The following is a 56,159-nucleotide window of genomic DNA, read 5'->3' as shown; positions in this document are numbered from 1 at the left end:
CTGGGGCCGACAAGCCCGGCGTCACCTCGGTACTCATGGGCGTGCTGTCGCGCCATGGCGTCGAGCTGCTGAATGTCGAGCAGGTCGTCATCCGGGGCAAGCTGACACTTGGTGTGCTGGTCAAGGCCAAGGGCCGTAGCGACGCTGTCGAGGCGCTGCAAGACGAGCTCGAAGAGGCCATGCACACGCTCGGGTTCAACGTCGACGTTGAATTCGGCGGGGACAGTTCGGTCATCAAGGACCCGTCCACGCACACCATCGTGGTGCTGGGGCGGCCGGTGACGGCCCGTGCCTTCGGCGCGGTGGCCCGTGAGCTCGCCGCCCTGGGGATCAACATCGATCTGATCCGTGGTATCGCGGACTACCCGGTGACGGGCCTGGAACTGCGCGTCACCGTCCCACAGGACCGGCTGACCGATGTCGATCTGCACACGGCCATGGCTCAGGTCGCCGTTGACGAGCCGGTGGACATCGCGGTCGAGCACAGCAGCCTGGACCGGAGGGCCAAGCGGCTCATCGTGTTCGACGTGGACTCAACCCTGATCCAGGGTGAGGTCATCGAGATGCTGGCCGACCGGGCGGGGGCGCGTGAAAAGGTCGCTGCCATCACCGAAGCCGCCATGCGCGGCGAGCTGGACTTCGCCGAGTCGCTCCACCAGCGGGTGGCCACATTGGCAGGGCTCCCCGAATCGGTACTCGACGACGTCGCCGACGAACTGGTGCTCACCCCGGGTGCTCGCACCACCATCCGGACCTTGCGCCGGCTGGGCTACTCGTGTGGTGTGGTCTCGGGCGGTTTCCGTCAGGTGATCGACCCACTGGCCCACGAACTGGCCCTCGATTTCGTGGCGGCCAACGTATTGGAGATCGTGGACGGCAAGCTCACCGGACGGGTGATCGGTGAGGTTGTGGACCGCCCCGGTAAGGCCAAGGCATTGCGGCAGTTCGCCTATGAGGCGGGTGTGCCGCTGGCGCAAACGGTGGCCGTCGGCGATGGCGCGAACGATATCGACATGCTCTCGGCAGCCGGGCTCGGTGTGGCCTTCAACGCCAAACCGGCGCTGCGGAAGGTGGCCGACGCCTCGGTGAGCCAGCCGTATCTGGACGTGGTGCTGTTCATCCTCGGCATCACCCGCGCCGAGATCGAGGCCGCCGACGCCGTTGACGGTGGCGTGCGCCGCGTCGACATCCCGGACGACTAACCGCTGCCAGATTGGCGGCTCAGCCCACCATTGTCGAATCGGCAAGCGGCAGAGCGCCGGTGACCGTATGCCACGCCTGGGCGAGCAGCTCGACACCGCGTAGCAGTTGATCGTCGTGCTGTGTGAACGGCACCCGCACAAAGCGTTCCAATGATCCGCCGACCCCGAACCGCGGCCCGGCGGCGATGCGGACGCCGAGGCGCGCGGCGGCGGCGGCGAGCGCGGTGCTCATCGGGGCGGGGAGTCGGGCCCAGACGCAGAGCCCACCCTCGGCTTCCTGTAATTCCCAGTCGGGGAGCCGGCGATGTAGCTCGGCGAGCACCAGCGCGCGGCGCGCGCGCAGTGTTTCGCGCTGCGCGGCCTCCACCTCATCGGCGCGCTCCAATAGTTCGGCGGCGGCCAGCTGTTCCAGGATCGGGGTGCCGGTGTCCATCGCCGAGCGCACGGCGGCGAGCCGGGCGATGGTGGTGCGGTCGGCGCGAATCCATCCGACGCGCATCCCGCCCCAGAACGACTTCGACATCGATCCGATGGTGACCACCAGTTCCGGGCGGGAAACCAGTGAGGCCATCGGGACGGGCGCCGGAGTCTGGTGCCAGGCTCCAACCAGCGACTCGTCCACGACGGTACGGGTTCTGGTTTGGGAAATGATGTCGGCCAACGTCTTTCGCTGTGCCAGCGGCATCGTGAGACCGGTGGGGTTGTGGTTGTCCAGCACCAGGTAGGCCAGGTTTGGGGCCGTTTGGCGGATGGTGGTCTCCATGCCGGTCATATCCCAGCCCGAGTCGCGCTCATGCGTGTGCATGGGTACGGGCACCGGCCGTGCACCTCGCTGGGCGATGGCATCGAGGGCGCCGTGGTACGTCGGCTGTTCCACCAGCACGCGGTCACCGGGCTCCACAAACGCGCCGAGGAGTAGCGCGATGGCCTGCTGGGCGCCGCAGGTCACCATGATCTGGTCCGCGGTGGTGGGCAGTCCGCGTCGCGAGAAGTGTTCAGCGATGCGGGGACACAGCTCCGGAATGCCCACCAACTCGTGACCGATTCCGCGCAGGTGCGTGGGGAGCTTGGTCAGTGCCACCTGGTACGCGTCAAGGACGGCGGCGGCCGGTGCGGCGGTGGCGGCATTCAGCAGGTCGACCATAGGGCTCATCAATCCCGTTGTGGCCGAATCCGATCGGTCAGGACCGGGTAGTGAGGTGGTGCTACGCGCGCCCTGGCGGCCACGGAGGTAACCGCTGTCGCGTAACTCGGCATAGGCGGTGGTCACGGTGGTGCGGCTGACGTGTAGCGCAGTCGCCAGCGCTCGCTCACTGGGTATCCGTGCACCCAGCGGGAGCCGGCCGTCGATAACGAGAAGCCTGATCGCATCCGCCAGGGCTCCGTAGGCGGGACCCGCGGAGCCGGCGGTGCGCCATTGGCCGAGGTGACGGGCCAGGGTGTCAGCGGTGACGACTCGATCGGGCATAAAAGCCAGTGTGACGCAACTGGCTATTGAATGACAAGCCAGTTGACCGAGAAAATCGTGTCGTGAGCGGGAAATGGATTGGTTGGAGTGCGCGCGGCATCGCGCTGCTGGTGGGTCTGTATCTGTACGGAGTCTCGATGGCGCTGATGGTGCGCGCCGGGCTGGGATTGGATCCGTGGGATGTGTTCCATCAGGGATTGGCGATGCGCACCGGCATGAGCATCGGACTTGCCTCAGCGGTGACCGGGGTGGTGGTGCTTCTCATGTGGATCCCGCTGCGGAACAAGCCCGGTATCGGGACCATCGCCAACATCATCGTCCTCGCGATCGCCGTTGACACCACGCTGGCCTGGTTGCCGGAGTCACCGTCGATGGCCGTCAGGGTGTCGTTTCTGCTGGGCGGTGTGGTGCTCAATGCCATCGCCTCCGTGCTCTACGTCGGCGCGGGACTCGGCCCAGGACCCCGCGATGGACTGACAACTGGACTGGTGCACCGCACCGGTCGGTCTGTGCGTCTGATTCGGACCATCATCGAGGTGCTCGCCGTCGGGACCGGCTGGCTACTCGGGGGAAACGTGGGCCTGGGCACCCTGCTCTACGCGTTCGGTATCGGGCCCCTCATACAACTCGTGCTCCGGCTGATGCCGGGACGACTGCTGGCTGTCAGCGGCTGGGGCCCGGTGCTGAGCACGCAACGCAACGCCGAGTCACGCTCTGCTCCGGTGGATTCGCCTCAGGGGGCCGCGGTCTGATTGCGCCGGTCGAACGACTCCGCGTCGGCGAGCAGCTGATCGCGAACGACCTCCGGCAGTTCGAGCAGTTTTGATGTCAGCTCGGCCGCGGCGGGGTTCAGGGCGAGCTCGAGAGCGGTCAGATCCGCCTCCAGCTCGTCGGCGTAGCCACTATCGATGAAGTAACGGACATCGATGCGAAAGGCGTGCGCGATGCTCTCCAGGGCCTGCAGTGACGGCCGCCCGCGCTGCCCGTTCCGCAACTGTGACAGATACGGGGCGGAGACCACGGTGCCCCCCGTCTTCATGAAGATAAGAAATTCGCTGTTCGAATACGGTCCGCGCCCCGGCGAGTGCAGCACGGCGAACACCCGGTTAAGTCTGGAGACGAATTCCTCTTGAGACCTGGAGTCCTTGAAGGGATAGAGGTTGCTTCGGTTGCTCTCGGCCGAGTAATTGGGTTTTGATGTGCTGGTATCAGTTGACTGATCCAGTCCTTTTATTCGCCGGTTGGCATCGATCAGCCGGCCCAGGGCGGTGGTGTCCCGGCGCAGCTGGGATTGGAACGCATCGACCCGGCGACGCCACACCTTGAGGTCATCCCATATCCACGATCGATCCTCGCCGTCGGCGGCACGTTGCTGAATCTGAGCTGCCTCGGCATCGAGTTGTGCGATGAGGCGATGGTTAGCAAGCCCGATGCTCTGCACCGTATCCAGGTACGGATCCGGATCAAGGTCGTTTGTCATATGGTTGCCTAGAATTCCCTCCGAGATTGCTGACGTATGAGTGAGGATACGCGATACGGGTCCGCGCGCATGTTGGAGATGACTCCCGACAGGGCTCCCGCTCATCGCTCGCTCGGCGCGATACGGCACGATGGCCCCGTGGCCGAAATTGATCCGGACCTTCTGCTCGATTTCCGCGATGTGCTGCTGCGGCGTAACCGCAAGGTGTTGGTGGGTCCGGTTACCTGGTCGGTCGAGCTTGACGAACGGTGGGTGGTTCTCGGCCCCAACGGTGCGGGGAAGACATCGTTGCTGCGGATCGCGGCGGCCATGGAGCACCCGACATCCGGTTACGCGGCCATCCTCGGTGAACTTCTGGGCCGGGTGGACGTCTCGGAACTCAAGGCGAGGATCGGCTTGAGTTCGGCGGCGCTGGCTCAACGGATCCCCGATAACGAGGTGGTCCGTGACCTGGTGGTGTCGGCCGGCTACGCGGTGCTGGGTCGCTGGCGCGAGGAGTACGAGGAGATCGACACCGCGCGTGCCGTCGACATGCTCGAAACCCTTGGTGCTGAGCACCTGTCGGATCGCACCTACGGAACCTTGTCCGAGGGCGAACGCAAACGCGTACTGATCGCGCGGGCGTTGATGACCGATCCGGAACTGTTGCTTCTCGATGAGCCGGCCGCGGGTCTGGACCTGGGCGGGCGTGAGGAACTCGTGGCGCGGCTGGGTGAGCTGGCCGCGGACCCGGATGCGCCCGCCATGGTTTTGGTGACCCACCACGTGGAGGAGATTCCCCCCGGCTTCAGCCATGCGTTGTTGCTGTCCGAGGGCGGGGTTGTCGCTCAGGGTCTGCTGGGGGACGTGATGACCAGCGAGAATTTGTCCCGCGCGTTCGGGCAGTCGATTGTGATTGAGATGATCGACGGGCGTTACTTCGCGCGACGTGCCCGGGCCCGGGCAGCCCACCGCGCGCAATAGCGCGCAGAGTGAAGGAATCCTCCATGACAGCAGCGCCACCACCCGAGCCGAAGCCGGCGGCCACCGTCGTACTGATTCGTGACGGTGCCGTGGGCGTCGAAGCGTTTTTGATGCGCCGCGACAACGCCATGGCATTTGCCGGCGGAATGACCGTGTTCCCTGGCGGCGGGGTGGACCCCCGTGACATGCACGCGGATGTGCCCTGGGTGGGTCCGGATGTCGACTGGTGGGCACAGCAATTCGGCGTCACGCCCGAATTGGCCTCGGCCCTGGTGTGCGCCGCGGCGCGGGAGACATTCGAGGAGTGTGGCGTGCTTTTCGCCGGTACCTCGGACACCTCGATGGTGGAGGATGCCGCTGCCTACCATCAGGCGCGCAAAGACCTGTCGGACAAGACGCTGTCCTTCGGCGAATTTCTGCAGCGCGAGGGCCTGCATCTACGTGCAGACCTGCTGCGTCCGTGGGCCAACTGGATCACCCCGGAAGCCGAGCCACGGCGTTATGACACGTTCTTCTTCGTGGCGGCATTGCCCGCCGGGCAGGATGCCGACGGCGACAACACCGAGGCTGTCGCGTCCGGCTGGCAGACCCCGCAGGCCGCGATCGCGGCGTTCACCGAACGGCGCAGCTTCTTGCTGCCACCGACCTGGTCCCAGCTCGACGCGGTTTCCGCGTCGGGTGGCACGGTCGCCGAGGTGCTCGGTTCGGCGCGGACCATCGCCCCGATCATGCCGACCCTCACCGAACAAGACGGCCGATGGTTCGTCCAGTTCGATGACGTGGATCGGTATGAGGCAGCCCGGCAGGGTGCGGTCGAGATCCCCGAGGTGACGGGGCCGGAACTGGCATGACCGAATCCGAATTCGTCTCGGTGCGCACCGCGCCCGAGCATCCCGGTATCGGCACCATCGCGCTGTCGCGGCCTCCTACCAACGCCCTGACCCGGCAGATGTACCGCGAACTCGCGCAGGCCGCTGCCGAGGTCAGCGAACGCGACGACATCAGGGTGGTCATCGTCTACGGCGGACACGAAATCTTCTGCACCGGTGACGACCTCGCGGAGCTCGCGGAGCTGTCCGCCGATGAGATGGCGCGCAGTGCCGGCGACCGCCAGGCCGCGCTCACGGCGGTGGCGGAGCTGGCCAAACCGACGATCGCGGCGATCACCGGATACGCGCTGGGCAGCGGGCTGGAGCTGGCGCTGGCGGCCGATTGGCGGGTGGCGGGCGACAACGTCAAGGTGGGTTCGCCGGAAATCCTGGCCGGCATGATCCCGGGAGGCGGCGGCACCGTGCGGTTGGCGCGAGTGGTGGGTCTGAGCCGGGCCAAGGAGATGATTCTCAGCGGCCGCTTCGTGGGAGCCGAAGAAGCACTGGGCACGGGCCTCATCGACCAGATGGTGGCACCCGATGACGTGTACACGGAGGCCGCGGCATGGGCCCGCCGCTTCGTCGATGGGCCGCCCTTGGCGCTCGCTGCGGCCAAGCAGGCCATCGACCACGGATTCGACAGTCCGCTGGCCGGGGGACTGGACAGGGAACGTGAGCTGTTTTGCCAGGTGTTCGCGACACAGGACCGGGTAGACGGGGTGGCCGCGCAGCTGGAGATCGGGCCAGGGACGGCCCGGTTCAGGGGAGCCTAACCAGGCGTTAGGCTGACGGCCATGACGGAGATTACGGGGCTGGACGGCCAGCCGACCACGAAGGCCACCGCCGAGCAGGTCGCTGCCGCTTTTGAGGACAACAAACTCGCCCAGATCCTCTACCACGACTGGGAAGCAGAGACCTACGACGAGAAGTGGTCCATCTCCTACGACCAGCGCTGCATCGACTACGCGCGCGGCCGGTTCGACGCCATCGTCCCCGTTGAGGATCAGCGCGAGCTGCCCTATGAGCGGGCGCTGGAGCTCGGCTGTGGCACCGGGTTCTTCCTGCTGAACCTGATGCAGGCGGGTGTTGCGCGCCGTGGTTCGGTCACCGACTTGTCCCCGGGCATGGTGAAGGTCGCCACCCGCACCGGCCAGGAGCTGGGTCTGGACGTCGACGGCCGCGTTGCCGATGCCGAGCGGATTCCCTACGACGACAACACGTTCGATCTGGTGGTGGGCCACGCCGTGCTGCACCACATTCCCGACGTCGAGCTGTCGCTGCGTGAGGTGCTGCGGGTGCTCAAGCCGGGCGGACGGTTCGTGTTCGCCGGTGAGCCCACCACCGTCGGCAATCTGTACGCCCGCGCGCTCGCGGATCTGACCTGGAAGGCCACGGTCCAGGCGATGAAGCTGCCCGGATTGGAGAGCTGGCGGCGCCCGCAGGAGGAGCTCGACGAGAATTCGCGTGCGGCGGCCCTGGAATGGGTCGTCGACCTGCATACCTTTGATCCGTCCGACCTGGAAAAGATGGCCACCAACGCGGGTGCCGTCGCGGTGCGGACTGCCAGTGAGGAATTCACCGCCGCCATGCTCGGGTGGCCGGTGCGCACGTTCGAGTCGACGGTTCCGCCCGGCAAGCTGGGCTGGGGCTGGGCGAAATTTGCCTTCAACGGCTGGAAGGCGCTGAGCTGGGTGGACGAGAATGTGTGGCGTCACGTGGTGCCGAAGGGCTGGTACTACAACGTGATGATCACCGGGATCAAGCCTTCCTAATCTCTCGATAACCGCTGGTGTTCGGCCTTTCCGACGTCGCGTACCTGTCGTCGGAGGCCGGCGCCGCAGACCTGCAGCGGGCATCCGGGTACACGTTTTCCGCGGACACCCTGGTGTCCGATACCGCGGCGCTGCGCGACGAATTTGGGGGTCGCGCGGCGGCTCTGGCGCAGACGGTGCAACTGCGCCGTAAGGCCGCGGCCAAGCTGGGCGATGTCGATCGTTGGCTGTTCACCGATGACGCGTTGCAGCAGGCAACTCCGGCGGCGGTGGCCAGCCATCGGGCTGCCCGGTTGGCCGGTCTGGTGGTGCACGATGTCACGTGCTCGGTGGGATCAGAGCTCGCGGCCCTCGACGGTGTCGCGGCGATGGTCATCGGTAGCGATATCGATCCGGTGCGCACGGCGATGGCGCGTCACAACATAGGAAATCGTGTCCTGGTGTGCCGGGCCGATGCGCTGGCGCCCGCAAGCCGTGCCCAGGTGGTGATCGCCGATCCGGGCCGGCGCTCCGGTGGGCGCCGTCGGTTCGATCCGTCCGCGTACTCGCCACCGTTGGACGCGGTGCTGCGCACCTATGACGATCGCGATTTGGTGGTCAAATGCGCGCCGGGACTTGATTTTATCGATCTGCGGGAACAGACGGGTTTCGACGGTGAGGTCGAGGTGGTTTCACTCGACGGTGGCGTCCGGGAGGCGTGTCTGTGGTCGGCGGGGCTGGCCGATGTGCGCCGGCGTGCCACCGTGCTGGTGACGAGCGGGGTGGGTTATCAGCTGACCGATGCAGATCCTGAGGACTGCGCGGTGGCAGAGGCGGGGGAGTGGATCATCGACCCCGATGGCGCGGTGGTGCGGGCCGGCCTGGTGCGCCAGTACGCCGCGCGACATGGCTTGTGGCAGTTGGATTCCCGTATTGCCTACTTGTCAGGAGATTCCGTGCCTGCCGGTGTGCAGGGCTACCGGGTGCTCGATTCACTGCCCTACAACGAGAAACGGCTGCGGCAGGCGCTGGCCGCTCGGGATTGCGGGTCCGTGGAGATCACCGTCCGCGGGGTCGACGTCGACCCCGCGGTGCTGCGCACCCGGCTGAAGCTGCGCGGCAGTGTGGCGCTATCTGTCGTCATAACCCGAATCGATAGCGGTGCCAAAGCTTTCGTCTGCGCGGCTAGGTCCCCGGGCGGAACCCGTACACCAAGCCCTCGCTCAGCGTGACGATCACCCGTTGGTCTGGTCCGATCGAGATTCCCACCGGGAAACCGGCGGCCTCGGGCAGCGGATAACGATTGATGGTGGCGCCGTCCGGGGTGTTGAACACCACCAGGGCCAGTCCCTTGTCGCCGTCCTTCACCACGGCGTAACCAACATTGCCGGCCGCCTGGCTGGACGTCGACAGCGGAGCGAGATCGTCACGGCGCCATGCGATCTCGCCCTTGCTACCGGAGTCTTTGATACCTACCAGGGTGGCCTTGTCGCCGGTTCCGGCGATGATGGTGCCGTCCGGCGCGACCGACGGCGGCGTGGTCGCGTTGAATCCCAGTGGTAGCGACCATTTCTGGCTGCCGTCGAAGGTGTGCATCGCGTGCAGCGAACCCTTGCGATCGTTGATGTAGACCGTCTCGCCATCGTTGGACATCACGGGGGAACCGATCACGCCCTCGTCGATGATCTTGCTGGCCCACTTGTGTTTCAGGGTGATCTTGCCCTCGGCGTCGTAGGTGATGCCCAGCAGCACCGGCACCGGTTTGTCCGGCTGCCACAGGGTGGTGACGATGGTGCCGGTCGCCGGATCGTAAGCGGGGGAGGCCGATATCGGGCACTTGGGCCGTGCCGGCTCGCAGTCATCCAGACCGCGTCGTGGATCGGCGGGATCAACCCCCTCCAGCAGGTCCATCGGGGTGCCCACGACCTCGCCGCGCTGGGCGTCGAAGATCAGGATCTGGCCGAGGTGCGTGACGATGAGGAGCCGGCCGGGCTCGACGATCTTGGGCGTGGTGGGGGCTCCGATGACGGGTTTGCGCCACCGGATCCACTGGGTGGGCGGGAAGGAGACCACGGCTCCGGGCTGGCCCATGTAGAGGTTGTTGTAGCCGTCGGCGAGCGGGCCCGACCATGGGCTCCCGGTGATCATCCGGGTACACCAGCGCTGGCGCGCGGCCTTGTTGTTCTCCCACTCCATGAGGGTGCAGCCGGATGGGGTATCGGCACTGACGGCGATGAAGTTGTCGATGCCGATCGCGGCCGCACTGCGTATCTGGCCCTTGGTGTTCCGGCTCCATTCCAACGTCAGCTCACGGGCCCCTTCGGTGGGCGTGTAGCTGCTGTTATGGGCGTCGGCGTAGGTGGCAGACCATCCTGGTGCCGCCTTGATGTTGATCCATGAATCGTCACCGGAGCAGCCGGTGACGGTGAGGAGCGCCGCGAGGGCAATGCTCGCGAATACGCGTGCCCGGGAAAGCACGGTGAGGCACTCCTTCCATTCTGGGCGGTCCGGCCCATCGCAGGGTAGCGTGTGCCCCTCGCGCCGTCCCGTAGGCTGTGCGGCCATGACGACGATGTGGGGCGCTCCCCTGCACAAGCGGTGGCGCGGACAGCGCCTGCGTGACCCGTTGCAAGCCAAATTCCTCACCAAGGACTCGCTGCGCTGGGTGATCGCGAACAAGGCGTACACCCCGTGGTACCTGGTGCGTTACTGGCGGCTGCTCAAGTTCAAGCTTGCCAACCCGCACATCGTCACGCGTGGCATGTTGTTCCTCGGCAAGAACGTCGAGATCCATTGCACCCCCGAGCTGGCCCGGATGGAGATCGGCCGCTGGGTGCACATCGGCGACGGGAACTCGCTGCGCGCCCACGAAGGCTCTCTGCGCCTGGGCGACAAGGTGGTCTTCGGTAAGGACAACGTCGTCAACGCCTACATCGACATCGAGTTCGGCGATTCGGCCCTGATGGCCGACTGGTGCTACGTCTGCGACTTCGACCACCGCATGGACGACATCACCTACCCGATCAAGGACCAGGGCATCGTCAAGTCCCCGGTGCGCATCGGGCCGGACACCTGGATTGCCACCAAGGTGACGATCCTGCGCGACACCATCGTGGGGCGCGGCTGTGTGCTGGGTGCGCACGCCGTGGTCAAGGGCGTCATTCCGGATTACTCGATCGCGGTCGGCGCGCCGGCCAAGGTCGTCAAGAACCGGAAGGTGGCCTGGGACGCCTCGGCCGCGCAGCGTGCGCAGCTGGCCGAGGCGCTGGCCGATATCGAGCGCAAGAAGGCTGCCGCTAACTCACCGGAGTGAGCGTGAACAGCGGGAACACCCGAGTGGTGCGCGTCGTGTACTCCGCGTAGGGCGGGAAGGCCGCGACCGCACGTTCCCACCACGTCGCGCGCTCGGCGTCGTCCGCGATTTCCTGGGCGCGGACAGTCTGCACGTTTTCGCCGTCGCGCAACTCGAACACAGGGTTGGCACGCAGATTCGCGACCCAGGCGGGATTCTTCGGAGCGCCCCCGATCGAGCCGACCGCCAGGTACACGCCCTCGTGCTCGACGCGCATGAGCGGCGCCTTGCGGATCTGCCCCGACTTCGCGCCGACGGTGTACAGGATCACCACGGGCATGCCCTCTATCGAGGTGCCTTCGATGCCGCCGCTGGATTCGTAGACGTCGATCTGCTCGTCGACCCACTGCGGGTTCTTGGCGATGTATTCGAAGGTGAATTCGTTGGTCACCGTCGCTGCAACGCGCGCCGCGGGCGCTCTATTTCGCGCCGCGGGTGGCTAGGCGAGATCGCGCACCAGGTCCTCGATGCGGTTGTAGCTGACCTGCATGCCGACCTCCATACCGGAGGCGATGTGTCCGTCGCGATGTTCCTTGCGGCTGTGCCGCACCAGGACGCGCATCGTGGTGACGCCGCCCACCTCATCCAGCGTGGTCGAGACGAGTGCCTCCCCGTCGGGGACTCCCTCGAACACCTCGGTGCTCACCAGGTGATGTGGCGGGTCGATCTCGCGGTACTCGCCGTGGAAACCAACCACCATGTCCGGTTCGGACTCGCAGGGCTGGCGCACGACGTATCGCCAGGTTCCACCGACCCGCAGATCGATCTCGCAGATCTGCCACTGTGCGTCCGCAAATCCCCACCAGCGTTTGACCAGCCCCGGTTCGGTGAGCGCCCGGAAGATCAGTGCCGCCGGTGCGTCAAATGATCGCGTAATGAGAATCGTTGTATCTGAGGGGAGTTCGACGGTGGCGCTGCCATAACGAGTGTTCACGGTAGTTCCTCCTTGAGTTCGGTGAGCAACGTGTCGAGCCGGTCGAGACGCTCGTTCCAGGTGCGTTCGAATGCCGCGACCCAGTCGTGGACGGGGCGCAGGGCCGCGCCGTTGACGCGGTAGAAGCGCTGCCGCCCGTGCGAGCGCACCCGCACCACATCCACGGCGCGGAGGACGCCCAGGTGCTTCGACACCTGGGGTTGGGCCATCCGGGTCCGTGCCACGAGTTCGTTGACGGTGACCTCGCCGGTGCCGATGGCGCTGAGCAGATCGCGGCGGCTCGCCTCCGCGATCGCATTGAACGCGTCGGCCGTGGTGGCAGTGCGAGCCATGGACAAAACATATACCGATATAGGTATATGTCAAGCCATGAGTCATCGGGATGCCATCGGCTTGCGGTACCCTGAGCCACGTTGGCAGTGTTCAGTGGAAGGCCAACCGAGATCAGTCATTGCGGGGTAGTGGGAAGCTGAGTATGGACAGGCCTATCAAGACCCGCCGTATCAAGTTTCGCTATCAGCCGGGTTCGCTGGAACGCCATTTTGTTCAGGGTGACCTGGTATCAAGCCACATGATGGCGATGCTGTCGGCGGTGTTCCCCGAGGGTGAAGAGTTCTTCATCCGCTCGGTCCGGCGTTACTCCGACCAGATCACCGATCCCGAACTCAAGAAGCAGGTGGCGGGCTTCATCGGCCAGGAGATGACGCACGGGCGCGAACATCGCGAGCTCAACGAACGCCTGCAGGAGATGGGGTATCCCACCGCCTTCGTCGAGCGGCTTGCCCGCCGGATCTTCAACTTCCAGACCCGGAACTACCCGCCCATCTACACCTTGGCCGTCACCGCTGCGCTGGAGCACTACACCGCGGTGCTCGCCGAGACTCTGCTGACCGATCAACGTGCCCTCGACATGCTGGGCGAGGGTGAGGTGCGGCGCATGCTGCTGTGGCACGCCTTCGAGGAGGCAGAGCACAGGTGCGTGACATTTGATGTCTATCGTGCGGTAGGGGGTAGTGAACGGCTGCGTATCTGGGTGATGCGGCGCACCACCATCGCCTTCATCTACACCACGTTCTTCGAGACGCTGATCTCACTGCTGCGCGACAAGGCCGCTTACAACCCCGTCCGTTTGGTGAAAAGCATTGCGGCATTGCGGAATTTGCCCTTCTTGAGCCGCACCGTGCGCCGCCGCATCGGCGAATACAACCGCCCGGGATTTCATCCCAATGATTCGGACAACACCGAACTCATCGAGAAATGGCATGCCGAGCTGTTTGGCGAGAACGGGCAGCTGACCGGCCATCTGCACTAGCTGGGTTGATCGTGGAACGGGACATCAGGACACGGCGTATCAAGTTCCGCTACCCGGCCGGCTCCCTGCGCCGTCATTACGTGCAGGACGACTTGGGGATGAGCCACGTGGTGGCGGTGCTGTCGGGGGCCTTTCCCGAGGGTGAGGCGTTCATGATTCGCTCGGTGCGGGCGGTCGCCGACCAGATCGCGGATCCTGAGCTCAAAAAACAGGTCGCCGGATTCGTCGGCCAGGAAGCCACACATAGTCGGGAGCACCGCGCACTCAATGAACGCCTGCAGGAGATGGGGTATCCCACCGCGTTCATCGATCGGGCGACGCGCAAGGTGCTGGAAGCACGCACCCGCTACTCCTCGGCGCGGTACTGCGTCGCGATGACCGCCGCATTGGAGCATTACACCGCAATCCTGGCTGAGACATTGCTGGGCGATGAGCGTGCGCTGCGGATGTTGGGGCAGGGTGAGGTGCGCTCCATGCTGTTGTGGCACGCGTTGGAGGAGTCTGAACATCGCGCGGTGGCCTTCGATGTGTACCAGGCCATCGGGGGCACCAACCGGATGCGGGTTTTTGTCATGTGGTTCACCACATGTGGATTCTTCACGCTGGCCGCGTGTGCGTCGCTCATCTCCTTGCTGCGCGACCGCGACTTCTACAATCCGCGTCTCGCATACCGCAGCGCCGTCCGATTGTTCGGTTCCCCCTTCTTCTCGCGGGCCGTCTTTCGGCGTCTACTGTCTTACAGCCGCAAAGGATTTCACCCCGACGAGGTCGACAATTCGGAGCTGATCGCGAAGTGGAACGCCGTGTTGTTCGGCGAGCAGGGGCAGATCGCCGATCATCTGCACTGATCCTCAGCCGGCCAGGTATCGCGTGAGCATACCCACCAGCTCGTCTTCGAACAGTCCCGGATCGATGGGGCGTGGACCGGCGATGAGACGGTGCACCAATGATTCGATGGTAGCCACCACCATCCTTGCCGCTGTGGCTGTTTCGGCTACCCGAACATCGGGGTGTGCTGTCAACAGCGCCTCGGCGGCCGCGACGACGGCGTCCTCGGATCGGTGCAGCATCGTCAAGAATTCCGGCGGGCGCGGCGCCTCTTCGAAGAGCACCCGGTGCAGCTTCGGGTTGTCGCGATGATTATCGATGGCGGCCCTGACGAAGATGCGCAGCGTGTCCGCTAGCGAATCCGGCAGTCCCGCAGCGAGATGACGCTGAACCGCCGCGAATCCCTCCTGGGTGTGCACCGTCATGAGCTCAACCAGAATCGAGTCCTTGTTGGGGAAGTACTGGTAAAGCGACCCGATCGAAATGCCGGCCCGTTCGGCGATGCGGTTGGTGGTTCCGGCGGCATAGCCGAAATCGGCGAATACATGAGCAGCGGACGCCAGGATCCGTTGCCGCGTTGCTTCGGCGCGGTGCTGTTGCGGCTGCTTGCGCGGTTGTAGCCGGGTGCCGGGCATGATGCTGCAGCCTTCCTCAAAAGCGAGTACCGCTAAAGCGAGTAATTACTCATAATAGTGCTTGAGCTGGAGATATGGAAGGAAAGTGGATGAAGACGGTCTACCTGGACACCGCGCTACCCACCGATGCCGACCGGGTGTGGAGTGCCATGCAATATTCCGGAACGTTTCTGTATCTGTGCCGCGGCCTGTTCGGTATTCCCGCGCTATCGGGTCGCACCGAACCCATGCTGGTGGGCGAGTGTGGTACCGCATGGCTATGGGGGCTGCATCTGATTCCGTTGTACCGCCATACTATTCATGTAATCGAGGTCGACGAGCGAACCCGTACCGTGCGGACCCATGAGGGCGGCGGAATTCTGCGCACCTGGAACCACACCCTGCACGTGGAGCCGCTCGGCCCGGCACGTAGCCGGTACAGCGACTCCATCGATATCGACGCTGGGCTGCTCACCGCGGTGGTGGCCAGGGGAGCGCTGGCGATATTTCGCTATCGGCAGCGGCGCTGGCGCAAGCTGGTCGAGAAGCATCTCCTGCCGGAAGGCCCGGCATACACGAGGCGGTAGAGATGTGTCACAAGAACTCTCGTGGCCATGTTGCAGCAACTGATCCGGCAGCAGGATGAGATGGGGAAGTGTTAGTCGCGCGGGTGTTTTCCCTTGAGGCTGCAATACCCCTCGCCCTTCATTGCGAGCTTACCGTCTACCCACAATTCGCAGCGAAAGTTGGGATTCCACCAGATGTTTCGCACTGAGACGTAGGCGGCATCCCCGTACGGATCCTCCAGGGTGGTTGTTGCTTCCCAGGGATTGTCGGGGCCGATCCAGAAGTTTTCGTAGTGTGTTCCCGCCCAGTTCTCCGTGGGTGTGGCGATTCGGTAATGAATGGTGACTTCGCGGTCGCCGTCCGCGGTCACCACGTAGCGGACTGTGTGATCGACCTGGTCGGCGGATGCCGGGGCAGCGAGCGCGGAGAGAAGTATGCTGACCGCGACCGCCGCTTTGCCCAATATCTTTGTTACCGAACGTGTCACGGCACCTCCTGTGGCTTCATGAACGCGGACTGTCGATTTCAGATGTCGCGCGGTGGGAGTCCGCGTTTGCCCGCGCATTCGCCATGGAGAACCGCGATCGTATCGTCCACGGTCTGTACCTGACTTGCCGCCGGTGCGCCGTCCAGCACCGTGTTCTGGAGGTCGAACATCGCCGCCATCAGGTCTCGGGTCTGTGGACGAATATCCGGACTGCCCCAGACGTTGGGATACCAGAACGTCGCATAGCCGACGGTGTTGAGCTGTGGGATCACCTTCCCGTAGTAGTCGACCAGTCTGTCGACATCGCGGGGTGTGTAATCGCCGCGCATCTTTTCCGATGCGATGGCGATCCCCGGACTGTGGGTTTCGATGAGGTCGCACCACGAGTCATAGGCACTTGCCACCGGTGCGCACACGACCGCGGCTATCACCAGCGCCAGGCCGGCAACTCCCGTCGTCAGACGTTGACATGTGCTCACGGTGACCTCCGGCGCGACCCGCACTCGTACGACTGTAACTTTCGATAACTTCCAGACAATTAATTAACCACACGGAGTTCGTGTATTCGATCTCGGCGGTATTTATTACTGGAACCGGAATAATCTGGGTATCCAGGTTGTCCAATTAATGCTGGTGACTTAGGGTCGGTTCGTGAAAGCCGATTCCCTGTCCGCCTGCCATAAATCGACAGGAACATTCGGGTCGAGTTTCGCAACGCTAGGGCGCACGGCGGTGCTTTCGGTATCGGCGCTGCGGCATCTCATCACCGATGTTGTGCGATTGCGATTGCCCCTGGGTGACGTGATACAGCAGGCCTGGTTTCTGTACACGGTCACGGCGCTTCCGGCCCTGCTGATGGCGATCCCTTTCGGTGTGATCGTCAACCTCCAGATCGGGGGTCTGCTCAACGATGTGGGGGCGCAGTCGATGACGGGGGCCGTGGCAGGCATCGGCATCCTGCGTCAAGGTGCACCGATCTGTGCGGCGTTGCTGATGGGTGGTGCAGCGGCCTCGGCCATCGCATCCGATCTGGCCTCCAGGTCGGTACGCGAGGAAATCGACGCGATGCGCGTGTTGGGTATTGATCCGGTTCAGCGTCTGGTGGTGCCGCGGTTGCTCGCGATGTTCGTCGTCGCGCCGATGATTCTGGCCACGGTCATCCTGGTTGGACTGGGCTCGGCGTACTTGGTGGCGGTCACATTCGGCAATGTGAGTCCCGGCAGTTTCTGGTCGTCTTTCGGGACCTATGCCACCACCACCGATTTGATCTTTGCCTTGGCGAAGGTCTTGGTGAGCGGCCTGCTGGTGGTCGTCATCAGCAGCCTGCGGGGTATGGAGACACGCGGCGGCCCGCGGGAAGTGGCCGAGTCGGTCAATGCTGCGGTGGTACTGAGCATCGTGGCCAGTGTGTTCGCGGTCCTGGTCTTGACACAGGTCCAGAACGTATGGGCCGAGGGACCGTCGGCATGACGGCATCCGTGTCGGGTACCGGCCCCGACGGGACGCCGAGCGCGGAACCTGCCCTGGTGGAGCGGCTCGTGGTGCGCCCGGTCCAGGACTGGCTGACCCATCTGGGACGTTTCGTCATTTTCGTGGGGCAGTCGGTGTGGTACCTACCGGCGACCATGCGGGTGTATGGCAAGCAAACCTTGAGCGTGCTGTACAACCTGGCCTGGGGACGAGGCGTGCTGGTGCGCGGCGGCGTGGTCTCCACCATGCTGCTGCTGGGCTTTGCGATTGGTGCGGTGATGGCGATTGAGACCTATGCCGGGCTGGATTCCGTCGGTTTTGGTGCGCTGACAGGAGCGGTTGGCGGCTTGGCCAGTGTGCGAGAGATGGCCCCGATTGCCGCCGGCGTGGCGTTTGCGGCGCAAGCCGGTTGTCGCATGACTGCCGAAGTCGGCGCCATGCGGTCATCGGAGGAGCTGGACGCACTTGAGGCGTTGGGCATCCGGTCGATCCCGTTTGTGGTGGGCACGCGGCTCGTCGGCGGGATGCTGTGCGTGGTGCCCGCGTTCCTGGTCACGCTACTGCTGAGCTTCATCGTCAGCAGAGTGCTCGTGACGGTCGCCCGGGGGCAGTCCGTGGGCACGTACAACCACTACTTCATTCAGTTCGTCGATCCCCGGGATATTGCTTTCGCCACCGTCAAGGTCCTCATATTTACCGCGGCGGTGACAATTATCCACTGCTATTACGGATTCTTTTCTGACGGCGGCCCATCGGGTATAGGCGTGGCAAGTGGGCGGGCGGTGCGGGCAAGCCTTGTAGTTATCATCCTGCTCGATATGGTCATCACGATTTTGCTGTGGGGACTTGTTCCGTCGTACACATTCCGCGGTTAGAGATTCTCGGAATCACTGTTCATTGTGCGGGCGTGACGTGCACCGTGAATGCTCCGGGCGCTTCCGCGGTCGACATCGAGGCGTCAAGCAACCTGCTGACATCGAGCGTGGCAAAGGCGCTCGCGGTGGCTTGCATCGGCGGTAGCAGCGGGTTGGTGAAGTTGTACATGTTCAGGTTGGTGTCGTCCGAGAATTTGATCAGCCGGTTGATCAGTGGCTTGGTGCCGTTCGCGATGTACTCGGGGTAGTCGCCCGCGTACAACAAGGCAATGATGGTCTCCACCATGATCTGAATCTGCTGGCCCAAATCCAGTGTGGGAGCGGCCATCGTCGGCAGTACGGCCTCGACGGTCCCGGTGTTTTGCAGCAGCGTCTGGGTCTGGCTGAGGATGTTGCGCAGCTGGTCTCTGTTGTTCGCAATGTCATCACGCAACTTGGTGCTGGCCTTGGCGATGAGCGGGACCACCGAGGCATCCGACAACGCGGTGTTCAGCTCTTCGATGATGCTGTTGATGCGTGTCGGTTCGAGGTCTCTCAACAGCCTTGTGGCCGCGACGATCTGCTCGCCGAATGTGCCGGCTACCGTCTTGTCGTCGGCAACGATCTGCTGATTGTCGGCCAAAACCGGACCGGTGTCGCTCTTGGGTTTGATCGACAGGTAGGCCTCACCGAGTACGGAGAGGCTGTCGATCTGGAATGCGCTGTCGAGCGGTATCCGGACTGTGGCCGGATACCAGAACCGCACCGACACGCTGTTCGCGGAGGCTCGCACGCCGGCGACCTCGCCGATGGGAACGCCACGCAGCAGTACACGAGAGCGCGGCAGGAGTCCGTTCGCGTCGCGCACGACAAGGGTTGCCTCTATCCGGTTCCTGGTGGTGCTGAACCAGGTGATTCCCTGCTGCCAGTAGGCGGCCAGCGATCCCACCAGGATGGCGAGCAGCGCCGTGATGGACAGGACGTTGCGTCTCATGGGCCTACTCCCAGCGCCTTTCGTGCGTATTGAGTTTCCGCCGTGGTGCCGTCGGGTTTTGTCACTCCGGTGATGTCGACCCTGGGATCGGCCATGAAGGGGAGTAGTGCCTGATTGGTGAATCCGTTGAGTTGCCATCCGAATTGCACCGGATCGACACCTGAGGCGCCGAATTGCTCCAGTGCGTTGGAGGCGGAGTCCATCACGGGGATCAGCCAGTACCCGTTCTTCACGATGTCGCCCATGCCGGGGATGATGCGGATGATCAGATCCGCGGACTTATCGATGCGCTCCCAGTAGGTGACGCCCTCTTCCGTCAGCACGGTCTGGATGTCTGCCTCATGGTTTCGGGTTATCTCGCCGACCTTGCTCAGGCTGTCCAGGCTGCGGTCGATCTGATCGCCGTTGGCGGCCACGCCTTTGAGATTGGAGGTCAGGATTGAAGCTGCTCTGCGGGACTCTTCCACCGACTTGGGCAGGTTTTCCTTGATGCGTTCCATGGACCCCTGGACCTGCTGAATCGACCCACCCCCGATGAACGAGGACACCGTGGTCAGCATGTCTTCGACAGATGTTGCGGGAACGGTGTGTTCGGCGGTGATCACCGCGCCGTTCGTGAGCAACGCGGGAGTGTCGGTGGTACCGGACGGGCGGGTGAGCCGAATGTAGGGATCTCCCAACACGGTTTCTTGGATGATGGCCGCATTGGCGTTGCCGGGAATCTGCGCGTCGGATTTCAGGCTGATCCTCACATTCGCGACGCCAGTGCCCAGCCCTATGTCGCGCACGGTGCCGACGTCCACACCTTCGAACGTGACCTTGGCTCCGGTGGGGAGATTGAGCGCATTGGTGAACTGGACGGTTGCCGAGAAGTTGTCAGTGGAGGTATCCGGCATCCTGATCCTCGCAGGATTCACCGAGCAGCTGGAAAGTGCCACGACGGCAAGGATTGTCACTGTAGCAATCGGCATTCTCACGGTGGGTTGCCCTCCTTGAGCACCTTGACGAGGACGTCAATGGTGTTGATTTCCTCGGGGACGCCGTAGAAGTACCCGCAGCGGTCCTCCCCGTCGGGCGCGATGCGCGAACACACCATGCCGTTGTCCTGCGGGCCCGCGTTGATCCGGTTGGCCTTGACCGGCTCCGGACGTGCGCGCATCCGGTAGTAGAAACCTCGCACGCCGTCGGCGATGTTGGGCAAGGTTCCCGCATAGGTGGTGAAAACACCGGTGTGCTCGGACAGGAGCCGTACCGTATAGGCGGCGGTATCCATGGACGCCCATAGCTCGCCGCGGTACTCGGTTGCCATGTCGTAGGCCATCCGCGTGAGCGTATTGACCTGTGGGCCAAGGATTCCGTACAAGGTCGGCATGAGAGTGCGAGCGGAGAGCGACATGGCCGAGACGGCGTGTGCAAGCACCGTGTTCATGTCATCGGAGTTCGCGTTGAGTGTGGACAGGGAATCCGAGGCATTTTGGAGCAGGTAGTCCAGGGAGGGCGGCTGGGCGTCCATCGCGCCCACGATGTTGGTGACGCTGTCGCGAATGACGGCCCCATTGCCCTTCAACTGGGTACTCAACGATCCGAGAGCGCGGTTGAGGTTGTCTCCCCGGCCTTCGTCGGTGAGCTGGCTCAGCAGTCCCGTCATCGCCGACGCGCTCTCGGCCATGGTCTTTGCGACCGCCGTTCGTTCCAGGGGAATACACGCTCCGGGTGTGAGACGGCCGGCGGTGGGGTCGCCGTTGATCAGCTCAAGACTACGGTCGGCGAGGATGGAGGGCGCGCGGCTGACCGCGGTGACCAACTCCGGTACGGCGGCGTCGGTATCGATCGAGAAGTTGACCCGCACTGACATGGTGCCGGAAACCACGTCCTGAATCCTTCCGATCCGGACGCCCTTGCGGGTGACCGGATTACCCCGGTACAAACCGGTGGCATCGGAGAGCACGGCGCAGTATCCGGTGGTCTTCGGCGCTCGATCCAGCAGTCCGCAGCTCGACGAGGTGGCGAGTAGCCCTGCCGAGAACACCACGGTGAGTAGTGTTCTGGCGCGGCGCCTGGTCGGGGTCGGGGTCAGCATGAACGCCCCGGCATCGGGACACAAAAATCTGACGCGAGCAGATGATCCTCGATGGGCTGTGGACCCTTGGGGGAAATCATGCTCCGTATGTCATTCACAAAATTGCCCAGGTTCCAGATCATCCGGGGAAAGTCGGTGTTGACGACGTTCAACGCGTTCGTGGTCCGCTGCAGGATGTCAAGCAGCCAGTCGCGGTGTGAGTCATAAAAGTTGGCCACGCCCATCACCGTCTTGACGGCCTTGAGTAGCGGCGGCAATGCCTGCTGCAGTTGAACTTTCACATTGTCGACGATCGTGATGAGAATGGCTGCCTTGTGCAGCACCTCGTTCATGTGTTCCTGGTTCTTGGCGGCGGTGCGGGTGAGTTCCTGGCCGACGTCCAGCATTGTTTGCAGCTGGCTTTTCTGGTGGGTGACGATGTCCGACACCTTTTTCATGGCGTCGACCATGGTTGCGATGCCGTTGGGGCTGGCATCCATCATGGTGGTCAGCCGGTCGAGGCTTGGCCCCAATTGGCTGACGTCGATGTCCTTGACCTTTTCGGTTCCAAAGCCCAGGAGCTCGGGTAGGCGATACGGCGGTCGGGCGCGGGAGGCGGGAATCATGTTATTTCCCAATGGCTTGTCTCCGGCCGAGAGCAGGTCAACGTAGTACCCGCCGGCCGCCGTGATCATGCGGACTTCGACCGATGTTTGGTCGCCGAGGTAGATGTCGTTGTCAACAGACACCTGAACAGTGACATTGTCGTTGACCAGTCGCACGGAATCGACCTTGCCCACCGGCCATCCCGCCACCTTCACTTCGTCGCCGGGCTTGATCGCGGCGCCGTCGCTGATGGCGAAGGTGACCGTTCGATGATTGAGCTGCCATACCTGGGTTGCCCCGAGCCCCGCGATGGCCACGCCCAGCAGCAGGCAGACCAGCACGCCGAACACCTTGTGTCGTCGATCCTGGCCGTTGAACAGCCCGCCGATCCGCTTTCTTAGCGTCGGCATAGCGTCACCTGCTGGCCGCTCATGAACACCTTGAGCATGGGCGGCACCGCCATCGTTCCGTTGAGGCAACCGAAATCGCTGCCCGGATCATCCATGATGGGCTTGAGCCCGTTGTAGAAACCGGGGAGACGTTCGAAGAATTCGGGCACGCGGTATAGATTCGCCCGCAGCACATCGAATTTGGCGTTGAAATCGGTCTTCTCGTCTCCGCGGAACAGGGAAGTCATCCGATTGGCGGCGATGGCGAAATTCGGCCCGTACTGCGCGAGCTCGATGAATTTGTCCTGTATGGAGCTCAGGCTTGTCACCATGTTGCTGATGTTCGTCAGGACTTGAAAGAGCTTCTCCGTCTTACCCTGTGCTTTCTGGGCGGTGACGGATAGATTCTGCACCAGGGCCTTGAGAGCTATCTGCTTGTTGGCGGCCTTGTCCGCGATTGCGCTGAGGCTGCTCAGGAGATCGGCTGTGCCGGTGCCGTCCCCGTTGAGGAAGACGGTGAGCTTGTCGGTCAACTCGTTCACGTCAGCCGGCTCGAGTGTACGGAACACCGGCGCCAGTCCCTGGAAGATGGCCGTGATATCGAATGAACCCGTCGTCTGTCCCAAGGGGACCCGGGAGATGGGTTGTGGGTTGGGGATGTTCTCGTCACTGATGTCTATGAATCGGACGCCGGCCAGGTTCTGGAACTTCACCGCGAGGTGGGACGCGGTGGTGATGTTTTGGCTAGTGGCCAGCTCCAGGTCCACCTGGGCAAGATTGGTATCACCCGCACGGGCGATCTTGATGGATGTCACCTTGCCCACCTGGACTCCATACCTGCGGACATCGGAGCCGGGACGCAGGCCGGACACGTCATCGAATGTCGCACTGTATTGCGCGGTTTCACCTGCTATCGGATTGCGGATGCCGTTGACGATGAGCACATAAGCCAGGGCGGAACAGAGCGCGGCGACAAGTAAGCCGATCAGCGACTTTTTCACGGAGCTCATTGGCCCGCCCCCGGCTGATGGGCGTGGGCCCACTGCGGGCCGGTGTCCGGCTGGTCGCCGGGGCCCGCCGGTCCCGCAGGCAGAGCGCCTGGTGGGTACGGCTCACCGGCGGCCGCCGGACCGCCGGTGCCGTCGGGTCCGGTGGACAGCGGGGGGAGCGTGGACTGGAACACCGGTAGGGGTTCGAGCATGACGCGAAGCTTGACCGCCTTGGCGCCCTCGTCATTGGGATCGGCTGCTGAGTAGGCAGTCTGCAGACCGGCCAGCAATCTGTCGATGCGCACTCCGCCACGGGAGAACTCCAGTTGGGTGCTCAGCGAGTCGGCGAAGGATCGCGCGATCTCGGTGGCCGGGCCCGCGGCCACACGTGGGCGCGCCAATGCCACGGCCGCAGGACCCAGCAGACCGTCACCCTGGACCAGCGTCAGCACCGATAACACGTCGGGCCAGCGTTCGATGAGTGCTTCTCGTCCCTTGAGCGTGTACATGTTGTGCTGCGTCGTCAGCATGACCTCGGTCAGACCCGGCAACGGCTGCAGCAGCGTGCCCAACTTGCGCATGGTGCTTCCGGCGTCGACAGTCTGGGTTTGCAGCAGGAGGTTTGTGAAGACAAACCCGGTCTCGATGAGCGGCATCAGTGCGTTGGTGTATTGCACTGTGCGCAAGATGGATTTGACCATCGTGTCGGTGACAACCCCGTTGATGACCGTGGCGGTGTTGCTCAGCAGCTGTGCCATGGTGGCATTGGCCTCGGGGCTTCGTGCGATGCGCTGCCCGTCGGTCACCGGGCTGCCCGAGCCGCGGGGTATGAGATTCACAACCGATTTTCCGAGCATGTTGGCGGGACGGAAGTCGTACCCCAAGGAGTCGTTGAGCCCCTGTGCCACGTCCTTATCGACGCCCAGGGTCAACTCCGAAACGGCATCGTTGCGCCGGATCGACGTGACCGTTCCGATGACAACCCCACGTAACATCACGGGGGAGTGGTCACGAATACCCTGGCCGACAACGGGTGTCGATAGCGTGATCTCGACGGTGCGCCGCGATTTCCATGACGGTATGGCGGCGACAATGACCACCATTGCGATCGTCAGCGCGAGGACGGCGAGGCCGGTGCGTCGCATGACCCGGTTCTGACGGTCCTGGTTACCTGCCAACAGTTCGGACATCTGGCTACTACTTTCCCGCTCTCATGGCCGAGTCGACCCCGCCGACGTCGGTGATAACCCAGTTGTCCTTTGCGTTGATGGTGACGGTGTAGGTAGCGGTTGATTGAACTCCGTTGGGGGCCTGGACGTTCTTGGTCATGACGCTGAGAAAGCTGTTGACCACGTATATCCCGTCTCGCTCGGAACGCACCGCAGAGGTTATCGGCGTTGGCGTGGATACCCACTGCAGGGGGACGACGATTTGTTCCATCGATGCGGCCGCGTCTTTGAGCTTCTTGGTCAGCTCCGGAGAAGTGTTGGTGGTCAACCGCTTCGTCCAGCCGGGAATGTCCTTGAAGTCCATCTCGGCAGCGCCGCGTGAGTAGTCGAGGGCGATTTGTTCGGCCCGTTGCCGGGCACTCGTGGCCTCTCGTGCCGACGTCAGCGCGGCACGCGCCTGCTGTTCGGAGCGTTGGCTGCTGTGCAGGTACCAGGCGAGTGCTCCGATTGTCACGGCAGCCGCGACAAGCAACACCGAGAAGATCAGGGAACGCCGCAAGAGGACCCCGAACACGCGCCGCAGCAGGTCGGCATCACCTTCTGGGGTCTCTTTGGTGTCGTTCACATCGGCAGCTGCGTCTGGCTCGCCGGCGGAAGCATTTGGGTTTTCGGGGCTGTCCTGTTGTGGCGCAGCGGACTTCATTTCGGTGGTCACTGGTCTTGCCCCGTCAGCTTCGTCTCTTGTTGGTACGCGTCGATGATCTCTGTCGAGATGCGGCCGTGGTCAGCCACGGGACGCCCGTTGCGCTGCGCCCATTCGCGAATAGCTTTTCCGCGAAGACGGTCCATCGTGGTGCGGCGGCGCGGACCGGGCTGCTGGCCACGAGGTGTCTGCGGATGCAGCCGGCGAGCATGATCGACCCATATCGACAGTTCGTCGCGCAGACGTTCCGCGTTCCGGGCAGACAAGTCGATGGCGTAAGAAATGCCATCGAGCTCGAACTCAACGGTCTCGTCAGCACGTGCCACGCCGTCGAGATCGTCGATGAGAGTGACGGTTACTCGTTTCGCCATAGTGGGGGCCTCTTCTGTGGGGGCGCCCGGTGACTGCCGACGAAGCAGTCACCGGGCGCTGTGCCAATCCGCGCTAGTGGCGGCTAGGCCAGATCGTCGGAATACTTGCGGGCATAGATCGCGTAGACAACGGCGTCCTCGGCTTCCTCAATTGCCGAGAGCGCAACGTCTATCGCATATGAGGCATCGGACTCGGCGAGGTCGGCCTCTTGGGCGGCGAGTTTGGCGTCGAGCTTGGCCTCCTTGGCGCTGAAGTCACTCTTCACCTTCGAAACATGGTTATTCCAGCTGTCTTTCAGATCGGACCAGGCAGAGCTCGCCTTGTCCTCGGCCGCGTCCACCTTGGCCTCCACCTTTTCGTGGTGAGCCTTGGCCTTGGCCTTGGCGGCATCGACGTCCTGCTGCAGGTCGGCCTTGGCCTTGTCTTGCGCGGCCTCCAGGTGCTCCTGGCCCTGCTTCGCGCGATCGACGAGGCCGGTGAAGCGGTTCTTCAGTGTCATGTTCTTCCTTAGTTGGTAGGTAATTGGTAGGGATTTCGTGAACAGGTGGAAAGCGAGCTAGACCCACACTGGGTCGGAAGAGCCTTGCGGACCCACCACGGGGTAGCCGCCGAGGCCCTCCCAATGACCGGGTGTCTTCGAATAGGTGATGCCGGGTTCGAGGCGAACGTGCCGTCCGAACGCGGAACTCAATTCCAGTCCGTCGGGCAGAATCGGCTGGTGCTCGGGCTTCTTCAGAGACTCCGTGACATAGTCCGGGTTGAACACGCCCAGCTCGGAGTACCACATCGAGAAGCGCGACAACGAAGTACGCACGTGGTAGCTACCCCCGTGTTTCGCCCGAAGTATCAGTGCCGCAAGAACTCCCGCGCTGGTGAGATAACCTGCCAGGTAGTCATTGAGGATCACTGTCGGTGGCAGCAACGGTTTCTCGGGCGAGCCCTCCAGCGTGGTGTAGCCCGTAACGCAGTTGGCGTCCATATCGAAACCGCCCCGATCGATCCACGGCCCTTCCCAGCCGAACCCACGGATTGATGTGTAGATGATTCCGGGCCTGGCTTCGGCGACCGCCTCCGGCGAGAACCCGAAGTTCGCGATCTTGCGCCCGCGATAGTTTTCGACGAAGACGTCGGCATCCTTGATCAAACGGAACGCCTGATCCTTGTACTTCTGTTGGTTCAGGTCGGACCATGTGGACCGCGCACCCAGATGACAGTCCTCGACCAGAGCTTCGTACTCCACGGCGGGGTTGGACAGGTCGAGCACCTGGGCGCCTTGTTCAGCGAGGACGCGCCCGACCACCGGTCCGGCGATGACATGCGTCATGGCGGCGGCCTTGATACCCGACAAGGGCCGGTTCGGATGGGTCAGGGCAGGTAGCTCTGGGTCCGAATCACCGATCTTGACGATCTCGATCATCGGCGTCTGCGCCAGATACTGACCCTGTGGATGTGCGTACCACTCCTCTGGGGTGCGGCACATCGCGCCGATCATGCCCTGGGCGCCGGCGGCGTCCTCTAGATCCTGGGCGTTCCATTGGCCGATCGCCTGACCTACCGACTTCGCATCGAATCCGGACTTCAGCAAGCCCAGCCATTGCAGAAGGGCCTTCGGATAGACCGCGGTCGGCAGATACCAGCGATCGTCCTTGGTGGGGTAGATGCTGAAACCGAACGGATTCGCGGTCGCCGCGGCGGGAAGCATCGCGTACCCGCCGACAGTGGGAGAGAAGTTGTAGGTCGGATTGATGTGTGCCACGGCCCGGCGCAGATCTACCGACAGGTCCTGCTCCGGTCCGCCTCGAAGCCGATACAGGATCTGGGTGGCGACGGCCGGGGCCATCATGCCCATGGCCATGATGGCCCCGAGCCTATGGTTGCTAGGCAGGATGGGATCCTGGCCGGTGAAGGTCACTTCTCCGCCGGTGTCGGCGATATCGAGCTGCAGCTCGCCGAGCAGTTTGGTGAAATCTGCCGAGATATCCGGTGCGGTGGTCAAATCTCGAGGGATGGGGACGGAAGTCATTGCTTTCTACACACTCCTCATGGCTGTCGACTGGTTGTGGTGGAGGATCAAATAATGGGGTGCATTAATCTTGGAAATGGCTTTCGATGAAGTCTCTGACCTGTCCGGTGCGGCGCTTGAGTTGAATGCCATCGATCACCTGTGCGATGCCGATAACAATTAGCCAGATTCCGGATATGAGTGCGAGCGTTGCGATGGAGTCGGCAGGGTAGACGATCAGCACGATGCCGCCGGCGGCGAGCACTACGCCGAGGAGCACAGACCAGCCGCTGCCCGGCTCGCGGCTGGCGAAGCCGGCCACCACCCGGCCGATGCCGGTGATGATCCAGCCCGCACCAATCCAAACGGCCAGAAGGAGAACAGACTCCAGTTGATCACGCAGGCAGATGACACCGAGGACGATTGACAGTGCGCCCGTGATGACACTGACAAACCGCGTCCAGCCCCGTAGATGCGGCGCGAAGGCGAGAACGATTTCGACCAGACCGCTGAGCAGAAGATAGAGTCCAAAAAAGACTCCCAGCACAAGTAATGTTTGCCCAGGCCAGGCCAAGATGATGGCGCCAGCAGCAATCGCGGCAACTCCGAGCCCCAGAACGTAGAGCCATGCGTTCTTTGCGAAGCGCTTGAGCGGCGAATCGTCTATATCGGTGGCGGTACCGGTCATTGTATTAACCCCTTCTCATATGTCCAGAACTCAAGTACCCCGGAATTGGGGAATCTCAATGCCCATTTTTATGGCGTCAGGCGATAGTGACTGCCGCGATGGAACGGTGGCTATTTGGTGAACAACAGGTATAGAGAGTGTGTTCTCTTAGCCCTCCCTGTCTGGGTTTCATTGATTAAACAACTTCGCACAGCTAATCAGCTCGGGTGCTGAAACTATCACGCGCACTTGAGACTTTCTCCGGCCCGATATTTCTAATTCAGCAACACTGTATTTCGAAAACTGAAAGAATCGGCCGGGGGAGAATGATGCGCACCGCGGCTAACCTTCCCATATCATTATCTGGTGAACCATGGTCGCCCAGATATCTACGACCTGCGGTGCTTTGTCGCCGTCGCGGAGAGATTGAGCTTCACTCAGGCTGCCAAGGCGCTCTGTGTTTCCCTCCCTCCGCTGAGCCGGAGAATTCGGGATATGGAGCACGCCTTGCAAGTGAGATTGTTTATTCGCGATACTCGCCGCGTCGAGCTGACCAGAGATGGCGCGCGTCTGGTTCCGGTGGCCCGTCATATTCTCTCGCTCTTCGATGAACTCCCCAGGATCGCGGCAGAGCGTCCGATGAGGAATCTCGCACGGTCTGTCCTCTATGGGGTCCCACCGTTGCTTCATCCGGACCTGCGTAAGAAGCTGATCGATCTGGAAGTCCGTGCTTCGGGTACGGTTCTCGCTTCTGTGCCCTTGTTGAGCAGTGAGATTCTTGCCGGGGTTCGGCGCGGCGAGCTGGCCTTTGGGCTGATCAGGCCACCCGTTGGGGCGGCAGGCCTGCTTAGCGAGGTGATCTATCAGGAAGAAATGGGTGCGGTGCTGTGCAGGTCTGCGTACGGCCTTGACCGCCCCGTTTCGGTGAGCGAGCTTCGCCGGATGTTCTACATACGGCCTGAAGGTGATTTGGGTGCGGAGTTCGGGCGGCAGAGCGAGTTGAAGCTGGATGCCGCCGGAGCTCTCGGAGCTGAGCCGCCGGGCGCTGAATTGGCGGCAGATAGAATAAATCGCGGCGACGCATTTACGATTGTGCCGCTGGCTGCGTTCAATAGTATCGACGCGTACGGTCCGGTCAACAAAGTATGCCGACCAATAAGTGATATGGATTCGACGCTAGTTACCAGTTTAGTCTGGCGCAACGATCTGCCGGAAACAGATCCGGAGTTATATGATCTGATTTACGCAGCGCGCTCTATATTTGCACCTGTATCGGCTTAATTTAGATTAATTTAGCAAATCAATTATGAATTAATTGCAGCGTCAAGCGATGAGGTGGTCACCGGCGGTCTGGGTGCTTTAGGTTTGGTGCTGGGGCTGTTCTTGACGCGGGCGCCGGTTCAGCTGGCGGCCGCGATGCACCTCGCGCTCGGACAGGGGGACCATATAGTCACACTGTGGAGTCCAGCACAGTCAGACTGTCGAGTCAAGCTGATTTGGTTAAATCTGTTACCAAATTTGATCCGAAGAAGCATGGACGGCGGCATACCGCAGATGAACTGCTGGATGGGGCGCTGGCCACGGTCGCGAGGGTGGGTTTCCGGGCGGTGACGATGAGCCAGATCGCCCAGGGGTCGGGCACTACCAAGCAGACGCTTTATGCCCATTTTGGGACCAAGGACGCACTGTTGGCTCAACTCTTCGATCGTGAATACGCGCGGGTCTGGGCGGCAGTGGAATCCGCAGTGGACAGCACACCCTACGACCCGGATGACGCTACCGCGTTCATTCGTAAACGCATCGGGCCCATCTATGCCTATGTTGCGGAACATCCGTACATACTGCGATTGCTGTTGGACCCGAACAGGCCTAACAGTCAGCGGGGCGGACAGTCGATCGTCAATGAGACGATTCGCATCGGCCTCCTTGAGATGGCCTCGCAGCTGCCGGTGCTCGATGAGGTCGCTGGAATTGTCGCGATGACGAGTGTGTCCATGGTGGCCGCGGCCGTATCGGCCAACATGAAGGCGGTGCTGGATACCGGGGCAGACTCGGCCATGGCGGCCGAGCTGACGTCGGTGTTCGTGGGGGCGGGCGTCAGTGCCGCGCACGCGCTGATCTGCAGCTGGGGAATGGGCGGTAGCTAGGTCGACTTCGGCCTGGCGCCAGCGCGCCCGCGTGCCGCCGAACTGGTCTGATCCTGCTGCAGGATCGCTGAATCAACGAGGCTGCTGATGATCTCGTCGGTGCTGAAATCGCTGAGCCAGAGAGTGGGTGTGTCGCTGCGATGCAACATGGCGACGCCATGCAGCGCCACCGAGAATGCCGCGGCGATCTTGCCTGATGCCGCGCCCTGCGGTCCCTGCTCGGCACGGCATGCGAGCAGGGCGCGAGTCACGATTTCAAGCGCTTGCCTGGCGGCCGCCGGGATCCCAGCGGACTGAGTCATCAGGGCGTACCGCATCGGATATCGCTGTGCGAAGGACACATACGCCTGGCATCCCAGCACGAGGCGATTGCGGGGAGTGTCGCCCGTGCTGCTGTGCGCGGTGATCTCATCACACACCTGTGCCCAGCTCGACTCGGCGACCGCGTCGAGAACATCGTCGCGGTCATCGAAATGCGAGTAGACAGAGGGCGCGGCGATCCCGGCGGCGCGGGCAATGCTGCGCAGCGAGACCTCGCCCTCTGTCTGCGCGTCGTCGATGACCCGAGTGGCGGCGGACAAGATCTCGTTACGCAAGAGCGCACCCTGACCTCGCGAATTGCGCTGGCGGGCTTGCTGAACCATATCCATATGTTAACACCCGTAAAGTTATCTTTCTTCGTTCGTGTGGGCCCGACGGTGTTCGCGCATGGCGGTTTTCGCTCCTGTTTCTCGTCGAGACGCAACGTGACCTACTCCACTTTACAGTTGTAAGCTTATGCCCGTAAGGTCAACCCTCATGGTGTCGGCTGAAGATCGAAAAGCGCATGGACGCAGTGTGATTTGCGCAGAGCCCCGCTGCGGGAGCGTGCTGTGACGAGGCTATTGAGCGCACTGCGGCGAATGTGGATTGTGCTGGTGATCGTCGCGGTAGCTGGGGTCGGCGGGCTGGTAATCCACCGCTTCCACGGCAAGTTCGGGTCCGGCCTACGCGTGAATGGCGAGGTTCGCGGAGAGAACATCGTGTCGACTGTCCCCAAGTACGTGACCTACGAGATTTATGGCCCGGCCGATGCTTCGGGGCTGATCAGCTATATCGATGAGCGTGCCGAGTCTCGGGAGGCGCGTTTCACGGCATTGCCGTGGACGCGCACGCTCACCACCACCGTTCCCAGTGTTTTCGCGAACATCATTGCGCAGGGCGATGGTTCGGCACTGGGATGCCGCATTACCGTCAACGGTGAGCTGCGTGACGAACAAATGGCTGGTGGTTACGGTGCGTCGACATCATGCCTGGTCAAAGCGGCATGAGCGGCACCCATGGGCACCTGCGGAGGCCACGCTATGCGCGGTGGGTGCGCATACTGTCCGTGCCGGTCATCCTGTTCTGGTTGGCGGCAGCGGCAGCCACAAACCTGCTGGTGCCGAAGTTGGAGATTGTCGGCAAGAACAACGCCGTGTCACTGTCGCCGCAAGACGCGCCGTCGGTGATCGCGATGAAACACATCGGCGAGAAGTTCGGCGAATTCAGCTCTGACAGCGTGTTGATGGTCGTGCTGGAGGGCGATGGTCCGCTCGGCGACATGGCTCACCGTTACTACGGCGAACTGGTGCAGCGACTCGAGCGTGACACCGAGCATGTCGAACACGTGCAGGACTTCTGGGGTGACCGGATCACCTCTGCGGGTTCTCAGAGCGAGGACGGCAAGGCGGCTTACGTGCAGGTGCACCTGGCGGGAAACCAGGGCTCTACCCGGGGGGTGGAATCTGTTGACGCCGTGCGTCACATCGTTGAGGAATCGAATCCACCCGCCGGTATCAGGGCCCATGTGACCGGTCAGGCGGCGTTGGTCGCCGATACCAACGAGGCCGGGGACAAGAGCATGACCAAGATGACGCTGGTGACCCTGGTGGTGATCGCGATCATGCTCTTGGTGGTCTATCGGTCCGTTGTCTCTACCGTCATCGCATTGGTTGTGGTTCTTACCGAGATGAGTCTGGCGCGCGGGCTCATCGCGGTACTCGGGTCGGTGCATGCCTTCGGACTGTCCACCTTCGTCGTCAGCATCCTTACCGCGCTGGCCATCGCCGCCGGTACGGATTACTGGATTTTCCTGGTGGGCCGCTATCACGAGGCGCGCAATGGGGGGGAGGACCGAGAGACCGCCTACTACACAACACTATCCAGTGTCACCCACGTCATCCTCGGCTCTGGGTTGACGATTGCCGGTGCGATGATGTGTTTGCATTTCACCCGGCTGAACTACTTCAACACGCTGGCCATTCCCTGCACGCTGGGGATGGTGGCCATTCTTGCCATGGCGCTGTCCTTCGCGCCGGCGGTGCTTGTCGTCAGCAGCAGGTTTGGGCTCTTGGACCCCAAGCGGGAAAACAAGACTCGGGGTTGGCGCAAGCTCGGGGCGGCCATCGTCCGGTGGCCGTTACCCATTCTGGCCTCTGCCACGGCAGTGGCACTTGTGGGTGTGCTCGCCCTGCCGGGCTATCGGACCAACTACGACAACCGTCACTATCTACCGGCCGATGTCCCCGCCAATGTGGGTTACGCGGCGGCCGAAGAACATTTCACCTCGGCCAGAATGAATCCCGACATGCTCATGGTCGAATCCGATCACGACTTGCGAAACCCTCGAGACATGCTGGTACTCGACAGAATCGCCAAGAACGTCTTCCGGGTCCCGGGAATTGCCCGGGTGCAGAGCATCACCCGGCCGCTCGGGCCGCCGATGGAGCACGGGTCGGTGCCATTTCAGATGAGCGTGCAAGGCGTATCCATGCGGGAAAACTTGCAATTCATGCGGGCACGACTCGATGACACCCTGAAGATGGCCGACCACCTGACGTCCATTATCGCGATCATGGAGCGGCTCCATGATCTGACGGTTCAATTGTCCGATACCACCCGCGGTGCGGCGGGTGCCACGCGTGACATGCAAACCACCATGTCCGAACTTCGGGACCAGATCGCGGACTTCGATGACTTCTTCAGGCCATTGCGTAACTACTTCTATTGGGAAAAGCACTGTTTCGACATCCCGGCGTGCTGGTCCATGCGATCGATATTCGGTGCGCTTGATGGATTCGACAAGTTGTCGGACAACACCCGGGCGCTGGCCGACCAGATGGACAAGCTCGGGGTGTTGACGCCGCAGATCGCCGCGCAGATACCGCCGATGATCGCCATCTCTACCGAGGTGCGGGACCTGATCCTGACGCTGCACAGCACCTTCGGCGAGATGCTGACCCAGATAACGCAATTGACTGACACATCCGCTGTCATGGGACAGACATTCGACGACGCCAAGAACGATGACATGTTCTATCTGCCCCCGGAGGCATTCAACAGTCCGGACTTTCAGCGTGGCATGCAGCTGATGCTTTCGCCGGATGGGAAGGCCGCGCGCATCATCATCACCCACGACGTGGATCCAGCTACGCTGGAAGGTATTTCACATGTGAGCGCAGAGCTGGAAGCCGCCAAGGAAGCAGTGAAGGGAACTCCGCTGGCCAGTGCGAAGTTCTATTTGGGTGGCACCGCGGCCACCTACAAGGACATACAAGAAGGGGCGCATTACGACCTGTTCATTGCGGCGCTCGCCGCGATCATCTTGATCTTCATCGTGATGTTGTTGATCACCCGGGCTTTTGTTGCTTCTCTGGTGATCGTGGGCACCGTGGTGCTGTCGTTGGCCGCCTCATTCGGTCTCTCTGTCCTTATCTGGCAATACATCTTGGGCATCGAGCTGCAGTGGCTGGTGATCGCGATGTCTGTGATCGTGCTACTGGCAGTGGGATCCGACTACAACTTGCTGGTGGTTTCCCGGATGAAGGAGGAGATCGGCGGCGGGTTGAAGACCGGACTCATCCGTGCCATGGGCGCCACCGGCGGCGTGGTGACCGCGGCGGGAATGGTCTTCGCGTTCACGATGATCTCGATGATCGCCAGCGACCTGCGCTCTGTCGGGCAGATCGGCACCACCATCGGCCTCGGACTGCTGTTCGATACCTTTGTAGTCCGCTCGCTGATCACACCGTCCGTCGCGGCGCTGCTCGGCCGGTGGTTCTGGTGGCCGCTGAAGGTCAGGAGCAGGCCCGCTCCTCACGATCCTGTTACCGCGCCCATGCCCGCGCTCGTAGGTCAATGACTCGAAAGGAATGATCATGACCGAAATCACCACTCTCGAAAGTCCTTTCGCCACGTTGACGGCCCTACATGACGATGGGTCGGGCAACCATGTCGCCGTCATCGATCCCATCTGGACCATCGGGCCGAAGGTCCACGGCGGCTGCATGATGGCGGTATGTGCGGCCGCGGCGCGGCGCACCATGGTGAACATGGGAGCATCGGTGGCACTGCAACCCGTCGCGGTAAGCGCCAACTATCTGCGCGCTCCCGACCCTGGGGAGGTGCGACTCATCACGGCGGTGCGCAAGACGGGTACCCAGGTATGCCAGGTGGATGTGCAGCTGGAGCAGGAGGGCCGGGTCGCGGTATCGGCGGCGGTCACCCTCGGCGTGCTCGATGCCGCAGATCCGATCCATCAAGAACCCCACGCCCTGGCTGGCATGCCGGTAGAGCCTGTCGCGGAAGCGATTCGGGTGACCGCCGATCATCCGATGGGACAGGTGGTGCACGTGGCCCAGGGCTGCGATCTGCGGGTAGACCCCGATACGGCGCTGTTCCTGAAGGGGCAGACGGGTGCCCCGGTCAACCGGATGTGGTTGCGTCCCTTTGAAACAGACGAGTCCGATCCGGACACCTCGCTGCTTTTCGCGCTGATGGCCGGTGATATCAGCGCGCCGGTGACGATGAACCGCGGAATGTTCGGCTGGGCTCCGACCGTACAGCTCACCACGTACGTGCGGCGGCGGCCCGCGCCAGGATGGTTGCGGGTCATGGCACACGCGACAGTCCTGGGTCCCACCTGGTTCGAAGAAGACCACCTCATCGTGGACTCTGGGGGTCACGTGGTGGTGCAGAGCCGTCAACTGGCGATGATCCCACGACCTGCCTAGAACGCGTTGGTGATGAGCAGGCATGCCGTGGTGCCCACGACGATGCTCAGCACCGCATTGCGCCTCCACAGATGGACGCCAACGGTCACCGCCGCGCCGATGACCGGTCCGGCGCCGTGCGCCGGACCGGTAAAGTTGATTGTCGAGAGGCAATACACCGTGAGGATTGCGGTGGCGCCGACCGGCATCCAGCGACCTAGATTGACGGCCAGCTCGTTGTTCTTGATCGCGTGTCGCGCGGCGAACGGTAGCGCGCGCAATGCGAACGTGATTACCACCGCAGAGGCCAAAGCCGCCGTGATGTAGCCGAATTCAGGCATGCGAGGTCTGCCCCTGGCGGGCGCGGGTCAGGTAGTGCCGCGCGATGAGGGCAATGCTGTAGGCGCACATCGCCACGAGCACCAACGCGCCGGGTACGAGCGCCAGCGCCACCAGGGCGGACGAGACGGCAAGCGCCGCGCCCCGGAAGTCGGGGCGGGAACGGTACGTGTCGATGGTGAGTACCAAGAACATCGCGATGAGCACGAAATCAAGTCCTTTGAGCCCGCTCAGGAATGAGGCTCCGGCAAGGGCGCCAACCGTTGCGCCCGCCACCCAGGAAAGGTGCAGGCCGCACTGCGTCCACAGGATCCGGCGCGTGTTCAAGTCTTCGGGGTCCACGGCGGTGATCAAGGCATACGCCTCGTCGCAGAGAGCGAACATGCTGTACGCCTTGCCGGGTCGGCTGCGGACGCGATCAAGAGGAAACGACAGTCCGTAGAACAGATGACGCGAGTTGACGAGGAATGTGGTCACGGCGATCGCGGGAACTGAGGCGCCGGCGGACAGCATGCCGATCAAGATGAATTCCACCGATCCCGCGAACAGGATGCCGGAGATGATCGGCGCCAGCCACCAGGGGAGGCCGTGGGAGGTGACGACCACACCCAAGCCGATGCCAAGGGCAAATATTCCTGCCCACACCATGCCCGCGTGAAAGGCCGCTTTGGCCAGTTCATCTCGGTGCCGGGGCGTCGGCGACAGTACCTCCTGGATCATGCGGCAATCATAGAATGGAAGGTGCGCACTATGCTTGTTGATATTGCCGAACATTGTGACAGTAGGGCAATATAGATGCATGGATAAGCTAGATCGCGCAATAATTGATCAGCTTCAGGGGCATGGGCGGCTCACGAATCAGGAGCTGGCGGACAGGGTGGGCCTTACTCCGGCCCCCTGCCTGCGACGGGTGCGGCGGCTGGAAGCCGAGGGAATCATTACCGGCTATACCGCTCTGGTGAATCCGGCGGCTCTTGGCCGCGACTTCGAGGTGATCATCTATGCCGATCTCGTGGCCAAAGACCTTGCCACGGTGGCGTCTTTCGAGGAGCGCGTGGTCGCCATGGAAGAGGTGGCCGAGCTCAGGCGCATGTTCGGCATACCGGACTACTTCATCCGGGTGCAGACGGCCGATCTCGCCGCCTATGAGCAGTGGTTGAGTATCAAGCTCATGGGCGACCCGGCCATCGCTCGTGTCGACTCGCGGCTCACCATGAAGCTGCTCAAGTCGCGCCGCTGAACCACCGCTTCTTGCTACCGCACGAGGCCGTGCGCGCGTAGATCGCCGATGTACTTGGCGATCAACGCGCGATCAATCTGCGGAATATCGGCACTTTCGCCGCCGATTTTGTTTTCCTGCACGGCTTTCCGGAATACATGGTTAGGCGTGGCGGCGGCGCGGCGCGGATCGCCGGGCACGCGGTACGCATCCAGAAGAGGCAGCACCGAGGCGCGCCGGAGCTCGTCGGGCAGGCCGCGCAGTGCGATCTCGAATCGTGACAGCCACTCGTCGTAGCTGTCGATGATGTCGATGGAGTGCCCGTCTTCGATGAGCCAGTCGACGAAGGTGTCCACCGAAATGCCGTCATCGTGCGGGTTCATGACGTCATACGAGCGGAATCCCTCGGTAGCCGAAAGGCCGAGGCTGGTAATGGCCTCGGTAACGAAATCTACTGGTAGCCCTTCGTAGTGGGCGCGCGGACGGATACCGTCGTCTTCGCCCCGGTAGAAGCTTCGCGGCGCGATACCGGTGAGGACCAGGCTCAGCAGCATGCGGGTGAACGCGTCGGTGACATTGAGCTGTCCGGTGTACCGGCGGTGCGTCAGGATCATGTCGGACCGAAACACGCTGACCGGCAGGCCACTCAGGTCGTGCGCCTCTCGCAGCAGCACCTCGCCGGCCCACTTGCTGTTGGCGTACCCGTTGGCGTAACCCGGACCGATGTGCCGGGTGGGGCTCACCGTGCGGATATCGCCGTCCTCGTCGAAGTCGGGGACGGTCATGGCCACGGCCATCGTGGACAGGTAGGTCACCGGCTTCATCCGGGTGGTCAAGGCCAAACGGACAACCTCGGCTGTGCCAACGACATTGGGGCCGAAAAGCTGGTTGTACGGCAGTACGTGGTTCACCAGTGCGGCCGGATGGACTATCTTGTCGACGTCACGGGCGAGCTGTGCCCAGACCGTGTCGGCCAACCCGAAACGGGGCTGGGCGATATCGGCGGCGATCACCCGCAGATGCCGTCGAGCGAGCGTGCGGAACTCATCGAGTAGTGCGCGGTCGGTTTCGCCGTATGCGGCCTCAAGACGAGCCAGTGCCTCATCGTCGTCGGCGCCGCGGACCAGGCAGATCAGCTGTCGATCCGTCTGCGCCATGCGTTGCAGCCATTCCAGGCAGAGGAATCTGCCGAGGTATCCGTTGGCGCCGGTGAGTAGCACGGTGTTGACGGCACCTGAAGGTGCATCCAGTTGCGTTGCGTTACGGAGCGTTTCGGCGTCGAGGAACTTGTCGAGTGCCAGCTCGTCCGCACGGATCACACCGATGTTTGGCCCGTGCACACTGGCCGCGGTGGCGGGGGCAGCTCGTTCGCTCTGCTCTATGTAGGCGGCCAGCTTGCGCAGATCGGCGGCGGGACCGGTGATCACGCCGACCGGAACTTCGACGTCGAAGAGGTCCCGCAGTAGATTGGAAAACGTCAGCGCGGACAGCGAATCTCCGCCGAGATCGAGGAAGTGATGGTCCGGGCGGACCGCGTCCGCCGACATGCCCAGCAGTGCCTGCGCGGCCTCGGTCACGGTATCGATGACGGGACGCTGCCGCGCCGTGTCGCGCAGTTGTCGGAGTTCTTGGACACGGGCCTCGGCGAGGTCGATGTACAGCTGTTCGAGCCGTTGCCCGTAGTGCTCAATCATCTTGGGCCGTATGGGCTTACCAACCGCAGCGAGCATCCCGCTCTCGATGGTGAACGGCGCCGCCTCGATGATGAAGTCGGCGGGTAGCTCATAGGAATGCAGGTGATTGGCGCGTGCCGTCCGCTGTAGCGACTCCCGGATCGAGTTCTTCAACTCGACGGGATCGGGGTGCACTCGCAGGGCCTCTTCGGTGGGCACCACGACAGCGAGTAGATACGCACGTTCGCTGTTGCCGTACACGAAGATCTGGCGCACCAACGGCGCACCCACATATACCGTCTCCAGGTTGGCCACGGCGACGAACTCGCCCTGAGCGAGCTTGATGACGTTGTTGCGCCTGTCCAGGTACACCAGCTGATCTGGCGCGATTTCCGCCATCACGTCGCCGGTGCGGTAGTAGCCGTCGGAGTCGAACACCTCGGCGGTCACGTCGGGACGTTTGTAGTACCCAGGCGTCGCGGTGGCACTCTTGACCAGCAATTCGCCACGCGGATGGGGTTTATCGGTGGTGTAGTACCCGAGCTCGGGAACGTCGACAAGCTTGTAGTCGAGCACCGGCGGGCGGGAGATTTTGCCATCGCGGAACACGCCGCCGACCTCGGTCAGGCCGTAGAGATCAAGGAGGTGGAAGTCCAGCGAGGACTCCAGGAATGTTTTCATCTCGGGCGACAGCGGCGCTGTGGCGAGCATGCCCGCTACCACGCGCCCACCCAGCACATCTTCGCGCAGTTCGGTTTTGGCCAATCGGTCGGCGGTGTCGGCGTCGGCTCCTTCGGCCATCAGCGCGTCCATCCGCGTCTGATGGTGCTGGAAAAGCATGTCGACCACGCGGGGGACCACGCCCATGTGGGTGGGGCGCGCCAACTGCCAATCCTCGAAAAGCGTGGACAGATCGCTCTCCGGAACGAAGTAACAGGTGCCGCCGGGAATGAAGGCTGTCAGCAGGCCCACCCGGCCTGCCAGATGGTTCAGCGGCAGGAAGTTCACATTGATGATCGGGGTATCCCGGTTGGGCGCGGCGCCCGAGGACCAGAAGCGAGTCACCGTCCACTCGGTGAACATTGCGCCCTTGGGCGCGCCGGTGCTGCCGGAGGTGTACATGATCAGGGCAGTGCGCTGGTCGTCTCCGTCGGTGTACAGCACCGGTTCGGGTAGATCTCGTCCGGTGGCGATCACGTCTGCGAGCGGCTCGACGACCACTTCCATACCCGCCGACTTCAGGCGTTCGGTTGCCGTGGTGAGCTTTTCGCGATGATCATCGGTCTCGGCGCGGTAATCGAAGACCACCAACCGGCGCAGTTCGGTAAGCCCGATAGCAGCTTCGACCGCGAGATCCAGACAGTTGGCGCTCGCCGCGATCAGCCGGGGATTGGTCTCCTCCAGCATCATGCGCAGTTGGGCCGCAGATGTGTTGTGCTGCAGTGGAATCGATACCGACCCGTTCATCAGGGCGGCTAGATCGAGAGTGACGTACTCGGGGCTGGAGAAGCCGATGGTGGCGACGAAGTCGCCCGCGCCGATGGGTACGGTGCCATGCTGCCATTCGGCCAGCAGAGCAGAGATGTTGGCGAGGAGCTGCCCGTAGGTGATGGTTTCGAACGCGGGGAGCAGCCGGTCGACGGTGCGGCCAGTTTCGGCATCGATGACCGATTCGCGGGACCGGAAACCCATCACCGGCCGGTCCGCGTAGCCGCTGAGCAGGGCGTGGAGAACCTGAGACAGGCGCAGGCCGGGCACCAGCAGTGAGTCCATCACCTCCGGATCGGGCATGGCGGCCCGGAACTGGGGATCGGACTCGAACAGTTTGGCAACGCGAGCCGCCGCACCAGCCGTCATCTGCGGCTCACTTTCTGTTGCTCGGGGATAGCTGGTTTACCGGTCCGGCAGGGGGCGCTCGACGATAACGCTGCGGCCCAGGGGTTCTCGTTCGCGCCGTTTGGCCGCCAGGTACACCTGTGCGGTTTCATCGGCGACGGTGGCCCAGTCGAAGTCCGCGGTGAGCCGGGCGCGCGCCGCCACAGCGCGCTCGGCGGCGGCGGCGGGATCGTCGAGTGTGCGACTGACCGCGTCGGCGATACCCGCCACATCGCGTGGCGTAAAGGACAATCCGGTCTCCCCGTCGATGACGGCTTCGCCAAGGCCACCAACGGTTGAGGTCACCAGGGGAGTGCCCGCGGCGGCGGCTTCCAGCGCCACAATCCCGAATGGCTCGTAGTGGCTGGGCAGCAGGATGGCATCGGCGTGATGCAACCAGTGCAGCAGTCCTTCATGGTCCAGATTGCCCAGGAACTGCACAGATTTGACGACCTTGTACTTGCGTGCCTGTTCCAGCAGCCAATCTTGTTGGGTGCCGTCGCCGGCCACCGCGAGCACGGTTCCGGGGTGCGCGCGGCGGATCTTGGGCAGTGCCGCGATGGCGTCGTGGATGCCCTTCTCATACTCGAGGCGCCCCACGAAGAGCAGCACCGGGGGAGTACCGTCCGCGGGCAGCCGGGGAGCGAAGACCCAACGGGTGACGTCGATTCCGTTACGGATCACGTGAACCTGCGGCAGCTCGGGTCCGAACAGCTCGGTCACTTCGTCGAGCATCGAGGCCGAGCAGGTGATCAGGGAATCGGATTCGCGGGCCAGCCACCACTCCACCGAATGAACCTGCCTGCTGATGCGGCCGGACACCCATCCGCTGTGACGGCCGGCCTCGGTGGCGTGCAGCGTGGATACCAGCGGCACATCGAAATGCTCGGCCAGCGCGATCGCCGGATGGGCCACCAACCAGTCGTGGGCATGCACCACGTCAGGGCGCCAGTCGCCGGACCCCTTGAGACCCAAGGCCAATCCTGCCCGGACCATGGCGTGCCCCATCGCGAGCGTCCAGGCCATCATGTCGGTGCCGAAGTCGAAGTCATGAGGATCTTCGGCGGCGGCAACCACCCGGACACCCTCGGAGATCTCGTCGGATGTCGGATGACTCGCCGGGTCGGTTCCCGACGGGCGCCGGGTAAGCACCACCACATCGTGCCCGGCGGCAGCCAGCTCGGTGGACAGGTGATGCACGTGCCGGCCCAGCCCGCCGATGACCACGGGCGGGTACTCCCAGGAGACCATCAAGATTCTCATCGGGGCAGCCTCCGGGCATCAAGCGCGCCGAACAATCCGTCGGCGCGATTCCAACCGTCCGCCAACCGAGTTGCCGCGTCGTGGCGTCCGCTGGCCAGGGCTGCGGCAATCTCTCGGGTGGCGTGCGCGTGTAGGTGCGCGCGGTAGCGCGCGTAGTCGGCCGCAGAATCCTTGCTGACCATGAAGGGCCAGTCGCTGGACACCGTGAGCAGCGCTTCACGCAGGATCTGATCGGCCACTCGATTGCGGGTGTGCGGCGCGGGTTGTTCGCCCAGGGCCTTGTCGACCGCGGTGAGCGCGGTATCGACCACCTCGGTGTTCAACTGGACCAAGTCGGCGACCTTTTCGCCGTTCCACACATGCCAGTCCTTGCCGGATCCCCATGAGCTGGCGGGTAAGTCGAATGGCGCACCCACGTATCCCTGCTCGCGGGCCTGTTCCAGCGTGCCCACCTCGATACCGGCCTCGGGCAGCGCGCGCAGTACCCGTTCTAGCCAGGTAGGCCCTTCGTACCACCAGTGTCCGTAGAGCTCGGTATCGAAGGCGGCGATGACATGTGCGGGCCGCCCGATGCGGCCGGATTCGTCGACAAGCCGCTGGCGGACGGTGTCCACAAAATCGCGGACATGGACGTCGATCGCGGCGTTCGCGCGCTCTGGGTCGTACGGCGCCTTGGCTTCCGAGGGCACATTGCGCCCGGTGACACGGGCCGGCTTGAGGCCGGTGTCATGGTCATAGGTGTGGAAGTCGCGGTACGCGGCATGGCCCGGGTATCCCGACTTCGGGGACCACACGCGGTAACTCACCGTCAGGTCGCGGCCAAACGCAACCACGTCAGAGTCGCCCACCGGGCGGCCCAGGGATGTATCTCCTTGCAGGGATGGGCCATCCACCATGAAGTGTCTGACGCCCGCCGCCGCGTAGCCTTCCTCCATGCCCGGGGCGTAGGCGCATTCCGGTGCCCAGATACCGGTGGGCGCGTGTCCGAAACGCTGTGCGGCATCGGCCAATCCCTCACGCAGCGCGAACTCGCGTAGGCGAGGGTGCAGCAGCGGCTGGAATGGATGCGCCAGTGGGCCACCCAGCAGCTCGATGGCTCTGGCGTCGATGAGACTGCGCAGCGGGCCGCTGCCGCCGTGACGCCAGTACAGATCGAACTCGTTGAGGGCGTCTGTGGCGGTCTGATGCTCGCGAACACCAAACGCCCGCAACATTTCCGGGCTTGAAGCGGTGCCCGGCTCCGCGTCGGTTTTGCGGATGGTCGAGGCCTCGAACGCGCGCAGCTGCCAGTTGGCCAGCCAGCTGTGTAGCCCGGTCAGGCAGTGCGGATCGTCCAGCTGAGCTGCCACCACCGGAGTGATGCCCAGCGTGATCAGGTTCTCCCGGCCCTCGGCCGCCAGGGTGCGCAGCACCTTGAACAGCGGCAAGTACGCCGCCGACCAAGACTGATACAGCCATTCCTCGCCGACCGGCCAGCGCCCGTGGTTGGCAAGCCACGGCAGGTGCGTATGCAGCACCATGGTGAAAAGGCCCGGAACGGGCTTCTTGGATGGCGTCACGGAATCACCGCAATGGCAACCAGATCCAAACTCTTATCGATATCGCGTGCGGCGGCGTCGACGATCTCGAAATCCCCGGTGGTCAGACCCGTGATGTCGGCCAGCAGGTCCTGCGGCCATGGCGCGCCCGCGACGGCGCGCTCGATTTGTGCGTCGATGATCGAACCGCCGTATTTGGCGTCCAGTTCGCGCAACCGCGGGCCGTGAAAAACTCCGTTCATCGACTCCAATGAGAACCCGTTCTCCTCAAGGAGTTCGGTGAGTTCGGCGCCGTTGAGCTCGCGCGTGTGGAAAGGGTTCAGCGGGGTGTCGCGGCCGGGGGAGAAGGTGATGCGATTCGGCGTGCTGATCAGAAGCGATCCGCCGGGCCGCAGGACGCGGGCGCATTCGCGGATGAACTGCCCCTGATCCCATAGGTGCTCGATCACCTGGAAGTTCACCACCACGTCCACCGAACCGTCGGCGAGTGGCAGATCCGCCAGGTTTCCGGCCCGCATGTCCACCCGCGGGTAGCGGGCCTTGACGTGCGCGATCGCCGACTCGTCGTAGTCGAGCCCGATGACGTGCTCGGCCACTTGCGCCAACATGTCGGCGCCGTAGCCCTCACCGCTACCGGCTTCCAGCACCTTGCCGCCCGCACAGCGTCCGCGCAGGCGCTCGTAGACGACCTCGTGGCGGCGGAACCAGTAGTTCTCTTCGGCGATGCCGGGCACGGTCCGCTCCCCGGTCAGCGCCAGGGTGGCGTCCGGGTCTTCGGCTGATGGGCCGCTTGCGCGAAGAGGATCAGCCGGGTGCGGGTCGGTCAGGTGCGAGTTCATCGTTAGGCAGGCTATCGGGTGAACGCCGTGTCTTAATACTGGTGGCCCAGATCACAGGCCGGAAACCAGGGGTGAACCGGCTATGGTGTACGGGCGAACTCCGTATGTTACCCGTGAGTAATGAGATCAGCCGGATGAGTCACGAAAATGTGACAGTGCGACCGGCGGGCGTGGGTGCGCATGGAAGCAGAGAGCAGATGGCCAGCACAACGCTGGCAGACAGCGAAGAGGAAGGACGATCGGAGACTCATGACGAATATCGCGGTCCTGATCAAGCAGGTCCCGGACACCTGGTCGGAGCGCAAGCTCACCGACGGTGACTTCACGCTCGACCGGGAAGCCGCCGACGCGGTGCTGGACGAGATCAACGAGCGTGCCGTTGAAGAAGCGCTGCTCATCAAGGAGCGCGAGGGCGGTGACTCGGTCGTGACCGTGGTCTCGGCCGGACCGGAGAAGGCCACCGAGGCCATCCGCAAGGCGCTGTCCATGGGTGCCGACAAGGCAGTTCACCTGCTCGACCCGGGTCTGCACGGATCCGACGCCATCCAGACGGGCTGGGCTCTGGCCCGCGCGCTGGGGCAGGTCGAGGGTGTCGAGCTCGTCATCGCCGGTAACGAGGCCACCGACGGCCGCTCGGGCGCGATCCCCGCGATCATCGCTGAGTACCTCGGTCTGCCGCAGCTGACGCACCTGCGCAAGCTGACCGTCGAGGGTGGCGTCGTCAAGGGTGAGCGTGAGACCGACGAGGGCGTGTTCGAGGTCGAGGCGACTCTGCCGGCCATCGTCAGCGTCACCGAGAAGATCAACGAGCCTCGCTTCCCCTCCTTCAAGGGCATCATGGCCGCCAAGAAGAAGGAAGTTGCCGTGCTGACCCTCGCCGAGATCGGCGTGGAGGCCGACGAAGTGGGTGTCTCGAACGCCGGTTCCACCGTGCTGTCCTCCACCCCCAAGGCCGCCAAGACCGCGGGCGAGAAGATCACCGACGAGGGCGAGGGCGGCACCAAGGTCGCCGAGTTCCTGGTCGCCCAAAAGATCATCTAAGACCCCCTAAATACAGAAACGAGAAAGCAAAGTTATGGCTGAAGTACTTGTGCTCGTTGAGCATTCAGAGGGTGCGCTGAAGAAGGTCAGCGCCGAGCTGATCACCGCCGCACGCGTCCTGGGTGAGCCCTCGGCCGTCGTCGCCGGGCCCGCAGGCACCGCCGCGCCGCTGATCGATGGCCTCAAGGAAGCCGGCGCCGCGAAGATCTATGTCGCCGAGTCCGATGTCGTCGACAGCTACCTGGTGACCCCGAAGGTGGACATCCTGGCCGCCCTGGCCGAGACCGCCAGCCCGGCCGGCATCCTGATCGCCGCCACCACCGAGGGCAAGGAGGTGGCCGGACGTCTGGCCGCACGCCTGGGATCGGGTCTGCTGACCGACGTGATCGAGGTCCGCGAGGGTGGCAAGGCTCTGCACTCGATCTTCGGTGGTGCGTTCACCGTTGAGGCGCAGGCGAATGGGGACGCCCCGGTCATCACCGTGCGTCCGGGTGCCGTGGAGGCCGCGCCGGCCGCCGGTGCGGGCGAGCAGGTCACCGTCGAGGTGCCCGCGCCCGCCGAGAACGCCACCAAGGTCACCTCGCGCCAGCCGGTGGTCGGTGGCGACCGTCCGGAGCTCACCGAGGCCACCATCGTCGTCTCGGGTGGTCGTGGTGTCGGTAGCGCCGAGAAGTTCAGCGTTGTCGAGGACCTCGCCGATTCGCTCGGTGCCGCCGTGGGTGCCTCGCGCGCCGCGGTCGACTCGGGCTACTACCCGGGCCAGTTCCAGGTGGGTCAGACGGGTAAGACCGTGTCGCCGCAGCTGTACATCGCACTGGGCATCTCCGGCGCCATCCAGCACCGGGCCGGTATGCAGACCTCGAAGACCATCGTCGCGGTCAACAAGGACGAGGAAGCCCCCATTTTCGAGATCGCCGACTTCGGCGTGGTGGGCGACCTGTTCAATGTCGCGCCGCAGCTCACCGACGCAGTGAAGGCCCGCAAGGGCTAAATCGGTTCCGCGGAGCCTGAACGTACGCCATTGGGCTATCCAGCGCCTCGACCACCGCGTCGAGTGCCCTGGATAGCCCTTTCGGCGTCTATGGGGTGATCCCGGTGTGCAGTCCTAGCGATCGCCGCGCAGCTGTCTGCGCGAGGTGATGCCGCGCTTGGTGAATACCTTCCGCAGATGCCATTCGACGGTGTGCGAGCTGATGAACAGCTGCGCGGCGATCTCCTGATTGGTCAACCCCTGGCCGGCCATGCGGGCGATTTGGGCTTCTTGCGCGGTGAGCGCCTCCTGCGGACTGGCGGAACGTTTTCGGACTTTCGCGCCCGTGGCGCGCAGCTCGCGCTCCGCCCGCTCGGCGAAGGCCGCCGCGCCCATGCCCAGGAAACTCGCGTGTGCCACCTTGAGTTCCGTACGGGCGTCCGATCGTCGATTGCACCGGCGCAACCACTCGCCATATATCAGGTGCGCACGGGCAAGGTGCACGGAAATTCTTGTGCGGGTGAGATGTTGGATTGCCTCGCGGTAGTGGTTCTCCGGGTCCTCGTCGATGGCGAGTAGCGCGCGAGAGCGCGCCACCATGCCGTGGGACCAATGGGTTTCTCCGGCCCGCGCGCGCTCTTCGAGTTGGTCCAGCGCCTTTGTCGCAGTGTCGTGCTCGCCGCAGCGGACAGCCGACTCGATCAGTTCGACAAGGCACCAGCTGTACATCCCGAGATCTTCGTGTTCGCAAGCTCTTCGCGCCGCGTGAAAAGCCAGCTCATATCGGCCCAGACTGTTGTTGAGCACACCAGCCGCGTAGCCCATCGCACCGAGTAGCCTGCCCTCGCCCCTGGCCGCGCCGTCGCGCATAGCGTCATCCATCAGCCGAATCGCATCAGGCTCGGTGCCGCGCCAAGCCGCCAGAACCAGGGAGTGGTACCTGATCGGTGCGTGGCCTGTGGCGGCCGAGATGGCGTCTGCCTCGTGGACCAGTTCCGCCGCGGCGTCCAGTTCGCCGGCGTGGATGTGCATGCCCGCGCGGTAGATGAGTGCTGCCGGCAGCAGCGATAGCGCACCGACTTCTCGGGCCACGTGCACCGCGCGAGTCGCGAGGTGATGCCACATGTCGTCATCCCATATCTCATGTGTGGCCGATTCCAGTGCGATCGGGAAGGCCTGCTGCATCCAGTCGGTGTTCCGGGGACGGTCGGCTTCCTGGCTGATAAGGGTGAGGGCATCGCGCAGCGCCTGTGCACTGGCCGTGGCGCCGTGGGTGATTCGCTTCGCCAGTCCGTCGAGCAGAAGGTCCGAGGGCCGTTCCGGCCGCGATCCTGCGGGGGCAAGGCGGGCGGGCTCGGCGATCTCCAGGGCCCCGCCTCGTGGACACAGCCGGCCGCCGTACATGGCAGCTCCGACCGCATCCAGATAGGTCTCCCGGGCCAGGTTGTCGTCCAGGTTTTCCAGCCCCCTGGCAGCGTCCAGCAGGCCGATCGCGGCTTCGGACACCGTCGTGGAACCGTAAGCGCCCACCCGGCTTTCCACAAAGGCGATCTTTGCGCGCAACCGTGCGGCCCGGGCGCGCGCCAGTGGATCGAGCGGAGCCATGTCCGCAACGCCGAGGAGCTCACGGGCGGAATCGAAGGCTGCTGCGTCGTATTTGGATTGGGCCGCGGCCAGCGCTCGTAAGCCTCGTGCGGCCGGCTCCGCGGTGAGCTCGGTCGCGCGTTGCAGAAAGGCGGCAGCGGCCAGGACGCCGCCCCTGGCCTGGGCGCGGCTCGCCGACTGTTCCAGTTCGGCGGCGATGGTCTCATCGGTGCCCGCGGCCGCATGGGCGCGGTGCCATGCTCGGCGATCGGGATCGGTTGACGGATCGGTAGCGTCGGCCAGCACAGCGTGGATTCGTCTGCGCTCCAGTGGGTTTGCGCTTATGTAGATGGCCGACCGTACCAGCGGATGGCGGAACTGGACTCGGGTGCCTAACTCCACGAGGTCGGCGGCTTCCGCAGGTGCAATCGCGTCCATCGGTATTCCGAGGTGCTCGGCCGCGCGCGCCAGTAGCGCGACATCGCCAAGCGGATCGGTTGCCGCGGTGAGCATTAGCGTTTGTGTTTGAGTCGGGAGTTGCTGGACTCGCCGCAGGAACGTCTGCTCGATCCGCCCGGTCAGGCGACCGCTATCGGGCCACCCGAAACCACCGGCAAGCTCCTCGGCGGTCAGATCCCTGGGCAGTTCCAGCAGGGCCAGCGGGTTGCCCTGGGTCTCGGCGACAATGCGGTCGCGCACCCGTGCATCGAGGAGTCCGGGAATCGCGGAATCCAACAGCGCGCCGGCATCGGCGGCGCGCAGTCCGCGCACGGTGAACTCGGGCAGCCCGGTAAGTTCGTCGGCGGACTCGCCGCGCACCGCGAAGAGCACGGCGACCGGCTCACCGCCCAGGCGCCGGGTGACAAACGCGAGGGTCTGTAGGGAGACCCGGTCGAGCCATTGCGCGTCATCGATCACGCACAGCACCGGTTGGTGTTCGGCGGCCGCGGCCAACAGGCTCAATACCGCCAGCCCGCTGAGGAAGCGGTCCGGAGGTGGACCGCTGGTGGTTCCCAATGCGATATCGAGCGCCTCGCGCTGTGGGCCGGGTAACGCATCGAGATACTTCGAAAAGGGGGCGCAGAACTGCTGTAGTCCCGCGAAGGGCAGTTCCATTTCCGATTCGACGCCAGACGCGCGGGCAAGGAGAAGTCCTGACGCTTTACCGAGGGCATACCTCAGCAGCGCCGTCTTGCCGACACCCGCTTCGCCCCGCAGCACGAGAACCTGGCTGGGCCCGGAACGGGCATCGGTCAGCAAGCGGTCCAGGGCCGCGCATTCTTGAGTTCGACCGCACAAGTGCGATCCCGGATAGCTGTTGATTACCTGCTCCGCCGAAATTGATGAGTAGGGCCGAAGTTTACCGACTGGTTTTCCCGGCTGAACGACTACGGACTTTCCAGGGTTCGAGCCCGGTGTCGACCTGCGAGCGTTACTCGGGTAACCAGAAAGGTAATCGCACAATGAAAATCACAGTTGTTGGTGCTACCGGCCAGATCGGATCGCGGGTGGTCTCGCTGCTCACCGCCGATGGCCATGAGGTCGTCGCGGCGTCGTTGTCTTCGGGCGCGAATGTATTGACCGGCGAGGGTTTGGTGGATGCGCTGACCGGATCGAATGTGGTCATCGACGTTGTCAATTCTCCGTCGTTCGATGACGGCCCGGTTATGGACTTCTTCACCGCCTCCGCACGCAATCTCGTTGACGCCGCCAAGACGAATGGCGTTGGGCACTATGTCGCGCTGTCGATCGTCGGGGCCGATGGTCTGCCCGACAGCGGCTATATGCGTGCCAAAGTGGCTCAGGAGCAGATCATCGTCGAATCTGGCCTGCCCTACACGATCGTGCGCGCCACCCAGTTTCAGGAATTCGCAGAGGCCATCACGGACACCCTCGTCGTCGGGGATGAGATTCGGGTGCCCGACGCCAGGATTCAGCTGATAGCTGTCGACGACGTCTCGGCGCAGGTTGCTCATGCGGCGGAGGCGCAGCCGCGCAACGGCATCATCAATATCGGTGGGCCCGAGAAGTTTTCGTTTGCTGATATGGCGCAGGCAGTTCTTGCCGCCCGTGGTGACGAGAGGCCGGTTGTGGTGGATGCCGGTGCCACCTACTTCGGTACTCCCGTGGACGACTACAGCCTGGTCACCGGTGAGGACGGCGTGTTGGCGCCGACCCGGTTCGCCGATTGGATGGCTCGCCGGTGATCGCGAACGACCCGATGAGTGCGCTGACGGTGTTGCAATCCGTGACACCGCCGGTGCTCCCGTCCGATGCCCACGTGATGACGGTGCAGATCGAGTGGCCGGCGGGTAGTTCGGGCACCCCACCGCATCGTCATCCGGGTGGGCCCGCCTTCGGTTACGTGGTGGAGGGGGAGATGCTCTTCGAGCTCGAAGGTGAAGCCCCGCGCGTGGTGAAGGCCGGCGAGGCGTTCTGGGAGCCCGGTGGCGACGTCATCCACTACTCGGATGCCAACAACCGTCCCGACGCGGTGCTGCGCTTCGTGGTCACCATGATGTGCAAGCCCGGCGCGCCGATGTTGGTGCTGGTAGACGAGGAGGAACTGCGACAGCGAGCTGATCGGCGAGTGCCTGCGTAGCATCTGTCGGCGGCGAGTGTTAGCGCCCTGTTTGCTTTGCCGATTCACTTCCGCAAGGACACATTTGGCGTACTGAACGCCGCAATTAACTGATCGTGCATGGACACGACACGCTTCTGATGCCGTTCCGCCGCATAGCTCGGCGAATCTCGCAGTCATGAGTACCGCGTCAGTTCTCATCGCCGCAGATCAGTCCATGCCAGAGGTAGCGGGGGTGAACGGGGAGGCTCCGCTGGGTCCCCGTTACACCCTGCTGCTGTCGAATGACCCCGCCGATATTGATGCCGTGCAACGGCTTCGATACGACGTGTTCAGCAGCGAGCCCGGCTTCCAGCTCGCCAGCACCCCAGAGGCCTTCGAGGGGCGAGACGCCGATCGTTTCGACGAGCACTGCGATCACCTGTTGGTGCGTGAGGACACCTCGGGTGATGTGGTCGGCTGCTATCGGATGCTCCCTCCGCCCGGGGCGATCGCGGCCGGAGGACTTTACAGCGCAACAGAATTCGACATCAGTGGACTCGATTCGCTGCGTCCTCAGCTGGTGGAAATGGGCCGCGCCGTGGTGCGCGGCGATCACCGTAACGGCGCGGTGGTCTTGTTGATGTGGGCAGGAATCCTGGCTTATCTGGATCGCTGCGACTACACCTACGTCACCGGATGTGTATCGGTCCCCATGCAGGACAGCCCCGAACAAGCGCCCGGCAGCCAGGTGCGTGCCGTGCGTGACTTCGTGATGAAGCGCCATGCCGCGGCACCCGAGTACACGGTGCGGCCCTACAACCCGGTCGTTGTCGACGGGATGGGCCTGGACGACATCGTCCCGCCCGCCAAGGTGCAGGTCCCCGCGCTCATGCGGGGATACCTGCGACTCGGAGCCAAGGTGCTCGGAGAGCCCGCGCACGACCCCGATTTCGGGGTGGCCGATTTCATGGCGCTGCTCAACAAGAACGAAGCCGATGTGCGCTATCTGAAACGGCTGAGATCGGTTGGGGCAGCCTCAGAAATCGGCGCTACGTCGGTGTCGCCGGAATCGGAATAGCCATGGCACCCGAATACGCTCACGCCTGGTTGCCCAAGGCGACCTGTGACGATAGCTGCATGCGGGCCAATCCCATCGACGAACCCGGGCGGCTGACCCGGACCGTCCGGACCACAACGCGGATCGCCATGGCGATCACACTGTTGACCCTCGCGCCGCTGCTGGGGATTCCGCTTCCCGGACGGGTGCGCTGGCAGCGCGGCTATTGCCGGCTGATGTTGCGCTGCCTCGGTGTTCGCATCTCGGTTTCTGGCGGCCCGATTCGCGACATCCGGGGTTCCCTCGTGGTGGCGGGTCACGTGTCTTGGGTCGACGTCTTCGCCATCGGTGCTGTGCTGCCGGGTTCTTTTGTCGCCCGCGCGGACCTGATCGATTGGCCGGGCCTGGGTGTTATCGCCCGGATGATGCGCGTCATCCCGATCGAACGCGGAAACCTGCGCACCCTGCCCCGTGTGGTGGGCACCGTTGCCTCGCGGCTGGAGGCCGGCCAGACGGTGGTGGCGTTCCCCGAGGGCACCACCTGGTGCGGCCGTGCCTACGGGTCGTTCCGTCCCGCCATGTTCCAGGCCGCTATCGACGCGCAACGGCCGGTGCAGCCGCTGCGGCTCACGTATCACCATCTCAATGGCGAGCTGTCGACAGTGCCGGCCTACGTCGGCGAGGACACCCTGATGGCCTCCATTCGCCGGCTCACCGCCACCCGGATGACCGTGGCGCACATTCAGGTGGCAGGCCTGCAACTGCCCGGCGAAAGCCGTCGTGACCTGGCGGCACGTTGTGAGGCGGCCGTGCGCGCCGGAGACCGGATCCCGCAGATCCACAGCCACCAGCATCCGGAGCGCCCGGAGCCCATCGCGGCCTGACGGCCGTGCGCACGCGCGGGTAGGGTGTCTGCTCTTCTCCGCCGAATCTGTCTGTGGGTACCGGACCGCTATCCTGGATGCGTTATGCCCCGATCGGTCTACCTGGACCATGCCGCGACCACCCCGATGCGCCCCGCTGCCATCGAGGCGATGGCTGCCACCATGGCGCAGACCGGGAACGCCGCCTCTCTGCACGGGTCCGGCCGCGACGCGCGCCGCCGGGTCGAGGAATCGCGCGAGTCGATCGCCGCGGCACTGGGGGCACGGCCGTCGGAGGTGATCTTCACCGCCGGTGGCACCGAGAGCGACAACCTCGCGGTCAAAGGCATCTACTGGGCTCGTCGTGACGCTGATACACGGCGCAGGCGCATCATCGCCAGTGCCGTGGAGCATCACGCCGTGCTGGATGCCGTGCAATGGTTGGTCGACCACGAAGGCGCCGAGGTCACCTGGCTGCCGGTGGATGAGGCCGGCACCGTGACACCCGGGGCACTGCGCGCCGCCCTCGCCGAGCATGACGACGTCGCGCTCATCACGGTGATGTGGGCCAACAACGAGGTCGGCACCATCAACCCGGTTTGCGAATTAGCTTCCATCGCTGCTGAATTCGATATTCCGATGCACAGCGATGCCATTGGTGCGGTCGGCCAGCTCGATGTCGACTTCGGGCTCAGCGGGCTGTCGGCGATGAGTGTGGCCGCGCACAAGTTCGGTGGCCCCATGGGGGTCGGAGCCCTGCTGCTGCGGCGCGAAACCGCTTGTGTTCCATTGCTACACGGTGGCGGGCATGAGCGCGATATCCGGTCTGGCACTCCCGACACCGCGGCCATCGTGGCGATGTCGACGGCGCTCGTCGTGGCCGTCTCCGAGCGGTGCGACGGGGCGGTGGCAATGGCCGAACTTCGGGATTCATTGATCGATCATGTGCTGACCGAGATTGAGGGTGCCACGCTCAATGGTGCGCCGGGCAGCGGCAGATTGCCGGGCAACGCGCATTTCACCTTCGCCGACTGTGAGGGTGATTCCCTGTTGATGTTGTTGGACGCCAACGGTATCGAGTGCTCTACGGGTTCCGCCTGCACGGCGGGTGTGGCCCGTCCTTCGCATGTGCTCATCGAAATGGGTATCGATCCCCAGGCCGCGCGCGGCTCGCTGCGCTTCACCTTCGGCCACACCTCCGTTGCCTCGGATGTGGACCGTGCGCTTGAGGCACTGCATATCGCTGTTCCCCGTGCGCGTGCTGCCGCTTTGGCCAGTGCGGGAGGCCGGTCATGAAGGTGCTTGCCGCGATGAGCGGGGGAGTGGACTCGTCGGTGGCCGCCGCCCGCATGGTGGACGCCGGACATGACGTGGTCGGGGTGCACCTGGCGTTGTCGGCCGCGCCGGGCACGCTGCGTACGGGATCACGTGGCTGTTGCTCGAAGGAAGACGCCGCCGATGCGCGCCGCGTCGCCGACATGCTCGGAATTCCTTTCTATGTCTGGGATTTCGCTGATCGCTTCAAAGAGGACGTCATCGATGACTTTGTCGAGGCGTACGCCGAGGGCCGCACCCCGAACCCGTGCGTGAAATGCAACGAGAAGATCAAGTTCGCGGCGCTGGCCGATCGGGCCATCGCGCTGGGTTTCGACGCGGTGGCCACCGGTCATTACGCGCGCCTGCACGACGGGCGGCTGCGCCGCGCGGTCGACGCGGACAAGGATCAGTCGTATGTGCTGGGAGTGTTGACGCCGGAACAGTTGAGCCGGGCGTTGTTCCCCGTCGGCGACAGTCCCAAGCCCGACATCCGCGCTGAGGCCGAGCAGCGCGGTCTGCTGGTGGCGAACAAGCCTGACAGCCACGACATTTGCTTCATTCCCTCGGGCGACACCCAGGCCTTCCTGGGTGCGCGCATCGGGGTACGCCGCGGGAATGTGGTGGACGCCGACGGTAGCGTGCTGGCCACCCACGCTGGGGTGCACGAATTCACCATCGGTCAGCGCAAGGGACTTGGGCTGGTCGGACCCGCCGCCGATGGCCGTCCCCGCTACGTCACGTCGATCGACGCGGAGACCGCCACCGTGCGGGTGGGAACCGTTGAGGATCTTGAGATTTGGGAGTTCGGCGGAGAGCCCGTGGTCTGGACCTCCGGGCGCGTGCCGACCGAGCCGGTCGAATGCCAGGTGCAGGTCCGCGCGCATGGATCGGTGGTCGATGCCATCGTCGATCCCGGGACCGACCGGATTCAGGTTCGGCTGCGCACCGCCCTGCGCGGTGTGGCCCCGGGGCAGACGGTGGTGTTGTACCGCCCCGACACCGAGGGTGACGAGGTGCTCGGCAGCGCCATCATCACGCGCGATTAAGCGCCCTGAATTCCTGCGGACCGCATAGCGATCGCGATGCGCTCGGCCACGTACTGGCGGCCAGGGGCAGTGGGGTGCATGGGAATTCCCTCATCGCCGGCACCGGCGCCCGTCATGGACACGTAGCGCTGGAAGTCGGCGGCACACACGCTGTGGTCGCTGCTGGTCGCGGGGATCACTGGCGTGAACCCAGCCCTGGCGGACTCTGCGACGATCGTGTCGTTCAATTGCCGCTGCAGACCATTGAGGAAGCTGATGGTCTCTTGGGTGTTGATCAGCCCGACCAGGCAGCCCTTGGCGTCCGGGGGCAGTATCGGCAGGTAGCCGACGGTGAACACCCTGGCGTTCGGTGCCGCCTTACGTATCGCGGCGTATGCGCCCGTCAATTTCGGGGCAACCGAGGTCACATTGGCACTGAACTGGGCCTTCTTCTCCGCCGGGCAGCTCAACGCGAACAGGCAGTCGGTGGCCATCTGCTCGAAACCCGCGTCGTTTCCGCCGATGGATACGATCGCCACCTTGGTGTCGGGGGACAGCCCGACGATTTGCGGGCCGCGGGTCGAGGGTGCGTAGACGTCGGTGGTGAGTGCGCCCACGCACGAGTAATCGGCGAATGTCAGCTGTGGGAATGACGCGGCCACCAGATGCCCCACATTGTCCGTGGCCTGGTTGCAGGCGGTGCCGACCGGGCCGGTGATGGCCGCGGCATTTGAGCCCGCGGCCATGAACGAATCACCGATAGCGACCAGCTGTGCGCCGGCGACAGGCTCGGCGGAGGCGGTCGACGGGATGGCAACTGCCGCTACTGCCGCGACGAGGCCGAGCATCGCCGACAGCGTCCTGAACGCGCGCATGAATTCCTCTCCTCCCCGCCGGCCGAAGACGGCCCCGATCAATGGTACTGAACGGCATATCGCCGTTTGCCCACGTCGCTGTTACGGAGGAGGGAGAGCTACACCCTGGCGGCCTGCCGTTCGGCTCGTCTGGCCTGCCGTTCTAGGTATTTGACCTTGACCTCTTCGAAGTCGGAGGCCGTCTTCTTGAGGTCCCCGATGATCCGGGCCAGGTCTTCGCGATACCACTCGCCCTCGCCGTTGATGTCGTCGCGTTCGAAGATGCGCCACTTGCGTAGCACCGGCTGGACGACCTCGGCGAGGTGCAGTTGTGGGTCGTAGACGCCGCCGGTGGCGATGGTGACGGCGTTGCGGCGGAAACCGGGGATCGTGTAGCCCGGCATGGTGAAGTTGTCGAGCACCTTGTGTATTGATTTCACGGCCTGGTTGGGTGCGATCTCCAGGCCTGCCTCGACCATGTTGCGGTAGAAGATCATGTGCAGGTTCTCGTCGTTGGAGATGTGTTTGAGGAGCTCCTGGGCGATCGGCTCGGCGCAGGCGATGCCGGTGTTGCGGTGCGAGACGCGGGTGGCCAGCTCTTGAAATGACACGTAGGCCACCGAATCGAAGAGGCTGTTGGCGAAGAGCTCGTCGCCGCCCTGGCGGTTCTGGCCGGGGGAGAAGCCGCGCGTCATCTGCTCTACGCGCAGTTTCTCCAGCTCCACCGGATCGACCGAGCGGGTGACCACCAGGTAGTCGCGGATGGCGATGCTGTGCCGGTTCTCCTCGGCGGTCCAACGGTTCACCCAGGTGCCCCAGGGGCCGTCCATGGTGAAGTTCATCGCGATCTCGCGGTGATAGGCGGGCAGGTTGTCCTCG

57 protein-coding genes (2 of these 57 cut by a window edge) are annotated in these 56,159 nt (G+C 63.8%); 27 read left to right on the top strand and 30 right to left on the bottom strand.

Going from position 1 to position 56,159, the window contains the following annotated elements:
• A protein-coding gene (serB, locus tag ABG82_RS17985) for a phosphoserine phosphatase SerB (RefSeq protein WP_043078697.1) crosses the window boundary here: on the top strand, positions 1-1,202 show its 3' portion. 34 nt of this gene lie to the left of the window's left edge; 1,202 of the gene's 1,236 nt are visible here — the last part of the coding sequence; the start codon falls outside the window, past its left edge; it ends in the stop codon at positions 1,200-1,202.
• Positions 1,203-1,221: 19 nt separating this feature from the next.
• On the opposite strand, the gene yczR is transcribed toward serB, so the two are convergent.
• Entirely contained in the window at positions 1,222-2,670 is a 1,449-nt protein-coding gene (gene yczR, locus ABG82_RS17980; protein WP_043078696.1) for a MocR-like transcription factor YczR, read from the bottom strand.
• Between the two features lie 62 nt (positions 2,671-2,732).
• On the opposite strand from yczR, the gene yczE reads away from it, so the two are divergent.
• A complete protein-coding gene (gene yczE, locus ABG82_RS17975) occupies positions 2,733-3,422 on the top strand; it encodes a membrane protein YczE (RefSeq protein WP_043078695.1) in 690 nt (229 codons plus the stop codon).
• Here yczE and ABG82_RS17970 read toward each other — a convergent pair.
• Positions 3,404-4,150 carry a helix-turn-helix domain-containing protein gene (locus tag ABG82_RS17970; RefSeq protein ID WP_043078694.1) on the bottom strand — a complete coding sequence of 249 codons (747 nt, stop codon included), beginning with the start codon at positions 4,148-4,150 and terminating at the stop codon, positions 3,404-3,406. The two genes, yczE and ABG82_RS17970, sit on opposite strands and share 19 nt — an antisense overlap.
• 120 nt (positions 4,151-4,270) lie before the next feature.
• On the opposite strand from ABG82_RS17970, the gene ABG82_RS17965 reads away from it, so the two are divergent.
• The 5 genes from ABG82_RS17965 to ABG82_RS17945 are packed head-to-tail and all read left to right on the top strand — an operon-like array spanning position 4,271 to position 8,965.
• Positions 4,271-5,113, top strand: a complete 843-nt coding sequence (locus ABG82_RS17965) for an ABC transporter ATP-binding protein (RefSeq protein WP_407661886.1) — start codon at positions 4,271-4,273, stop codon at positions 5,111-5,113.
• Positions 5,114-5,136: 23 nt separating this feature from the next.
• Positions 5,137-5,964: an NUDIX hydrolase gene (locus ABG82_RS17960; protein ID WP_043078693.1), complete on the top strand. Its 828-nt coding sequence runs from the start codon at positions 5,137-5,139 to the stop codon at positions 5,962-5,964.
• Positions 5,961-6,755, top strand: a complete 795-nt coding sequence (locus tag ABG82_RS17955) for an enoyl-CoA hydratase (protein WP_043078692.1) — start codon at positions 5,961-5,963, stop codon at positions 6,753-6,755. Before ABG82_RS17960 ends, ABG82_RS17955 begins: the two co-directional genes overlap by 4 nt.
• 21 nt (positions 6,756-6,776) lie before the next feature.
• The gene (locus ABG82_RS17950) at positions 6,777-7,754 is read left to right on the top strand and encodes a class I SAM-dependent methyltransferase (protein ID WP_043078691.1); all 978 of its coding nucleotides are present in this window, start codon (positions 6,777-6,779) and stop codon (positions 7,752-7,754) included.
• A 17-nt stretch (positions 7,755-7,771) separates the two neighbouring features.
• A complete protein-coding gene (locus ABG82_RS17945) occupies positions 7,772-8,965 on the top strand; it encodes a THUMP-like domain-containing protein (RefSeq protein WP_078343290.1) in 1,194 nt (397 codons plus the stop codon).
• On the opposite strand, the gene ABG82_RS17940 is transcribed toward ABG82_RS17945, so the two are convergent.
• Positions 8,919-10,211: an outer membrane protein assembly factor BamB family protein gene (locus ABG82_RS17940; RefSeq protein ID WP_043078735.1), complete on the bottom strand. Its 1,293-nt coding sequence runs from the start codon at positions 10,209-10,211 to the stop codon at positions 8,919-8,921. The two genes, ABG82_RS17945 and ABG82_RS17940, sit on opposite strands and share 47 nt — an antisense overlap.
• Before the next feature lie 85 nt (positions 10,212-10,296).
• Between ABG82_RS17940 and ABG82_RS17935 the strand changes: the two genes are divergently transcribed.
• A complete protein-coding gene (locus ABG82_RS17935; protein ID WP_043078689.1) occupies positions 10,297-11,046 on the top strand; it encodes an acyltransferase in 750 nt (249 codons plus the stop codon).
• On the opposite strand, the gene ABG82_RS17930 is transcribed toward ABG82_RS17935, so the two are convergent.
• From ABG82_RS17930 to ABG82_RS17920, 3 genes are read right to left on the bottom strand one after another with little or no spacing between them, the layout of a single operon-like run.
• The gene (locus tag ABG82_RS17930; protein ID WP_043078688.1) at positions 11,030-11,476 is read right to left on the bottom strand and encodes a nitroreductase family deazaflavin-dependent oxidoreductase; all 447 of its coding nucleotides are present in this window, start codon (positions 11,474-11,476) and stop codon (positions 11,030-11,032) included. The two genes, ABG82_RS17935 and ABG82_RS17930, sit on opposite strands and share 17 nt — an antisense overlap.
• Before the next feature lie 48 nt (positions 11,477-11,524).
• Positions 11,525-12,019 carry an SRPBCC family protein gene (locus ABG82_RS17925; protein WP_043078687.1) on the bottom strand — a complete coding sequence of 165 codons (495 nt, stop codon included), beginning with the start codon at positions 12,017-12,019 and terminating at the stop codon, positions 11,525-11,527.
• Positions 12,016-12,351: an ArsR/SmtB family transcription factor gene (locus ABG82_RS17920; protein ID WP_043078686.1), complete on the bottom strand. Its 336-nt coding sequence runs from the start codon at positions 12,349-12,351 to the stop codon at positions 12,016-12,018. Before ABG82_RS17920 ends, ABG82_RS17925 begins: the two co-directional genes overlap by 4 nt.
• 143 nt (positions 12,352-12,494) lie before the next feature.
• Here ABG82_RS17920 and ABG82_RS17915 point away from each other — a divergent pair, with 143 nt between their 5' ends.
• Together ABG82_RS17915 and ABG82_RS17910 are read left to right on the top strand one after the other, a co-directional pair.
• A complete protein-coding gene (locus tag ABG82_RS17915) occupies positions 12,495-13,331 on the top strand; it encodes a metal-dependent hydrolase (protein WP_043078685.1) in 837 nt (278 codons plus the stop codon).
• Positions 13,332-13,342: 11 nt separating this feature from the next.
• Positions 13,343-14,179 carry a metal-dependent hydrolase gene (locus ABG82_RS17910; protein ID WP_043078684.1) on the top strand — a complete coding sequence of 279 codons (837 nt, stop codon included), beginning with the start codon at positions 13,343-13,345 and terminating at the stop codon, positions 14,177-14,179.
• A 3-nt stretch (positions 14,180-14,182) separates the two neighbouring features.
• Here the strand turns inward: ABG82_RS17910 and ABG82_RS17905 are convergent, their stop codons facing one another.
• Entirely contained in the window at positions 14,183-14,794 is a 612-nt protein-coding gene (locus tag ABG82_RS17905; protein ID WP_043078683.1) for a TetR/AcrR family transcriptional regulator, read from the bottom strand.
• Between the two features lie 89 nt (positions 14,795-14,883).
• On the opposite strand from ABG82_RS17905, the gene ABG82_RS17900 reads away from it, so the two are divergent.
• Positions 14,884-15,360 carry a hypothetical protein gene (locus ABG82_RS17900; RefSeq protein ID WP_043078734.1) on the top strand — a complete coding sequence of 159 codons (477 nt, stop codon included), beginning with the start codon at positions 14,884-14,886 and terminating at the stop codon, positions 15,358-15,360.
• Between the two features lie 71 nt (positions 15,361-15,431).
• Here ABG82_RS17900 and ABG82_RS17895 read toward each other — a convergent pair whose 3' ends face one another.
• Together ABG82_RS17895 and ABG82_RS17890 are read right to left on the bottom strand one after the other, a co-directional pair.
• A complete protein-coding gene (locus tag ABG82_RS17895) occupies positions 15,432-15,827 on the bottom strand; it encodes a hypothetical protein (protein ID WP_043078682.1) in 396 nt (131 codons plus the stop codon).
• A 38-nt stretch (positions 15,828-15,865) separates the two neighbouring features.
• On the bottom strand, positions 15,866-16,330 hold the full coding sequence (locus tag ABG82_RS17890; RefSeq protein WP_043078681.1) for a hypothetical protein: 465 nt from the start codon (positions 16,328-16,330) through the stop codon (positions 15,866-15,868).
• A 148-nt stretch (positions 16,331-16,478) separates the two neighbouring features.
• Between ABG82_RS17890 and ABG82_RS17885 the strand changes: the two genes are divergently transcribed.
• Together ABG82_RS17885 and ABG82_RS17880 are read left to right on the top strand one after the other, a co-directional pair.
• Positions 16,479-17,297, top strand: a complete 819-nt coding sequence (locus tag ABG82_RS17885) for an MlaE family ABC transporter permease (protein ID WP_062826696.1) — start codon at positions 16,479-16,481, stop codon at positions 17,295-17,297.
• Positions 17,294-18,172, top strand: a complete 879-nt coding sequence (locus tag ABG82_RS17880) for an MlaE family ABC transporter permease (protein WP_052511055.1) — start codon at positions 17,294-17,296, stop codon at positions 18,170-18,172. The genes ABG82_RS17885 and ABG82_RS17880 overlap by 4 nt, the downstream gene beginning before the upstream one ends.
• Before the next feature lie 19 nt (positions 18,173-18,191).
• Here the strand turns inward: ABG82_RS17880 and ABG82_RS17875 are convergent, their stop codons facing one another.
• The 11 genes from ABG82_RS17875 to ABG82_RS17825 all read right to left on the bottom strand — a co-directional run bounded on the left by ABG82_RS17875 (position 18,192) and on the right by ABG82_RS17825 (position 28,122).
• On the bottom strand, positions 18,192-19,145 hold the full coding sequence (locus ABG82_RS17875) for an MlaD family protein (RefSeq protein ID WP_043078679.1): 954 nt from the start codon (positions 19,143-19,145) through the stop codon (positions 18,192-18,194).
• On the bottom strand, positions 19,142-20,083 hold the full coding sequence (locus ABG82_RS17870; RefSeq protein ID WP_157847528.1) for an MlaD family protein: 942 nt from the start codon (positions 20,081-20,083) through the stop codon (positions 19,142-19,144). Before ABG82_RS17870 ends, ABG82_RS17875 begins: the two co-directional genes overlap by 4 nt.
• Before the next feature lie 35 nt (positions 20,084-20,118).
• Positions 20,119-21,225 carry an MlaD family protein gene (locus ABG82_RS17865; RefSeq protein ID WP_052511051.1) on the bottom strand — a complete coding sequence of 369 codons (1,107 nt, stop codon included), beginning with the start codon at positions 21,223-21,225 and terminating at the stop codon, positions 20,119-20,121.
• Positions 21,219-22,220: an MlaD family protein gene (locus ABG82_RS17860; RefSeq protein ID WP_043078677.1), complete on the bottom strand. Its 1,002-nt coding sequence runs from the start codon at positions 22,218-22,220 to the stop codon at positions 21,219-21,221. The genes ABG82_RS17865 and ABG82_RS17860 overlap by 7 nt, the downstream gene beginning before the upstream one ends.
• Positions 22,208-23,209 (bottom strand): MlaD family protein, encoded by a 1,002-nt coding sequence (locus ABG82_RS17855; RefSeq protein ID WP_043078676.1) that lies wholly within the window; start codon positions 23,207-23,209, stop codon positions 22,208-22,210. The genes ABG82_RS17860 and ABG82_RS17855 overlap by 13 nt, the downstream gene beginning before the upstream one ends.
• Positions 23,206-24,378 (bottom strand): MlaD family protein, encoded by a 1,173-nt coding sequence (locus tag ABG82_RS17850; RefSeq protein WP_043078675.1) that lies wholly within the window; start codon positions 24,376-24,378, stop codon positions 23,206-23,208. The genes ABG82_RS17855 and ABG82_RS17850 overlap by 4 nt, the downstream gene beginning before the upstream one ends.
• Before the next feature lie 7 nt (positions 24,379-24,385).
• Positions 24,386-25,072, bottom strand: coding sequence for a hypothetical protein (locus ABG82_RS17845; RefSeq protein WP_174544335.1), 687 nt, complete (start codon positions 25,070-25,072; stop codon positions 24,386-24,388).
• On the bottom strand, positions 25,069-25,431 hold the full coding sequence (locus ABG82_RS17840) for a histone-like nucleoid-structuring protein Lsr2 (protein ID WP_043078674.1): 363 nt from the start codon (positions 25,429-25,431) through the stop codon (positions 25,069-25,071). The genes ABG82_RS17845 and ABG82_RS17840 overlap by 4 nt, the downstream gene beginning before the upstream one ends.
• Positions 25,432-25,514: 83 nt before the next feature.
• Positions 25,515-25,931, bottom strand: coding sequence for a hypothetical protein (locus ABG82_RS17835; protein ID WP_043078673.1), 417 nt, complete (start codon positions 25,929-25,931; stop codon positions 25,515-25,517).
• 57 nt (positions 25,932-25,988) lie between these two features.
• Positions 25,989-27,455 carry a CoA transferase gene (locus ABG82_RS17830; protein WP_043078672.1) on the bottom strand — a complete coding sequence of 489 codons (1,467 nt, stop codon included), beginning with the start codon at positions 27,453-27,455 and terminating at the stop codon, positions 25,989-25,991.
• A 64-nt stretch (positions 27,456-27,519) separates the two neighbouring features.
• Positions 27,520-28,122: an HdeD family acid-resistance protein gene (locus ABG82_RS17825; RefSeq protein ID WP_043078671.1), complete on the bottom strand. Its 603-nt coding sequence runs from the start codon at positions 28,120-28,122 to the stop codon at positions 27,520-27,522.
• A gap of 345 nt (positions 28,123-28,467) precedes the next feature.
• Between ABG82_RS17825 and ABG82_RS17820 the strand changes: the two genes are divergently transcribed.
• Entirely contained in the window at positions 28,468-29,382 is a 915-nt protein-coding gene (locus tag ABG82_RS17820; RefSeq protein ID WP_052511050.1) for a LysR family transcriptional regulator, read from the top strand.
• A gap of 176 nt (positions 29,383-29,558) precedes the next feature.
• On the top strand, positions 29,559-30,248 hold the full coding sequence (locus ABG82_RS17815; protein ID WP_054431172.1) for a TetR/AcrR family transcriptional regulator: 690 nt from the start codon (positions 29,559-29,561) through the stop codon (positions 30,246-30,248).
• On the opposite strand, the gene ABG82_RS17810 is transcribed toward ABG82_RS17815, so the two are convergent.
• Positions 30,245-30,892, bottom strand: a complete 648-nt coding sequence (locus ABG82_RS17810; RefSeq protein ID WP_052511054.1) for a TetR/AcrR family transcriptional regulator — start codon at positions 30,890-30,892, stop codon at positions 30,245-30,247. The genes ABG82_RS17815 and ABG82_RS17810 overlap by 4 nt on opposite strands.
• Before the next feature lie 228 nt (positions 30,893-31,120).
• Between ABG82_RS17810 and ABG82_RS17805 the strand changes: the two genes are divergently transcribed.
• The 3 genes from ABG82_RS17805 to ABG82_RS17795 are packed head-to-tail and all read left to right on the top strand — an operon-like array spanning position 31,121 to position 35,281.
• Positions 31,121-31,558 (top strand): MmpS family transport accessory protein, encoded by a 438-nt coding sequence (locus ABG82_RS17805; protein WP_052511048.1) that lies wholly within the window; start codon positions 31,121-31,123, stop codon positions 31,556-31,558.
• Positions 31,555-34,410, top strand: a complete 2,856-nt coding sequence (locus tag ABG82_RS17800) for an MMPL/RND family transporter (protein WP_043078668.1) — start codon at positions 31,555-31,557, stop codon at positions 34,408-34,410. Before ABG82_RS17805 ends, ABG82_RS17800 begins: the two co-directional genes overlap by 4 nt.
• Before the next feature lie 16 nt (positions 34,411-34,426).
• A complete protein-coding gene (locus ABG82_RS17795; protein WP_043078728.1) occupies positions 34,427-35,281 on the top strand; it encodes a thioesterase family protein in 855 nt (284 codons plus the stop codon).
• On the opposite strand, the gene ABG82_RS17790 is transcribed toward ABG82_RS17795, so the two are convergent.
• Together ABG82_RS17790 and ABG82_RS17785 are read right to left on the bottom strand one after the other, a co-directional pair.
• A complete protein-coding gene (locus ABG82_RS17790) occupies positions 35,278-35,601 on the bottom strand; it encodes a branched-chain amino acid transporter permease (protein ID WP_043078667.1) in 324 nt (107 codons plus the stop codon). The genes ABG82_RS17795 and ABG82_RS17790 overlap by 4 nt on opposite strands.
• The gene (locus tag ABG82_RS17785; protein WP_043078727.1) at positions 35,594-36,319 is read right to left on the bottom strand and encodes an AzlC family ABC transporter permease; all 726 of its coding nucleotides are present in this window, start codon (positions 36,317-36,319) and stop codon (positions 35,594-35,596) included. Before ABG82_RS17785 ends, ABG82_RS17790 begins: the two co-directional genes overlap by 8 nt.
• A gap of 79 nt (positions 36,320-36,398) precedes the next feature.
• Between ABG82_RS17785 and ABG82_RS17780 the strand changes: the two genes are divergently transcribed.
• Entirely contained in the window at positions 36,399-36,839 is a 441-nt protein-coding gene (locus ABG82_RS17780) for an Lrp/AsnC family transcriptional regulator (protein WP_043078666.1), read from the top strand.
• 14 nt (positions 36,840-36,853) lie between these two features.
• On the opposite strand, the gene car is transcribed toward ABG82_RS17780, so the two are convergent.
• Genes car through ABG82_RS17760 form a run of 4 tightly spaced genes read right to left on the bottom strand, consistent with a single transcriptional unit; the run spans position 36,854 to position 44,006 of the window.
• Complete coding sequence (gene car, locus ABG82_RS17775) at positions 36,854-40,348, bottom strand: carboxylic acid reductase (protein WP_043078665.1); 3,495 nt, start codon at positions 40,346-40,348, stop codon at positions 36,854-36,856.
• Positions 40,349-40,384: 36 nt separating this feature from the next.
• Positions 40,385-41,629 (bottom strand): glycosyltransferase family 4 protein, encoded by a 1,245-nt coding sequence (locus ABG82_RS17770; protein ID WP_043078664.1) that lies wholly within the window; start codon positions 41,627-41,629, stop codon positions 40,385-40,387.
• The gene (locus ABG82_RS17765) at positions 41,626-43,188 is read right to left on the bottom strand and encodes a 1,4-alpha-glucan branching protein domain-containing protein (RefSeq protein ID WP_043078663.1); all 1,563 of its coding nucleotides are present in this window, start codon (positions 43,186-43,188) and stop codon (positions 41,626-41,628) included. The genes ABG82_RS17770 and ABG82_RS17765 overlap by 4 nt, the downstream gene beginning before the upstream one ends.
• Positions 43,185-44,006: a class I SAM-dependent methyltransferase gene (locus ABG82_RS17760; protein ID WP_052511047.1), complete on the bottom strand. Its 822-nt coding sequence runs from the start codon at positions 44,004-44,006 to the stop codon at positions 43,185-43,187. Before ABG82_RS17760 ends, ABG82_RS17765 begins: the two co-directional genes overlap by 4 nt.
• Positions 44,007-44,255: 249 nt before the next feature.
• On the opposite strand from ABG82_RS17760, the gene ABG82_RS17755 reads away from it, so the two are divergent.
• Positions 44,256-45,047 carry an electron transfer flavoprotein subunit beta/FixA family protein gene (locus ABG82_RS17755; protein WP_043078662.1) on the top strand — a complete coding sequence of 264 codons (792 nt, stop codon included), beginning with the start codon at positions 44,256-44,258 and terminating at the stop codon, positions 45,045-45,047.
• Between the two features lie 34 nt (positions 45,048-45,081).
• Entirely contained in the window at positions 45,082-46,038 is a 957-nt protein-coding gene (locus ABG82_RS17750; protein ID WP_043078661.1) for an electron transfer flavoprotein subunit alpha/FixB family protein, read from the top strand.
• 114 nt (positions 46,039-46,152) lie between these two features.
• Here ABG82_RS17750 and ABG82_RS17745 read toward each other — a convergent pair whose 3' ends face one another.
• Positions 46,153-48,858, bottom strand: coding sequence for a helix-turn-helix transcriptional regulator (locus ABG82_RS17745; protein ID WP_234708047.1), 2,706 nt, complete (start codon positions 48,856-48,858; stop codon positions 46,153-46,155).
• A 206-nt stretch (positions 48,859-49,064) separates the two neighbouring features.
• Between ABG82_RS17745 and ABG82_RS17740 the strand changes: the two genes are divergently transcribed.
• The 6 genes from ABG82_RS17740 (at position 49,065) to mnmA (ending at position 54,447) form a co-directional block, all read left to right on the top strand.
• Positions 49,065-49,808, top strand: coding sequence for an SDR family oxidoreductase (locus tag ABG82_RS17740; protein WP_043078660.1), 744 nt, complete (start codon positions 49,065-49,067; stop codon positions 49,806-49,808).
• Between the two features lie 14 nt (positions 49,809-49,822).
• Positions 49,823-50,203, top strand: a complete 381-nt coding sequence (locus ABG82_RS17735) for a cupin domain-containing protein (RefSeq protein WP_043078724.1) — start codon at positions 49,823-49,825, stop codon at positions 50,201-50,203.
• A gap of 157 nt (positions 50,204-50,360) precedes the next feature.
• Positions 50,361-51,242, top strand: coding sequence for a GNAT family N-acetyltransferase (locus tag ABG82_RS17730; RefSeq protein WP_043078659.1), 882 nt, complete (start codon positions 50,361-50,363; stop codon positions 51,240-51,242).
• A gap of 2 nt (positions 51,243-51,244) precedes the next feature.
• Positions 51,245-52,105, top strand: coding sequence for a lysophospholipid acyltransferase family protein (locus tag ABG82_RS17725; RefSeq protein ID WP_043078658.1), 861 nt, complete (start codon positions 51,245-51,247; stop codon positions 52,103-52,105).
• Positions 52,106-52,189: 84 nt separating this feature from the next.
• On the top strand, positions 52,190-53,380 hold the full coding sequence (locus ABG82_RS17720; RefSeq protein WP_043078657.1) for a cysteine desulfurase family protein: 1,191 nt from the start codon (positions 52,190-52,192) through the stop codon (positions 53,378-53,380).
• Positions 53,377-54,447, top strand: coding sequence for a tRNA 2-thiouridine(34) synthase MnmA (gene mnmA / locus ABG82_RS17715; protein WP_043078656.1), 1,071 nt, complete (start codon positions 53,377-53,379; stop codon positions 54,445-54,447). Before ABG82_RS17720 ends, mnmA begins: the two co-directional genes overlap by 4 nt.
• Here the strand turns inward: mnmA and ABG82_RS17710 are convergent.
• Positions 54,444-55,301 (bottom strand): SGNH/GDSL hydrolase family protein, encoded by an 858-nt coding sequence (locus ABG82_RS17710; RefSeq protein WP_043078723.1) that lies wholly within the window; start codon positions 55,299-55,301, stop codon positions 54,444-54,446. The two genes, mnmA and ABG82_RS17710, sit on opposite strands and share 4 nt — an antisense overlap.
• A gap of 98 nt (positions 55,302-55,399) precedes the next feature.
• Positions 55,400-56,159: the 3' portion of an acyl-ACP desaturase gene (locus tag ABG82_RS17705; protein WP_043078655.1), read on the bottom strand. 227 nt of this gene lie beyond the right edge of the window; only the last 760 of its 987 coding nucleotides appear in the window; the start codon falls outside the window, past its right edge; its stop codon occupies positions 55,400-55,402.

It is taken from the genome of Mycobacteroides immunogenum, from assembly GCF_001605725.1.
GTDB classification, from domain to species: domain Bacteria; phylum Actinomycetota; class Actinomycetes; order Mycobacteriales; family Mycobacteriaceae; genus Mycobacterium; species Mycobacterium immunogenum.
This window is presented reverse-complemented; position numbering and strand designations above follow the sequence as displayed.

What these genes read in the sequence shown, in the direction of transcription:
- yczR (WP_043078696.1), bottom strand. Translation starts at nt 2,670, where the DNA reads ATGCCCGATCGAGTCGTCACCGCTGACACCCTGGCCCGTCACCTCGGC.
- ABG82_RS17970 (WP_043078694.1), bottom strand. Translation starts at nt 4,150, where the DNA reads ATGACAAACGACCTTGATCCGGATCCGTACCTGGATACGGTGCAGAGC.
- ABG82_RS17960 (WP_043078693.1), top strand. Translation starts at nt 5,137, where the DNA reads ATGACAGCAGCGCCACCACCCGAGCCGAAGCCGGCGGCCACCGTCGTA.
- ABG82_RS17955 (WP_043078692.1), top strand. Translation starts at nt 5,961, where the DNA reads ATGACCGAATCCGAATTCGTCTCGGTGCGCACCGCGCCCGAGCATCCC.
- ABG82_RS17950 (WP_043078691.1), top strand. Translation starts at nt 6,777, where the DNA reads ATGACGGAGATTACGGGGCTGGACGGCCAGCCGACCACGAAGGCCACC.
- ABG82_RS17935 (WP_043078689.1), top strand. Translation starts at nt 10,297, where the DNA reads ATGACGACGATGTGGGGCGCTCCCCTGCACAAGCGGTGGCGCGGACAG.
- ABG82_RS17920 (WP_043078686.1), bottom strand. Translation starts at nt 12,351, where the DNA reads ATGGCTCGCACTGCCACCACGGCCGACGCGTTCAATGCGATCGCGGAG.
- ABG82_RS17915 (WP_043078685.1), top strand. Translation starts at nt 12,495, where the DNA reads ATGGACAGGCCTATCAAGACCCGCCGTATCAAGTTTCGCTATCAGCCG.
- ABG82_RS17905 (WP_043078683.1), bottom strand. Translation starts at nt 14,794, where the DNA reads ATGCCCGGCACCCGGCTACAACCGCGCAAGCAGCCGCAACAGCACCGC.
- ABG82_RS17900 (WP_043078734.1), top strand. Translation starts at nt 14,884, where the DNA reads ATGAAGACGGTCTACCTGGACACCGCGCTACCCACCGATGCCGACCGG.
- ABG82_RS17880 (WP_052511055.1), top strand. Translation starts at nt 17,294, where the DNA reads ATGACGGCATCCGTGTCGGGTACCGGCCCCGACGGGACGCCGAGCGCG.
- ABG82_RS17875 (WP_043078679.1), bottom strand. Translation starts at nt 19,145, where the DNA reads ATGAGACGCAACGTCCTGTCCATCACGGCGCTGCTCGCCATCCTGGTG.
- ABG82_RS17865 (WP_052511051.1), bottom strand. Translation starts at nt 21,225, where the DNA reads ATGCTGACCCCGACCCCGACCAGGCGCCGCGCCAGAACACTACTCACC.
- ABG82_RS17860 (WP_043078677.1), bottom strand. Translation starts at nt 22,220, where the DNA reads ATGCCGACGCTAAGAAAGCGGATCGGCGGGCTGTTCAACGGCCAGGAT.
- ABG82_RS17855 (WP_043078676.1), bottom strand. Translation starts at nt 23,209, where the DNA reads ATGAGCTCCGTGAAAAAGTCGCTGATCGGCTTACTTGTCGCCGCGCTC.
- ABG82_RS17850 (WP_043078675.1), bottom strand. Translation starts at nt 24,378, where the DNA reads ATGTCCGAACTGTTGGCAGGTAACCAGGACCGTCAGAACCGGGTCATG.
- ABG82_RS17840 (WP_043078674.1), bottom strand. Translation starts at nt 25,431, where the DNA reads ATGGCGAAACGAGTAACCGTCACTCTCATCGACGATCTCGACGGCGTG.
- ABG82_RS17835 (WP_043078673.1), bottom strand. Translation starts at nt 25,931, where the DNA reads ATGACACTGAAGAACCGCTTCACCGGCCTCGTCGATCGCGCGAAGCAG.
- ABG82_RS17830 (WP_043078672.1), bottom strand. Translation starts at nt 27,455, where the DNA reads ATGACTTCCGTCCCCATCCCTCGAGATTTGACCACCGCACCGGATATC.
- ABG82_RS17825 (WP_043078671.1), bottom strand. Translation starts at nt 28,122, where the DNA reads ATGACCGGTACCGCCACCGATATAGACGATTCGCCGCTCAAGCGCTTC.
- ABG82_RS17810 (WP_052511054.1), bottom strand. Translation starts at nt 30,892, where the DNA reads ATGGTTCAGCAAGCCCGCCAGCGCAATTCGCGAGGTCAGGGTGCGCTC.
- ABG82_RS17800 (WP_043078668.1), top strand. Translation starts at nt 31,555, where the DNA reads ATGAGCGGCACCCATGGGCACCTGCGGAGGCCACGCTATGCGCGGTGG.
- ABG82_RS17795 (WP_043078728.1), top strand. Translation starts at nt 34,427, where the DNA reads ATGACCGAAATCACCACTCTCGAAAGTCCTTTCGCCACGTTGACGGCC.
- ABG82_RS17790 (WP_043078667.1), bottom strand. Translation starts at nt 35,601, where the DNA reads ATGCCTGAATTCGGCTACATCACGGCGGCTTTGGCCTCTGCGGTGGTA.
- ABG82_RS17785 (WP_043078727.1), bottom strand. Translation starts at nt 36,319, where the DNA reads ATGATCCAGGAGGTACTGTCGCCGACGCCCCGGCACCGAGATGAACTG.
- ABG82_RS17780 (WP_043078666.1), top strand. Translation starts at nt 36,399, where the DNA reads ATGGATAAGCTAGATCGCGCAATAATTGATCAGCTTCAGGGGCATGGG.
- car (WP_043078665.1), bottom strand. Translation starts at nt 40,348, where the DNA reads ATGACGGCTGGTGCGGCGGCTCGCGTTGCCAAACTGTTCGAGTCCGAT.
- ABG82_RS17770 (WP_043078664.1), bottom strand. Translation starts at nt 41,629, where the DNA reads ATGAGAATCTTGATGGTCTCCTGGGAGTACCCGCCCGTGGTCATCGGC.
- ABG82_RS17760 (WP_052511047.1), bottom strand. Translation starts at nt 44,006, where the DNA reads ATGAACTCGCACCTGACCGACCCGCACCCGGCTGATCCTCTTCGCGCA.
- ABG82_RS17755 (WP_043078662.1), top strand. Translation starts at nt 44,256, where the DNA reads ATGACGAATATCGCGGTCCTGATCAAGCAGGTCCCGGACACCTGGTCG.
- ABG82_RS17750 (WP_043078661.1), top strand. Translation starts at nt 45,082, where the DNA reads ATGGCTGAAGTACTTGTGCTCGTTGAGCATTCAGAGGGTGCGCTGAAG.
- ABG82_RS17740 (WP_043078660.1), top strand. Translation starts at nt 49,065, where the DNA reads ATGAAAATCACAGTTGTTGGTGCTACCGGCCAGATCGGATCGCGGGTG.
- ABG82_RS17735 (WP_043078724.1), top strand. Translation starts at nt 49,823, where the DNA reads ATGAGTGCGCTGACGGTGTTGCAATCCGTGACACCGCCGGTGCTCCCG.
- ABG82_RS17730 (WP_043078659.1), top strand. Translation starts at nt 50,361, where the DNA reads ATGAGTACCGCGTCAGTTCTCATCGCCGCAGATCAGTCCATGCCAGAG.
- ABG82_RS17725 (WP_043078658.1), top strand. Translation starts at nt 51,245, where the DNA reads ATGGCACCCGAATACGCTCACGCCTGGTTGCCCAAGGCGACCTGTGAC.
- ABG82_RS17720 (WP_043078657.1), top strand. Translation starts at nt 52,190, where the DNA reads ATGCCCCGATCGGTCTACCTGGACCATGCCGCGACCACCCCGATGCGC.
- mnmA (WP_043078656.1), top strand. Translation starts at nt 53,377, where the DNA reads ATGAAGGTGCTTGCCGCGATGAGCGGGGGAGTGGACTCGTCGGTGGCC.
- ABG82_RS17710 (WP_043078723.1), bottom strand. Translation starts at nt 55,301, where the DNA reads ATGCGCGCGTTCAGGACGCTGTCGGCGATGCTCGGCCTCGTCGCGGCA.